This is a genomic window from Methylophilus sp. Leaf414 (assembly GCF_001425425.1).
In the GTDB taxonomy this organism is placed as follows: Bacteria; Pseudomonadota; Gammaproteobacteria; order Burkholderiales; family Methylophilaceae; genus Methylophilus.
Genome location: NZ_LMQQ01000003.1, coordinates 1 through 55555 on the forward strand (window position 1 = coordinate 1; position 55555 = coordinate 55555).

Below are 55555 nucleotides of genomic sequence, written 5' to 3' on the forward strand. Positions count from 1 at the left end.
CCCTTAGCAGTTATTGGTGTGTTTGCAATAATCCATTGGGGCAAAAATGCGCTCTAACCCATCCATCAAGCGGGACTGGCGAAAACAAGCATCTATGAAAAAAATTTTAATAACCTCGGCTGTGCCACCATCCTCGCCAGCCCCTTATCTCAAACGTTAGGGCTTAAAGCATGTCGCATTGGCAAGCTGTTTACGAGAATTTCAAAAACAATAATGTTGCTCGCGCCATCTCGCAACTTGAAGAGTTCATCTCAAGTCACGACGCACAGAAGTTTGCTTGCGTCGTCGGTGCATCGTTCTTGAATCACCCTTCCTCCGTTCTCGCTGAGTTAAACCGATTTATCGAGGCCAACGAAAAGCAGTTTGACGTGAAGTCTGTCTATTTCGAGATGAACGGCTTCGATATCAACTACGACCGCTGGTATTTCGATCTCTTTGCCTACTCCAGTTACTCCCCAAACTTCGATGACACCGACTGGCTTTGCGAGTGGCAGTCAGCTCCCTGGCCCCAGTTTGAACTTACTGGCATGGCTGCCGCGCAGGAAGCGTTTGCCTGGTACCACGAAAAACGTATATGGAAATCGCAGCCGGACTTTAAGCCCATTTATGAGGCGGCAATGCTTCTGATCATGGCCAAGTTCGCCGGTTATATTGGCTCAGCATTGAGGGCTGGGCATCTTGCCAAGTCCATACCAATTCTCGTAACTGCCCATGGCTTCGAGTCAATCGCCCGCTATGAGCCCTAACATGGCGCTCAACCTCGCTCATTTTAGTCGCTGGACGCTGCGCGATGAAGCCGCGCAGCGCCGGTTAGCTCTACGTTAGGCCTTTCAATGTCAGACCTAGACTTGTTACCCAAATACCTAGCAGACAAATCAATCTCTGAGCAAGAGATTGTGCTTCCGACAGCTGAAGCCATCGAGGCCATCGATATATTGGAGTCTCAAGGCTATTTAGTGCTCGGTTGGGAGGGATGGGTCAAATCAAGCAATGGTGTTATTGGTCATCAAAATGCTCCTCAAGGCACAATTAGCCTAGAGGGTTTATCAGTAGCTAGCGCGGCTCAACTTTGTCGCGAAACAATTCAAAAAGAGGCTGCACAGTGGCTTACATCCAACCAAGGCTCAAAAGATGAATTGCATATCTGCATTACAGTTTAAGCCTAACCCATCAGTCAAGCGGGACTGGCGAAAAGGTGCTTTTATGAAATGTTTATTAATAACGAGGGTTGAGCCATCATTGTCGCCAGCCCCTTACTTCAAACGTTGGGCCTTACGCTAAGGAGTATCAATGGCAGAGCTATCGGACGGAACCCATGAGGATATTCAACGCCTTTGCGCTAAAGGCGACAAATCTGCTAAAGCAAAGCAGTACCCTGATGCTTTGCAGTCATATTGGGCAGCATGGGATTTGTTGCCTGAACCCAAAACCGAATGGGAAGCCGCTACATGGATACTTGCCGCAGTTGGAGATGCAAATTTTCTAAGCGGTGATTATGTCGCAGGTCGTGACAATCTTTCACAAGCCATGCACTGCCCTAACGCAATCGGAAATCCATTTCTTCACCTACGTCTTGGCCAATGCCAATTTGAATTACAAGTCATTGATCGCGCAGCCGACGAGTTAATGCGTGCGTATATGGGTGCCGGGACAGAGATTTTTGAAGACCAAGACCCAAAATATCTACTATTTCTGCAAAGTAAGGCCAAGGCTATTAAGCCTCCAAAAAAGTCGTGGCAGTTTTGGAAATAACGCCCAACCCATCCATCAAGCGGGACGTGCTAAAGCACGCCCCTTATGTCAAACGTTAGGCCTTCAATGAGATACACACTTGATGATGGTGAAAAGTTAAATCAGGAGTTTCCAGAAACATTCTGGATACCAAGCAAAGTAGATCGAGAAAATTTATTACCGGGTGAGTTGGTGAAATTGATATTTCGCATATCACTGGAGAGTGAGCAGCATGTTGAGAGGATGTGGGTATTGATTAAAGAGCGCACCACAAATGGTTATATTGGTGAGCTGGATAACGACCCTTACTGTACAAATGAGCTTCGCCACGGGGCATTGGTAGAATTTGAGTCGGCACATGTTATACAAATATATGAAGAGCTACCCCAGGCCTAACCCATCCATCAAGCGGGACGCTGCGCTGACGCGCACCGCCCCTTATGTCAAACGTTAGCGGCTAAAGGCATGAGTGTATTCACAATCATTGTTTTATCGTTTCTGGTCATTACTCTTTGGCTACCACCAGTTCTATGCGCGCGCGTACTAAAATACCGCTTGGGTGTGGAAGTGTCGCGTTTGCTCTGGTTGGTTTTGCCGTCACAGTTGCTTTTAACTATTGGGCTGGTCTTGCTTGCGCAATACATTGGCCTGCTTAATCCAGCGGGGTATGTTCTTGGCACCACTGTATTGGTCAGTTTTGGCGGCGCAATTGCAGTAGCTTTAGGTCACCCTAACGCTAACCCATCATTCAAGCGGGACGCCTAACAGCGCCCCTTAATTCAGACGTTAGGGGTTTAGAGAGTTATGCCATCACTTAAGCCACTTAAATCCGTTGCCCATAGTCTTGCCCATCATTTTGCAAGCACTCTTTGTTATTGGGAAAGCGACTATGCAATCAACCATTTGGCTATGGCGTCAAAACTGCGTCATGCGCCTATCGTAGAAATTGATTTATTATCACAGACTGTAACCCCCTCTGAAATTCAAGCTGGTATGGTCGCAGAGATGATTCCTTACCTCAAAAACTACCTTTTCAAGCTTCTTGCCAAAGAGGGGTTTCCCGTCGATGTGGTTGCATCTGCCCATCTTAAATACAATTTTGGGGTTGGACGAGTTAATACTTTTAATTCACCAACATATGATTGCGTATCTTCAATAACAACCGCCAATGGTCACATATACGAGGCACATTTAACGGAGGCTAGTAATTGAGAGTTTTTATCCCTAACGCATCATTCAAAAGGGACTGGCTAAAGCCAGCCCGTTAATTCAAACGTTAGGCAATCAAGCAATGAATCCACAACAACCAGAACAATTAATTCAGTTGGCCCATCCAGGCAAACGGTTTCAAGGGCAATTTATAGATGGGCTGGTTTCGTATTTTCTCGGCATAATTGCGTTCTACTTATCTGATTCCATTATCAACAGGGAGTCTGCTGTGTATTTTGGCTTTGCTGTTGGCCTCTTGTATTTCCTGTTATCAGACGCCTTATCTAACGGCCAAAGTATTGGTAAACGGCTTGTAAATATTCGGGTAATACACAAAGAAACAATGCGTCCGTGCACCTTGTTTCAATCGTTTCTACGAAACGTTACGTTCCCGCTAGGCATCCTTGACTGGTCTCTAATTTTTTTTGGCTCCCATCGCAGACTGGGCGACTTCATTGCATCCACGATAGTTGTTAAAAAATGATAGCAAATCCGTAACCTTGTATGGAAAATATTGAGAGATGCGAGGTATGTCACCGATGTTTCGAAATTACAATCAGCAGCTGAAGCAGAGCTAGATAGACTTATGAACTCCTTGGTCAAAGTACCACAGTTACCCTAATGTCCAACCCATCATTCAAGCAGGACTGGCTAAAGCCAGCCCCTTACTTCAAACGTTATGCCTAACTATGAATCTTAGCCTAGCTAAACTAATCCACGATTACCAACTTGCAGTTCACGAAGCTGTTAAGCTAATTGTGGATTCAGGTATACAAAAACCTTCAACACCTGCCGAGTGGGTTGAAAATGATATTCCTCAAGTAGGCAAGTTAAAACACGGTATTAAATATTTCAAACATGGTTTCGGTTGCGTCGTGCATTTGCCATCTGGCAAGGTAGACTTCGATTTTGGTGCAGAGGGACAGATTGATGGATTTGATTTGTGGAGGCTTACGGGATTTGCCACTGATCGTTTAAAAGAGTATGGTTTTTTAACCGAAGCAGACCTAAAAGAAGCATTTAGTCATGAAATAAAGGCAGGTAATATTGTTCAATCTGACTACATTCTTTGTTACAGGGCTAATGAAAGTGCATAACTTATTTATCAAGCGGGACGCGCTAAAGCGCGCCCCTTATGTCAAACGTTAGGCCCAATAAGTGGAAAACATTCAAGCTTTTTGGCATAAGTTCTTAGAGATTCAAGAGCTGCTGCGACAAGAGTCTTCTGAGATGCCTATGGATGAGCTTTTGTCTGCTTTACGAAAAATAGATCCTAGGCTCTATTATCACTTGGCTGAGTGGGACGATGGCGTTGATATATTTTTCTCAGCAGAAGGCCATGCTGATTTAATGCCAGTTCTTGAAAGATTGAAAGCTTGTGCTCCCAATGTCGAGGGTTGGGGCTTCGTTACTGCATTTGAGGCTTTAATAATTTTAGGAAAAAGAAATCTAACTGTATTCCCCTCGACAGAAAATGGAGATGTGCTGTATCAAATGGCACAGGATGGAGACGATCTCTCAATATCACGTGATGTTGATTTTTCTGTAGTTTTTAACAACCCTCACCAAGTGAGTCAATTTGTAGAGAATTTTAGTAAAAACGGCTGCCAAATAAGTATTGGTAAACCATCTGGTATTTTACGCCGAAAAATTACTGTCACAATTTCTTGTAAGATGTTTCCAACGCACGACTCTATATCTTCATTTGAAACCAAATTAGGTTTGGAAGCTAAGCGATTTGGCGGGCGTAATGATGGGTGGGGATGCTTTGTACAAAAATAGCCTAACCCATCAGTTAAGCGGGACTGGCGAAAAGGAGTCTCTATGAAATGTTTATTAATAACGAGGGTTGAGCAACTATTGTCGCCAGCCCCTTACTTCAAACGTTGGGCATATCAAAAGGAGAATTAAGTGGGCTTTCATATATCTTGGGTTGCTGTACATGGAAAATCACCTGAACAGGTTTGCTCGGAATTAAATTTACAAGACACCGATGAGCAAAGCCCTTACCCTGAAACTGATGTAGATGCACTCAAGCTCGATTCTGGATGGTACCTTTTACATTTCAACGACCCATTACCGCCAGAGCTAGAGCTTGCGATTCTAGGCCCATTATCGATGGGAGCTGAAGTTGTAAAGTGTGTTATTGAAGAAGCCTCTATGGTCTCAATGGCAAGCTATCTCTACAATGGTAAAGAGAAATGGTCTATCGTCCATGACTCAGAACAGGGACTTACGCATCTAGATGTAAGTGGAGATCTTCCTCATTGCTACGAGGAAATTAAAAATCGATTGCTAGCTCAACTGAATGCGGATGAAGACCCATGTGATTACTTATTTGATGTGCCCGCCGAGGTCTGTAAAAGCATCACTGGGTTTCGTCATGACGATGTTAGAGAAGATGAGGATAGTAATCCATTTGCGGTCATGGAACGGTCAAGACAATCCAAAGCGTCTGCTGCTTTAACAAACAATATCGAAAGTGATATTACAAATTCACAATCTACCAAACCTTGGTGGCGGTTTTGGTAATGCCCAACCCATCCATCAAGCGGGACGCTGCGCTGACGCGCACCGCCCCTTATGTCATACGTTATGCATCAGGAGGAAAAGTGAATTCCATCAAGTTTTTTGTGACGGCCGTTGCATCACTTCTGGTGTTATCAAACGCACACGCCGAGGATTTTAATACTGCAATTATCAATACCGTAACGCCTAGCGGTGTGGGGTGGTCGTCAAAGAACGACGATCCTACGGCCAGCGCACTAGCCGCCTTCGGCGTAAAGCGATACAACTGGATAGCGAACGATGGAAAAGATCGGGTAATTTTGTTCATCGATCCAAGAAGTACTGAATCTCCCAGCTTTAGCCGTGAAAGTGATGTCCGAGCTGGGGCAAGAAACTGTAAGGACTTCAGCAACAAAACTGAATTCGGGGGCGAGAGCGATCCTTTCCTTGGGTGGGTGTCTGTATGTACTCTAGCGAGTGGCAATGTAATGACATTGCGACATTTCGCTTTCAATCACGACAAGGTCGGCTACAAGATTTCCAGAGTTTGGCGAGACCAGCCATCTAGCGACTTGGTGACGCAATGGAGAGAAACAGTTAATAGTGTCATCGCCCAACTTGGGAAGTCCAAGTGACTATGCATAACCTGCTAGTCGAGAGGGACGCTTCGCCGCGAGGCCGCTCGCGCCCCTCACTTTCACGTTAGAGTGAGTATGAACACTTACCAGTTCCTAAAAGCTTTATTATTAGTAAATATAATAGCCTGTATGTTAGGTTGCTCCATTCCGAAGAAGTTTAAATTGACCGACATAGATGGATTTAATCAAACACAGTGTGCCAAATTGAATGCTGATGCATTCATTTCTCTTGCTGACTTTAATAGAGGCTCTATAAATTTTTTCGGCATAGATGAAAAACCATTGGAACGGGGTTGGAGAATATACAAAGAAACGAAATTGGAAGTAAATAAAATCGAAAGTACATGGGATTTTGAAAACGGCTATCGCATTATTGTTAACGGAAAAATTCCAGTAAATTCTGAAACCATTAAATTCTTTAGTCAGGAATATTTTTTAAACCAACCCGATGAAAAAGAATATCTTCATAAGATTTTTTCTCCATGCGGCTAAACGCTAACCCTTCATTCAAGCGGGACTGGCTAGAGCACTCTCGATGAGCAATTATTAATAACTAGGGTTGATCTACTGGTGTCGCCAGCCCCTTAATTTAAACGTTATGACTAGTCCGCACACACCGAATCACATTCCAGCTGGCGAGCGCGTCACAAACTTCATATTTTCCGTATTGCTTTTCGCGTATGGCAGTTATGGCGTGTGGCTAAACGACCTGTATGTCCCAGGCAAGCGCTCAAAAGGAGTTCACCTACATGACGTCCCAGCATGGATAATGTATGGGGCTATTATCTGTGCGTGCTTGGTGATGCTATCTGTTGTGGTAGATCACTACGATCAGAGGAATAATGAAACGAACTACAAGCTGTTCGCTACAACATTTAAGTATTTAGGTTGGGGGTTCTTCGGCCTATCTCTTGTTATGGCGGTGATTCACTAATGCATAACAAGGCATTCAAGCGGACGGGCTTCGCCCGCCCTTAATTTGAGCGTTACAGAGGTACAACTAAAGTTCAACGCTATAGTTAGATGACAAGTCTACTTAGTTGCGCAACGTTATCTAAGTGTATGTATTGTTGTGTAATGGAAGACATAGTGCATCAACGTTGTGGACTCATAATCCGTTGGTGCTGTGTTCGACTCACAGAGGGGCCACCATTTATAGAGAGACTCAAGGTTAACGCCTTGGGTCTTTTTTGTTTTTTAGCCCGCTATGCAGGCTTGGTTTTCTAGCATATTCGACTAGAGTTATTACATGCCACTACTGGAATCCCCAGTCCCAGTCCCATTACCTCTGGATGATTCTCCTGGAGGGCCAACGCTTATACTCTCAGATTCTGATGATCCAGAACCCGAGGATGGCCCAGCGGTATTTCTACCAGATGTCTCCTTCCTTGAGCTACCATTGTTTTTAGAGTTGTTAGTGCCCTTACGGATATTGTAATTCCTTGCATTCGCATCAGTTGGAGTAGTCGTTGTGCTACTCTTTTCACCAGTTGCAGCAGATGTATTATCGCCACGATTAGTAGCACCTGCCATCGCTACTGGAACACCAAGGCACAGAATCATAGCAATAGCCGATAATGCTTGTAGTACTTTCGTTGAAGGACGTTGTGTTAATGTGTCTAATTTTTCCATTTTAAGATCTCCAAATGATTTATCGTATGGATATCTTAATATCGACTAGATACGTAATACATACATAGGTCTCTGATAAATATGTAGGAAATAATGTGGGGAATTCCAACTAAACTCCTCCACTCACAGCCCACGGTCACACGTCTTGAGCCATAAGTAGGCAATCCGGGGCTGGTTGATACGACGGTAATCCCGCTGGAAATAGTTGGCCGTTATGCTGGCTTGGTGTGGAAGTTGAGATTTGTCCAGGCGGAAGTGACTAGCGTTGATAAACAGATTCGATTGTAAGGTGGGCAGTTCAAAATGAGACTTGAGGTTAACGCCTTGGGTCTTTTTTGTTTTGGGTAAGGTAAATTATGAATACTTTGTGAATACGAGCGAAGTAATAAAATTATATGAGCCAGCAAAATACACATACTTTTTTACAGAAGAAGAATGAGTCTAGATTTTCGATTGCTACTGTAATCTTTACTTTGATACTAAATATATTGTTCGTCAAATCTCATGTCCCCTTAATAAAGTTTTTTATGTTGTACATTCCATCTTTTTTTATTCTCATTTCTTTTTACTTCATGATTAAGCATGGTTTGCACAAACAGGAGGTTTCACATGATTCTAATTCTTATACTTACATTGAAGACACAAACATACCCAAAAGTGACAGACTAATAATATTTTTGTCTTTAACTGTTTGCGTGTGGATGGTAATAACGACTGGTACGTTCCTGAAGTTATTTATGAGATAGAAGCTATAACACCTTTTGCAGAGCTGGGTAAGTAATCGGGTTCAGAGAACGGCAATCCAGCAAAGATAATGGTCGTTATGTTGATTTGAGAGTGGAAATTTATCTTGTCTGAATAGGTGCGAAGTTGAAATTGTGTTTGATGTTCTGGTAATTTTTCTCAACTAGCAAAGCTAGATTTAACACATGAGCATAAAAGATTTAACAACCGTTCTTTTTATTATTGTTGCGATAGGGATTGTTCTTCAATTACTTTGCTGTATTCCTTTCAGCAAAAGGGATTACTTTAGGAGAGGTTCCTATATGGACGTAATGAAAAACATAAGGAAAGAAAATAGTCTTTTAAGGAAGTGCGTTTACTATCTTTCTTACCTGAATATTTTTGTTGTTATCGCGATGTTTGCATTGAGTTTTGTTAAATAAAGCACCACTTTATAAGTTCGTCACTTCATCGACTCTCACTTTCCACTTCAGTCCGCATCAATTTTACCTGCAGCCCCAAACCCTGCCCATAGTCACACAATCAGGGGCTGGGTGATACGACTGGTAATCCCGGTGGCAATCGTTGGCCGTTATGTTGGCTTGGCGTGGGAGTTAAAACTTGTCCAGGCGGACTGAATCAGCGTTGATAATCAGATTCGATTGCTAGGTGGGCAGTTCCGCATGAGAGACTTAAGGTTAACACCTTGGGTATTTTTTGTTTTTGTGGTGCTGGTAAATTTCTGCTCGTTCAGATAAGTTATCTCATTACAAATATTGCAGTTTAATTGGATAACTCAGTAATGAATTTATACAAACTAAAACATTTATTAATTCAGGCCTTAGTAATATGTTCTTACTACACGCGGTAAATGCAACATCTGGTTTGATTTCAGATAATGAAGAGTTAATGTTTGCTGGAAGATCGCCACAGCAGGCTTTTAAAAATGATGATGTGGTGAAACTATTGAAAGCGGTCAGCAGGCATGACACTAATGAAGCCAAGCGACTGATTGGTGGAGGTATAAGTATCAATGCAATAGGTAAAGATGGAGCGACTCCGTTGATTTGGATGTTGGGCCAGCAAGATCTAGAGGCTGTGAAGATAATGTTAGAGTTAGGTGCAGATCCTAATCAGTATCAAACTAATGGTGTAGGTCCTCCCGTTTGGTTATTAGCCGGAGGTGGTAGAAAAGAGGCTTTGCAGCTGTTATTAAATTTTGGAGGGGATCCGAATTTAGTATTTGGAACTAACAGCCCGTTAATGATGGCAATTAACAACTCTCATATGCATTGTGCCGAATTGCTTTTACAAAGTGGAGCTGATATTAATTATGCGAATGGGCCATTATCAGCGTTAAGTGCTGCGATATTTAGCATGCACTTTGATGATGTACTTTGGGTACTAAATCATGGATATACTCACGATTTGATTATGGCGAAACGAATGGAATGATTGTTGCTGAAGCACCTCGTCCTGGTCAAGAACAATTAAAGATTAAGGCGCTGGAAATTGTTGATCGCTTAATTAAGGAGCAGAATTATTAGCTGACTTAGGTTTTAGTTAAAAATCTATTGCCCATGTTATGAGGATCGACTCACAGAGGGGCCACCATTTATAGAGAGACTCAAGGTTAACACCTTGGGTCTTTTTTGTTCTAAAATTGCACAGCAGAAAAGATTAGGCACAATGAAAATCCGAATGCTAGGATTCGCTGTTTAGACCGTGGGTATTGTTCCGCCATCAATGACATACTCAGCTCCATGTATGGAAATAGCGCGATCCGACATCAGAAATGCAGCCAGCTCTGCAACCTCTTCAGGAAATGCCGGATGCCCAATTGGAATACCCCCTAAGGCCTGCATCACAGCGGTCCTGGCATTTTCTATATCAGTCCCATTTGCAGCCGCAAGCGTTAGAAGAAAATCAACGGTCGCTTCTGTTTGTACCCAGCCTGGCGCAATGGTATTCACGCGAACACCTTTTGGGCCAACCTCTTTGGATAATGCTTTACTGTAGTTTGCCAGCGCAGCTTTAGCCGCTGCATAAGCAATCGTTGATTCATAAAGAGGAAGTACACGCTGGATCGACGTCAAGTGGATAATTCCGCCCTTGCCATTTTCAATCATGGCTGGGAGCAACGCACGGTCAAGTCTTACAGCTGCCATAAGATTTTGTTGTATAGCATTATCCCACTCTGTGTCATTCAACTTTACAAATCCACCCGCCGGAGCAGCACTACCGCCTACCACATGCACAATGCCATCGGCATTCTTCCAATGCTGGGCTACTTTAGAACTAACAACCTTGCTCCCTTCCGGCGTACTCACATCTGCCTGAATATAAATGAGGTTATCTAGTTTTTTGGATGGTTCGCCGCGTGCCGTTGTGATGACTTGTGCGCCAGCCTCGTTAAAACGCTTTACGATCGCTGCGCCAATTCCTTTTGTGCCACCAGTGACAAGGATTTTTTTACCTTCAAGTTCCACTAGTCGATCTCCAATTCGGTGATTCTGTTGTCTTGTAATTTAAACCGGAAAGTTAACTCGATTGGACTTCCTGGAAATGTGCCCGCCACTTCTGTAATTACTTCTACCCCATCGCTCGTTTGAATCCAACTTTTGACTGCACTTGCGCTGTTGTATTGTTCATTTACCTCGCGGTTCCAATTCGCAATATTCTGACGGCCCTGTATGATTTCCTTCTGATCTTTGACCTTTGCATTCTCCGAAAAGCAGGATGCGTACAAATCCACGTTCTGTGCGTTAGTGGCTTCAAAATAGGTGGCTAATATTGGTGGTAAGTTTTGCATTTTGACCTCATTTATTTTTCTTGTAGTGATATTGCGCGCATACTTACAAAACAACAAGTACGCACAAAAAAGTAAGTATGAAGAAATCTGACAATCACATTAAATATACGGCAGATGCCGCCGCACAGGCGGTCGATCAAGCGCTCAAAGTCCTGGAAGGAAAATGGAAACTCTCCATCTTGTTCTACTTGTTCGATGGAAAGGTCATGCGTTTTTCTGATCTTGAGCGGGCGATACCTGAAATTACCCAAAAGATGCTTACCCAGCAGCTACGCCAACTGGAAGCAGACGGGCTTGTTGGTCGAACGTCGTATCCCGAAGTCCCACCCCGTGTGGAATATCGACTGACGGAATGGGGACAAGCATTGTGTCCAACACTCGATTCTCTTATAACTTGGGCTGACCATAGACCCAAATGAACTTAAGCTTGATAAGATTGTATGGGCTTCCCTCGCTCTGCTAGAGAATCATAAGGTCTATTGGACTAGACTCGCCTTACTAGGCAAGATTCAGATTCTATTGTTAGGTGCTAGCTATTCATCAGGAAAGATTCAAGGTTAAGGTTGATGGCGTTTAGTGAGAAGAGCAGTCTTAATTGTCATAAATGCAGCAATCATTAACATTGCAACGCTGAGTAAAAATGTGGATTCGAAACCATTAAAGTCGTACATGATCCCGCCAAGGAAGGAGCCCAAGCCTATTGCGAACTGTGCGATAGCCACTAACATACCTCCACCGGCTTCAGCATCTTCCGGCATTGTGTGAGCTACCCAAGTCCACCAACCAACAGGAGCCGCTGTCGCCACAAGCCCCCAGATCGCAAGAAGGACAATAGAGATACATAGGCTGTTTCCATACAGAATCAACATCACTGCAATTGCAGCCATGATTAGTGGGAGTGAGACTAAAGTTTTATAGAAGCCACGATTTAGGAACGAACCAATTACAATCGTCCCTAGGAAGCCCATGATGCCTATCAACAACAAAATGTAAGAGATTTGGTGGCCATGGACATGCGTGACTGTTTCTAGAAATGGTCGAAGGTAAGTAAACAGAGTGAACTGCCCCATGAAGAAGAAGCTGGCTCCAAATAGTCCAAATGCAATTGCCGGTTGTTTAAATAAGTAAAATGCAGTTTTACTTTTGGTTGCTGTTTGTTCTACCTGCATATTTGGCAAACTGAATAACTGCCAGACGAATGCAATTACTGCTATCGGAATCAGGCATAAAAATGCGACTCTCCAACCAACGACTTCCCCTAAGTAACTACCGATAGGAGCAGCCACAACTGTGGCCAGTGCATTCCCTCCATTGACTATGGCCAGAGCTTTGGTGACCTTCTCTTTAGGTACCAATCGGATTGCAGTAGCGGCGGACATTGTCCAAAAACCACCGATTGAGATACCAATCAACGCTCTGCCGACCATATAGATCTTGTAATTAGGAGCAAGGCCAATAATGGCTCCAGAAATTGCCATTAAGGCGGTCATCCCTAGTAATATGGTTTTTCTGTTGATGCTTCCTACGGCTGAGGAAATTAGAAGGCTAGTGATAAGTGCGAATGCCCCAGCTATTGATATTGCTTGTCCTGCCAATCCTTCGGTGACACTGAAGTCCACTGCTATCGGCGTTAAGAGGCTCAATGGCATAAATTCTGAGGCCACAAGTGCAAATGCGCACATCGTCATGGCGAATACGCCACCCCAATAGCTAATCTGATTGGGTTGCTCTAGTACGTTATTTGCTGGCTCATTGGAATTACTTAACTCTACCGACATAGGAGTATCCGAATTGACTCATCTTTTAGTGGAGTGCAATTTTGAAGACTTATCATTTATTTGAGTATCCGCGTAATCCTTACATCGGTTATTAGATTTTCTAATCAATCTATAGACTATAATTCCCTAATGAAGCGAAATTTGAATGACATACTGGCTTTCGTCACGGTTGCCCGAGAAAAAAGTTTTACGAAGGCATCTGCAAAATTGGGCGTTACGCAATCCGCGATGAGTCAGGCTATACGTAGCTTGGAAGAGAGATTGGAAATTCGCCTGTTGACCAGAACTACTCGAGGCGTCTCTACGACACAAGCTGGTCAAAGACTCGTAGATGCAATTGGATATCGTTTTGACGATATACAAGCTGAACTTGATGCGCTGACTGACTTACGTGACAAACCTTCTGGTACTGTTCGCATCACTTGTACTGAAGGAGTGTTACGCAGAATTATGCTACCTAAACTCACGCCTCTAATCGAAGCATATCCAGATATAAAAGTTGAATTCGATGTTGACCTTGGATTCGTCGATATCGTGAGAGAGCGTTTTGATGCAGGAGTGAGGATCGGGACAGCTATAGACAAGGATATGATTGCAATGCCTATAGGCCCAAAGATGAGATTCGTGGTGGTTGCATCACCTTCTTATTTTGAGAAATATCCGCCTCCAATTACTCCTCAAGACCTCACAAGTCATAAGGGTATCAACCAGCGCATGGAATCAGCCGGTGGTTTATATATTTGGGATTTTGAGAAGAATGGGCAGAAAATCAATGTTCGTGTTGATGGACCTTTGATATTTAATACGGTATATCCTCAGATTGATGCTGCGATTTTAGGATTGGGTATTGCCTTACTTCCCGAGGATGAATTGGAAGTACCCCTTCGTGAAGGAAAGTTAGTCAAAGTATTGGAAGACTGGTGTCCGACTTTTACTGGTTATCAATTGTATTACCCAAGCAGAAAACAACCTTCACCTGCATTTGCTCTTGTACTGGAAGCATTACGATTGAAATAAAGGTTAAAGATCCAAGGGTTTATAACCTGGCTTGCTATAACGTTGCTCAGGTTTGCCTTCTATATCTGGTAAATAGACTTTTCTACCCAGTCAGCCTAGGGTACTTCTTTAAAAGCTACAGAAACAAATTCTTGATCGTATCCGAAAGCCTCTTTAACAGACTGAGTTATTTTCTCAGCCAGTGATCGCCCTTGCTAGCGCCCGTAGTCGCACGCCTTGAGCCATAGCCAAGCAATCAGGGGCTGGCTAATACTACGGTAATCCCGGTGGCAATCGTTGGCCGTTATGTTGGCTTGGCGTGGAAGTTGAGATTTATCTGGGCGGGAGTGATTTTCTATAATCCGTGATTCAAATTCACAGTAAGGTCTTTGGTGAGGTTTCGATTTACCCTACAACAAACCTATCAATCAATTTATGAAAAGCTTTTACGTTCAGATCTTTTTTTGAAATGGTATTTTTTGGATCAGAGGCCTGGCTGGTTAGATCAATATAGCCTAATTCCCATTTATCGTATAAACGTGTTTGAGTCGCACCAACCGTGATTATAAAAACTCTGTTGTGTCGTTCATCTAACAATATTTTTTCCATCAATCTATCTACGCCATCAGCTTGACCTTCAATATATTGCGTAAATGTACTCCCATCGAACAAAAGCACGCCAGTAATGCTATGTTTAACGTTTTGTTTGCGAGCATGCCTGATGATGTCGCTCACTATTGATGGGTCGTATTTAGATTGATCCAATGCACTTGTATATAAAACAAACTTCATTTCACCAGGCCTTAATAAATAATACGATTATTTTGATTGTCGGACCGGTTACTTTTATCTAAGTGAGATATAAACTTCATTTAGCCTAAGTCGGCATTTCAACAGCTGAATCTCAATTTGAGCTTATTGTTTGATATCAAGGTTGAGTTTAAGTTACCTCTTCACGTTCTTCTTCGAGAGTTTTATAACAAACTTCACAGCTCACATCATAATCCGAAGTGTAGTCGTTGTAACTTACTATCTGGGCATTATCACCGCGTTGTGCATCCGCTTCATAGCAATGGTCGCATAACAATATTACTGGGTGGTCAATTTTACCTGCCGACTTCAATTCTCTTATTTTGCATATCTTCATAACGACATCCTTTTATATAAATATCGTGATAATTATGCTTGCGAAAATATTATTCTAGATTATTCAGTTTTAAGAGAAAAGACCTTTGACTAAGAGTTCTTGAGGGGTGTGCCCATTTTCGCAAGTCTTCAGCAATAACCAAGTAATCAGGGACTGGCTAATACCATGACTCCGTAGCAATCGTTGGCCGTTATTTGGCTTGGTGTAGGCGTTAGAATTTATACAGGCGGAAGCCGCTTAGTGGCGACTAGTCGCAGTGGTCTTAGATTTTAATGGGGAAAGCATCAGCTTTAAGTACCATCAGAACTGGGTGGCAGGCTATTAAGATAGGTTTCCTAAACTGCAACATCCACAATATTGCCTGGCCCAAATTTAAAAACATTAGAGGTGGCCGTATTGTTACCTTCATCAGATTTTGTTTTAGTTTGTGATTCTTGGTTTTTCTTGCCTTCTTGAGCCATAATTTGTTGAATTTGCATTTGAATCAACTTAATCTGGTCTTGGATGAGTTTTGATTGTTTTGAGACTTCTTCAGGCGAGCCCTTCAGTTCAGAAGCCTGCTTTTGTAATTCAGTTATCTTCTTCATTAATGCTGCCACTTTTGCTGCAGCGCTCGCGCCGCCAGATGTGTTTGAAGAGGTTGTCCTGCCTAGGCCCATGGTTCCAGCAATGATACTTGTCATAATTTATCCTGATACAAATGATAGGCCTATTAAAGTCCATGGTTGAAAACAGGGTTTTATCCTATTTCAAACATGTACCACTCTCACTTTATTATCGACATAAACTGCCGCTAATTTACACTGTGAAATCAAGATTTGCCTTCATGTCTTTTAAGAAACGTCTTGAGCCATAGTTAAACATAAGTCATTACTGATATGACGTTGTCCCGTTAGAAATTTTGGGGCTCAGCTTTGTCAACTGCTGGTGATGGGATTAGATAACATATCAAGGTAATGCATTACTAAAGGCGCACGTAACATTTCAGGCAAGATTTTCATTATTTCCTGTATATATGGCATTTTGAAATGTTGATCTAGATCGCTACGATCATGCCAGTTTTCGTACATAATAAATACGGTAGGATCATCCGACGATTGGTGAAGATCATAATTAATACATCCTGCTTCTGATCTACTAAGATCAATCAGAGATTTAAGTTTTGTAGCCAACTCATCTTGGTATTCAGGTTTTGCATATATAAATGCAACCAGACTTAGTTTCTTTTTCATGATTAATCCTTTCATAATGATTAGCAGGGTTTGTGAATTCCCGGTTGAAACTGATCTCCAGCAACCTGGTGCTGGAGATATCGGTTAAACATAGTCAGTAGAAACAGCCAGTTCTTTCCAAGCGTCCAGTTCCTTCTGCACAAATTGATTTTTTTCAATGATCTTGTGAACAGTGTCTGAACCCAGCGGCAATCTCAAAGGAGGATTTTGACTGTCAACTAATTTCAAAATCGCCTTGGATAACTTAGCAGGGTCGCCTGGTTGTGCATGATTAGCTGATGCAGCAAACTCACGCATTGCTCCCACTGTTTCCGCATATTCCGGAAACGACTTCTCGGTGGAAACCAGGGATGTACTATCTAGGAAATCTGTGCGGAAGAAGCCTGGTTCGACTGTTGTAGCCTTGATGCCAAATGGCTCAAGTTCATAGGCCAGCGACTCGGTCAAAGCCTCCACTGCAAACTTGGTAGCGCAATATGCTCCCCATCCAGGATAAGAGGCATAACCACCAATCGATGAAATGTTAATGATGTGACCGCTGCTCTGGTTGCGCATGTATGGCAATACAGCGCGAGTCACGTTGAGCAAACCAAATACATTGGTATTGAATAGATCTTTGACTTCTTGATCTCCAGACTCTTCAACGGCCCCCAGCAACCCATAGCCGGCGTTATTCACAAGAATGTCAATTTGTGAGAATTGGGCAATCGCAGCTTTAGCCGCCTGGATGGAGGCAGCCTCATTTGTAACGTCAAGTTTTAAAGCGAGGAGGTTTGGGTGATTACCCAATGCATCAATGACTGTTTTTGGATTGCGAGCAGTTGCAATGACTTTATCGCCACGTTCCAGTGCATCTTTTGCGATTAAGGCACCAAAACCTCTTGATGCGCCAGTAATAAACCATACTTTTGAATGAGTGCTCATGACAATCTCCTTTAACTAAATGAACCGCGACATGCAGAACATGGAGGTCATCATAATTACTATTCAAAAGTAAAAAAATATTCAATATAATTGTTTTATTATCAACTATAAGTTGTTTATATGCGGATGATCAGACCCTTGACTATGTTTCTGGCGGTAGCAAATGCGATGAGTTTTAGAAAGGCAGCTATTGACCAGGGCGTCTCTCCACAGGCGGTCAGTAAAGCCGTTAAACAGCTCGAGATGCATCTTGGGTTGAAATTACTCCATCGCTCAACCAGGCATCTAAGCCTGACAGAAGACGGTGAGAAGCTATTTCAAAATGCCAATCAGGGAATGCAGCTTTTAACAGACGCAATCGTTGGTCTCGAAGAAAGTAAGCAAGGCATGGATGGGATCATTAGACTTGCTGCACCGCTTGCTTTTGGCAATCGGATCCTGGTGCCTTTAATCGATGAGTTTCAGTCATTAAATACAGATGTTCACTTTGATCTGATGCTTAGCGATGAATTCGTAGACATCGTCACTCTGAGAATCGATGTTGGATTCCGAACTGGGCAGTCACCAGATAAAAATGTCATTTCCAGAAAACTGGGGGACATTGTTTCCGTCATTTGTGCATCACCAAAATATATTGAGAAATATGGAATGCCTCTCGATTTGAATGACATTCAAGGACATCGATGCACCGGTTTTTTACATCCTCAAACTGGTAAGGAATTACCTTGGGAAATCAATGTAAATGGAGAGGTAAATTACATCCATGTGCCCTCTGTAGCGAGATTTAATAATATTGAGGCAGAAATTGAGGCAGTTAAACGTGGTATCGGTATTGGGCAGCTAAGCGAGTACCTGATCAAGAAAGAATTGAGGGAGGGCGAATTGATACAACTCATTCCGGATGGTTGGGTGCCTAGATTAGGGATATACATGTATTACTCAGAGCGCACGAAAATTCCAACACGCGTAAGGCAATTTATTGACTTTTGCATTTCAAAAATGAACAACAATAACCATTAAGATTGCGCTGTAAATGTATCTTCGAGTCGCGATTATTCACTTTTCTCTAGACTCATCCACCTGCACCCTCGCACTTGAACACTTTGAGCCATTGCTAAGTAATCAGAGACCGCCTGTACAACGGCAGTCCTGTTGATCGAGAGACCCCTTAAATATGTGAGTCCTTATACTTAGGTTGGAAGCCTAAGACTTTTATTCCAGTCTTCAAGCCACTTCAATGTATTAACTTCATCCATTGGCTTTGCAAAATAATACCCTTGACCCAATTGGCATCCTAATTCCCGCAGGCCTATGGCTTCTAGGTTGCTCTCAATACCTTCTGCAATCGTGGCAATACCTAAGCTATCTGCCAGTTCGATGGTTGAAATAATAGATTTCCGGGATTTTGAAGAGAATTCCATCGTTGCCACAAGTGATTTATCAATTTTCAGCTCTGAAAAATGCATTTTTTCCAGTTGCGTCAATGAATAATGGCCTGCCACTGAATCATCAATCCCCAATCGAAAACCATTGGTATTTAATTGGGTAAGAATATCTTCTGCATGAGCAGGGTTTTCTAAAGAGGCAGTTTCAGTAAACTCTAAAACGATTCGATGTGGATCTATATGAAACGCATGGCAAGAGCTATCTAGCGTATCGACTAGATGCTTATCTTTAATGCTGCAGTCTGAAATATTAAGAGAAAATGATAATTCCGGATCCAGCTTTTCAATGAATTTGAACCCCGTATCAATCGCTATATGAGTTAGCTGCCCAATTTGGCCTGTTTGCTCGGCTGCTGGAATAAAGGCTTCTGGTAATTTTATTCCATGCTTGGGATGCTGCCATCGCAGAAGCCCTTCGAACCCCACCACTCTCCCAGTAGGTAAGTCAATTTGAGGTTGGTAATATAATGCAAACTGATTATTTTCGATGGCATTGCAAATACTTGCCTTATCGAAGATGAGTTCCTCATTTTGTCTTCTATGACTTAAATCTGCTACGTTCCCATTCTTAATTATCATTGCACGTGTTCCTTCCAGTAAGATTTACCAAAACAGATAACTAAATATTCTTGCAGTGCAAAAGAAAACATCCAGCCCCTAGATAATGAGAGGAATATTAATAATTAAAGTTTTATGTAAATTTTATAATTTAATTAATTAGTTTATTTCAATTTAAATATTGGTTCAGGATTAGTGAATGTTTAAGTGAATTCACTAAGCCAATGCGTGATGAAACTGTTTAACAAATTCCGGGATTTTTGCTGCGGAAAGTGGTTTGCTAAAATAATATCCCTGCATGCCTGTACAACCATTCTCTTGAAGGAATTCAACTTGCTCTTTAGTTTCTACGCCTTCAGCAATAATAGCTAAGCCCATTTTTTGAGCCATACTGATTGTGGCGGATACGATGGCAGCATCGTCTTTATCAATGGTTATATCCTGGATGAAAGACTTGTCAATTTTAAGAATCTCAATTGGTAATCTCTTTAAATAGCTCAAACATGAGTAACCAGTTCCAAAATCATCAATAGATAAGGTAAAACCAAGGCTTTTGATGTCATTCAATAACACTTCATAAAACTGGATGTTTTCCATCAAGCGACTTTCGGTTATCTCCAGTTCAAATTGATGAGGGTCCAGGGACATCTCAGCAATATTCTTTTTAAGCGTCTGCAGGAACAATGGATTCAAGAGTTCAACTACCGATACATTTATTGCTATTTTGAGATTTGTAATGCCTTCGAGACGCCATTTTTGCAATTGCGCGCCTGCCTCAAGAGTCACCCATTCCCCAATTTGTCTGATGAGGCCGATTTCTTCGGCCAACGATATAAAATCATTTGGTGGAATCAGGCCGAGCTTAGGATGTTGCCATCTTATGAGCGCTTCCACGCCTTCAACTTCCATGGTTCTGGTGTTGATTTTTGGTTGATAATTTAAAAAGAATTCATTATTTTGAAGAGCGCGTCTGAGGTCTCTTTCTAACAAAAACCTTTCTTCATTTTTGATGAATGTACCGTGATCGTAAAACTGTAGGGCATTACCTCCCATCATCTTCGCTTTGTACATGGCCAAATCAGCATGCCTGAGAAGTGTGGTCGCATCTGCACCATTTTCGGGATACATTGCAATACCGATGCTGGCATTCAGAATGAGTTCATGTTGACCCACGACGATTGGATGGGAAAGAAAATCAAGAATCTTTGATCCCATTTTGCTCGCATTATCTTGAGTTTTAACGTTCTGTAAAACGATGGCAAACTCATCACCCCCCACTCTGGCGATCACCCCCCACTCTGGCGATAGAGTCACCTTCTCCAATTTGAGCGCTCAGTAAATTACCAACCTCGATCAGCGTTTGATCTCCTACAGAATGTCCTAATGTATCGTTGATCACTTTAAAGCGATTCATATCCATGATCAGAATAGCGTGCACTGCGGAGTCACGTTGAAGAATAAGATGTCGTATATGATCTTCTAACAGGGTGCGATTAGGTAAATTTGTCAGTGAATCATGGGTTGCAAAATGCAAAATTCGAGCTTCATTCCTTCGAATTTCAGTGATGTCAGTATGCACGCCTACCCATTCCCTGATAGTGCCATCGTTATTTTTAACAGCATTCGCCCTTACGGAATAGTTTCTATATTCGCCTTCTTTATTTTTCAACCGGTGTTCCGCATTTAATGACTCGCCACTACTGATTGCTTGATAGGCAGTTGCAAGAAACAGGTCAATATCATCGGGATGCACGTGTTTGGCCCAGCCCAAACCACGATATTCTTCAAATGTTTGACCGGTCAGGTTCTCCCAGTCAGATTGCTTGTCAATAAAATTTCCATGCGCATCACTAATCCACATCACCCCTTCAATCGCTTCAATGGCGGCTTCAAAACGCTCATTACTCAAAAAGAGTGCTTCTTGAGCGGTCTTTCCATCATGAATGTCAATAACGCCACCGATATAGCCAAGGTAATTGCCATCGTTATCTATCCTTGGTGAACCTGTATCTGAAACCCAGCGGTAATCGCCGTCAGCTTGCTTAAGCCTATACTTGCCAAAGAAAACGTGCTCGGCCTCTTTTGCTTTTAAAAAAGTGGAGCCCATTTCCTCACGGTCATCCGGGTGAACCATTTCAAGCCAACCGTACCCTAGTGCATCATTAACGGGCTGGCCCGTGATCTCCATCCATCGCTTGTTAATGAATATTGTTAATCCCGACTTATCAGACATCCAAATGATTGTTGGGCTGTTATTGGCCAAGTCTTCAAATCTTTTGTTTCTTAACTTATCAATTCGAATGATAGCGGGAGCATTCATATCAATACCTTGTAGTGGTTCCATTAACCAACTGATTAAAAAGGGTTTGATTAAAACCGTAGTTAATCTGACAGGCATTAACATTAAAGCTATCTGATCGTAAAAAACAGAATCAGATGGGTATATAAAAAGCGCACCAGAGAATGAGCAAGCTAATGAGATGGAGTGAGGTCGCGGATAATATTACCTAAGGTAGCAAGGGAAACTTCGATACTTGCATCCCAGATATGACCGTAGTTCAGGCGAATATAATCAGTGAATTTTTTTTGCGCGGAGAAGATTGGGCCTGGCGCAATGCTTATCCCGTTTGTAAGTGCTATCCGATGTACTGCTAATGCATTTACACCATCTGGTAGTTTCACCCATAAAAAATACCCTCCTTGCGGTGGAGTTAACCTGGTTCCAGCGGGAAAATACCTTTCTATCGCTTTAATAAAATTGATTTGATTGAGTAATAAAGCGTGCCTTAAATTACGTAGGTGTTTGTCATAACCACCTTTCTGAAGATACTTTGCCAACGCCACTTGCGCTGGCACTGAGGCAGATAGCGTTGTGGTTAATTTAAGTCGTTCGATGGCTTTAGAGAATTGGCCTGTGGCCACCCAGCCAATCCGATATCCTGGTGCCAGACATTTTGAAAAGGAAGAGCAGTGCATCACCAATCCTTCAGTATCAAAAGCTTTTGCCGGTGCCGGCCGCTTGTTTCCAAAATACAGCTCGCCGTATACGTCATCTTCAATCAAGGGCACTTGATACCGGCACAGCAATTCAACCAATGCCTTTTTCTTTTCGTCGGATAGTAAGCTTCCCGTAGGGTTTTGAAAGTTGGGCATCAACCAACAAGCTTTTGGTTTGTGTAGTTGCAAAGCTTTTTCCATTGCTTCTAAATCGATACCATCTCTTGGATGGCTGGGAATTTCGATGGCTTTTAGACCGATTCTCTCAATGGACTGGAGGGCTCCGTAAAATGTGGGCGATTCAATCAGAACCGTGTCGCCAGGCCGGGTAACGGCCATCAAACATAAATTCAATGCTTCAAGCGCACCATTGGTGACAACGATCTCATCCGTTTGAATATGAAGCCCATCAATCATGTATCGAAGTGCAATCTGCCTGCGCAGATTAAGATCACCCGGACTTAGATTGTCGACACTGTGCCAACGATCCATGGTCTTGACAGCCGATGCCATCGCTTGAGCCAACTTATTACATGGAAATAACAAAGGGCTTGGAAATGCTGAACCGAGAGGCACCACATTACGCGCTCTAATGGATTCGAGGACTTCAAATACGAGCTCACTCACATCGACATGTTTACACTCAGGGTTAACAGAAAATGCTGGATCAGGGGCTGATGGGCTGCCAGTCGTGTTGCCTGCAGTCACAAAATAACCGGAACGCTCATGAGCACTAATGAGCCCTCTGGCCTCAAGTAAATAGTAAGCCCGGAAAACTGTTGAGGAACTGACATTTCTACTTTTGCATGTTTGGCGTACTGAAGGTAATTTATCCCCGCGACTAAGCACGCCCTCATGAATTGATTGAGCGATCGAATTTGCTAATTGTTCATATAATTTCATGGGTTAGATTGAATCAAAGCCTGATTGAGGCTTATTTTGTTTCAATACATTACGAAATTTTCCATCACCTGGTTTTAATGAGTTTTAAAGCCGCGCTCTCTTGCATTATGAACTTAACTGTTCGTGGGGAGTGATATTTATTGCAGTGGGAAAAACACCTGTATGTTCTGTTGTGAAACACATTCGTAAACTCACCGCCGGAGAGGCGGAGTGCACTGATCGCTGCCTAAAACCCTGCTAATGGTCATTCGCCTCGAGGCACAACCAGGCAATCAGGAGTTGTCTGATGTAAAAGTGTTTCTGGTGGTAATTGTTGGCCGTTATGTTGGCTTGGTGTGAGCGTTCAGATTGATTCAGGCGGGAGTGTTAGCGTTGATGCTCAGGTTTGATTGTTAGGTTGGCAGGTCACCTTCACCATGAGATAACTCAAGTCCTATGTCCAGGGTCTTTTTATTTTAGTATCTATCGAATTGAAAGGTATTAAGGTTGAAATCATTTGCCTCTATGTGCGCTAACCGCTAGTTTTTAAGAAATAGCGAGATTATCGTGAGCATTATTCGATGCGTCTAGGTTCTAGTCTACAGCAACTAATAAACGGCTCACTAGCCTTTACTACCCTATGGGGGTAGGCAGGTAAGGTAAGTATTCTCTTAGGTTAATAAGGTCAATCACTATGAGCTTCGAAAATAAACCAACTGATACATTAATCAGGATCGCTAAAGCAGGCCTTGGATTTACTTTAAACAAAAATAATATATCTGCCCAGGATCTGCACCGAGTTATTACTGCCGCCACTCAAGGTGGTGCTCACATTACCATTGTTAATATGCAGAAATCTCGGTCAAAAGAATTGCCACTGTCTTTCAGCAACTCACCAACTTGCCACTTTAAGCTCTCACCATAGGCGTGCGCCTTAAACCACGGTCAATTAATCAGGGCTTGGCTGATACGCCAGCTTATCCCGGCGCAATGATTAGCCGGTTGGCTGTGTATAGAAGTTAAGAGGAAGGTGAGTCAATGGCAATGCAACCCGATGATTCACCTTGCAGAGGAGCAAATTGGATAGTGCCCTCTGCTAAGGATCATGGTTACTTCTTCGAGCCCGTCTTTCTAGGGTCATCACTCGGATTTATGTATTCTATATCCCAAGGGCCGGTAGCAATCAACTCAACAATGGTCTCTTTGTCCGTAGTCCACACATAATGAGTGTGACCTGTGGGGAGTACAAAACTAGAACCTGCATTTAATACCTCACCTTTTGATTTATCGAGTTTAGGCCCCATACCATTTCCTAACTGACCACTGAGTACCGTAACGACCTCGGTAAAGGGATGCGTGTGTGGTGGAATTGGATAGTTTGCAGGAAATTTTAACCAGGCTATAAAAACACCTTTTTTCGTTGGGTCTCCAACCACAATAGCGCTTTTAGCTCCCTTCGGCAGAATGGGCTCATCTTTCCATTCAATATTCTCAGGAGTAAAAGACTTCATTGTTGTGGCACTCATACGCTCAATGTTGTCTGCGGCACCTGCAAAGTTGCTTAAACAAAAAAACGTTGTGGCAGCAAGCATGGATATTTTTTTCATATCATCCTCTGACTATTTCAATATAAGTTATTCAATAAATATACAGATCTGTATATATCTGGATTTTATGAGGATGTATCATGAATATATTGAGATAAATCATTAGTGATCCCTAATGATTTGACTGAGGATTAAGGGCATTCTAAAGGCCAAGTATTTCAAAAGTGTTATATTGAGCTTAACCTCATTGCGCCTGTGTGATTGAATGCCGTGCCTTTCTTTTATTGCTATTATCACGGGATTAAAAGTGCTTATTGAATGAGTAGCGACTCATCAAATGAATGAAATGCTTAAATAAACCTTGCTATATTTGGAGCATTAGCCCATAGTGGATGGGCGGTGAATTGCAAGTCCTTTAGTTTTTATCAGTTTAGTTTCTTTCATAAGTTTCTTTTCTTTTTCATTCCTAGTCTTGTTTCTCGCCTAACTTCAGGCAAATGCCTTATTTTTATTTTCAAAGGAATTAACATGGCTATAGGCAATGTAAAATGGTTTAACGACGCTAAAGGTTTTGGTTTTATCACTCCAGATAATGGTGGTGCAGATTTGTTTGCACACTTCTCAGCTATTTCTTCAGATGGCGGCTTTAGAAGCCTCAATGAAGGTCAACGTGTATCATTTGATATCGTGGTTGGCGATAAAGGCGAGCAAGCAGCGAATATCAAGCCGGAATAATCTTCCAGCATATAAGCAGTGATGCATTGCTTAATTAAAAGCCCAGTAACACTGGGCTTTTTTACGTCCATCAATCAAGTGATGATCCGGGCAGTTTTTATCATTACGTGTTCTGGTTGACAGCCGACTTCCTGAAAGTATTTGTAATTGATTATTCTTGGCATTCATCAAACTTTTACCAAGCAGGCAAATTCCTACACAGTTTAGAGAAGTTTTCCGATAAATGTTTATCTGATAAATGGTTAGTCTGATGCTGTTGATACGAAGAAAGCCTCTATCCTAGTGAGCACTACGCTGGTTATTAACAAACTAACGGCTATGTAAAAACATCGCTAGTTCATAAGTTTGCAGAAAACAGGAGAAATCATGAAAGCATACACTTGGAAAATCGTTGCACTTGCATTTGTTTTAACCGCTTGTAAAAGCACCCCAACGGATTTATCGCATACTGCTAATCCAACCTCAAAACAGGAAACTGCTGCAGAGCATGCTGTAGGTGAGAAAGATGATGGCAGGGCATACAAAATATATGGTGCTTATCTTTCAAACCGCCAGGTATATTTTGATTACAACAGCGATACCCTCAATCCCAAATATAAAAACCTGATTGCAGTACATGCCAAGTATCTGCTAAATCATCCACAAAGCAAGATTTCACTACAAGGTCATTCAGATGAAAGAGGTACGCCTGAGTACAACAAAGATCTTGGGATGCGCAGGGCCGTGGCTGTGAAAAATGCATTTGCTGCTCAAGGGGTAAAGAATGCGCAACTGGAGACATTAAGTTACGGTAATGAATTCGCGAGCCGCGATTGCCCTGATGAGCACTGCCACAAAATTGATCGTCGTGTAGATATCAGCTATGGTGTTAAGTAGAATTTCTGTAAATTGATGATCAATTAAGAAATTCTGTTGATACTCAATTATAAAAATGCCTTGCAGAAATGCGAGGCATTTTTTTATGTTTTACTTTTTGGCAAAAATTTATTTTCAGTGAGCTGTTCCAATGATCTTGGGACTGGTTTGCTGATGCCGTTTAAGTGTTGTTTTTCAAAGGGTAATAAAAGGCAAAAAAAGAGACTTTAAACAAGTCTCTTTTTTTATTTTAGGCTGAATATTTCAGTTTACATAGACTCTTATCCTCTCAGATCAGGAGAAGCAGATGGCTCGTTTTTAACTTTAGCCATTACTTTGCGGGCAATGGCTGACAAAGCTAGTAAAAATAATAATTTTTTCATTTTAGATCCTTTAAACAATTGAATATGGGGGCTAAATATTTAAATTTAGAACGTATAGTTATTTAATAACGAACCCATTTTCAAACATATCCGACACACTCTTATTTATGCGTAGGAGACTACTTACCTGGAGAGCCTTGGATATTTCTGTCTGGTGATTAACTCTCTTCTACCAGTCCAAAAATTTGATGGTAGATAGCTGCAGTAATGTGGATAGCAAACAAGGGATAAATCATCACCGAAATTAAATAGTGAAAACCTAAAGCCGTTTCGTGAAGAGGAACTGTTTGCTCAAGCAGGGGAGGTAATGTAAATACATCAAAAAAGTGAAATGTTTCGCCGCTGGTTAGCAACATCAATAGCCCTAAAAGACATTGTGTAATGATGATGATGTAGATTGATCTGTGCAGGGAAATCGCCACCAGCTTTTGCCACGGTTTGATGCTGTACGAATGAATAGGGTTAGGATTCAGATTTCGCCATGTCAATCTGGTGATCATCAAAAAGAGCAACAAAATGCCTAAAGATGAGTGACTGGAGGTGAGCTCCAGTTTTTCAGGGCCGGGAGCTAAATCCGAAAATTGACTAGCGATTACTATGATAGCTAATAGCATCGCCACACTCGTCCAATGCAAAATCCTGGCTATCAGACCATATTGTGTATTCGAGTTTTTAATATCAATGCCCATCCGTTAAGCCCCCGCTTCTAATGCCCTACTGTAGGATAGTTTATTTCAGGGAGTATCTAAGGACTTTAATTGCAGCCATCCCAAACCCAAAAGTAGTTAAAGAGAGTGTTGTGTAGAGGAACAGAATATATGGCAGTGAATGAATTTTTGGGTCTATGGCCAATATTAAAAACGCCGTTGGATTACCTATTGAACCTAGTGCCATAGGCCAAATAACAAACTTGGGCAACCTGATCTTTGATGCGTAAAAACCTAATAACAACATGGTCATCATTAAATAGTCCAGGTGGCCAGAGAGAAGGTTTTCTGTGCTGGTGAATATATTCAGCATGTAAGGAATTTTCATGCCTCTGGTCATGACCAGGCACCATGCAAGCACCAATCCGGTGAGTAATGTAATACAGGCTGTTCTTAATAAAATCACATTACCGGCATGTTTATCTTCATTCATGTTATTTCCCCTTGATATCTTTAGTTATAAAACCCATCACCAAAAGCGGCTGGTTCAAACCTGATAACAGCACGTATATGAAATTATGCATTAAATGTTCAGACAGGTCTGTCTATTTATTCTATAAATTTTTCTTGGGTAAAGCAAGGGAGTTAATCAGAGATTTTTATATGACGATGTGAGCTTTATTTTTGAATATCGAAAATGCACAATGTAGAAATCGTTTAGTTACAGATATTAATTTGACCTAAAGTTATTGTCATCTGCGATCGCATCTTCTTCAAAAAAATCCTTGGTCTCGGGCATGGCCAGCAATAGCAAAGCAAATGCCGCCGTGGCAATTGCCGCAAGCGTGAGGAAGGCTGCGTTATAGCCTGCCTCCTGTAGTACTAGACCCGCCACGCCGGGGCTGAGCGCCGCGCCCAATCCAAATACAGTGGAGAGTGCACCCAGGCTGACATTAAATCTTCCAGTCCCCTGTGTGAGGTCTTTCACAATGATAGGGAACAGTGCACCAAAGATGCCGGCGCCTATGCCATCCAGCAACTGCACCCCCACTAACCAGTACGGGTCGTCAGACAAGATGTAAAGCACGCCACGTAGCGGGAGTATCAGAAAGCCCGCAAGCAATAAAGGCTTGCGACCCCATGTATCCGCCTTGGCACCCACCAGCATCGCCATAGGCACCATCACCAGCTGTGCGGCAACGATACAGGCGGATGTTAATGGCGTCGCCATCTGTAAGTTAATCTGGGCCAGCTTCTGGCTGACAAGCGGCAGCATGGCCGCATTAGAAAGGTGAAACAATGCACAACAAACGGCGAAAGTGATTAGCGATTTGTTAGTGAGCACACTCGCAACCCTGAAGCATGTTCTGTATCTGATGACGGACCGGGAATTGAACCTCTCGCCAGGTTGTGATCGATTGCTTCTGCAGAGATAAAACAGACAGAGATTACACTACCGATCGCCATGGCGCCCATTAAATAAAAGACGACGACTGGACCAAAGAAATATGCGAAGACACCTGCCAGCAGGGCGGCAACGGCATTGCCTGCGTGGTTAAAGGTTTCATTGCGGCCGGTTCTTTTTGTGAATGCACGTGGTCCAGTGATGCCTAGCGAGATAGCAGCGATGGCCGGTGCGAATACCGATGCAGAGAGTGCGCTAATGGCTTGTGTGAGCGCCACCAAACTGAATGCGCTTATGAACGGAAGAATGACGCTGCTGATAGTCACCAGTAAGGCGGCAATGACGATGACTGCACGTTTGCGATGTGTTTTATCAAGCAGGGCGCCAGCGGGTATTTGCGTGACTAGCGCCGTCACACCGGCAAGCGTCATTACAAAGCCAATGCTGGCTGGTTCCCAGTGGTGTACTGCCAGTAAATAGATGGCCAGGTAAGGGCCTAATCCATCGCGGACATCCGCCAGGAAAAAATTTAGGGCATCCAGAGAAAGAGTATTGCGACGGCTTATTGTTTTTTGTGTACTCACGCTAGCTTCCCAAGTGAATGTTAATAAACCAGAAACCGCCTTTTGAGTCCTTTAATTGCTTTAAGCTGCAGCACTTTCTTTTGCGTACAAAGGAAGCCTGATAGTGAATTGGCTACCTGATCCCAAACCTTCACTGTGGCAGCTGACCGTGCCATCGTGAAGCTGAACCAGGGTTTTAACCAATGCCAAGCCTAGCCCTAATCCGCCTTGTGATCGATCGGAGCTACGTTTTGCCTGGGCAAACAAGTCAAAAATCAGTTTCTGGTCTTCGGGGATAATACCAATACCATCATCTGTGATCGTGATAGTGACTTGGTCGTCGGCGGTTTCCAGGCTCAAACTGATATTGCCTTGCGCGGGTGTATATTTCGCAGCGTTATTGAGCAGGTTGGATACCACCTGGACTAAGCGTTTGAAATCGCCTAACACACTGACGGGTCTTGATTCGATCTGAAGGGAAAGCGTTTGCTGTTTTGAGTCGATTAAAGGCTTCACTTGTTCAACTGAATCCGAAATCACAGCCAGCATGTCTTGAGGTGAATTTTCAATGATGACCAGGCCTCTGTTCACTCTGGATACGTCTAGTAAATCATCGACCAGCCCTACCATATGTTTTACCTGGCGTTGAATGATCTCGGTGGAATTCCTGACTCTTGCTTCATCAAAGTTGCTTAAAGACATGATGTGGGCAGCGGCGCTAATTGGTGCCAAAGGATTTCTCAACTCATGCGCCAGCATGGCAAGAAAATCATCCTTGCGCATATCTGCTTCGCGCAGGGTCTTCTCGCTCTGCCTTAACACGATTTCGTTCTCTTTAAGTGCTTCCCTCACATTGTAGCGGTCAGTTACATCACGGGTCGTACCTGCCACACACTTGACCTCGCCTTGCTCATCAAATACCGGCACAAAAATGTAGTCATACATGCGCCGGCCAAAGGCGCCATCAAAAAAGACTTCACCACGCAATGGCTTTTTAGTACTGCGTACAGTATCGATTTCCTTATCATGCATTTCAGCATGCCAGGGTTCATAGCCAAGCTCCAGGAAGGTCTTGCCGACGGTATCTTCATAGGTACGGCCAAACAGTTTCAAGAGCTCTTCATTGGCATAGGCAAAATGATGATGCACCTCGCCAAATTCAAAAATATAAACAAAATCTGGGATGGTATTGAGGATAGTCTCGTAAAGACGTTTGCGCTCTTCTGAGCTCTTCAGCAACTGTTCATTTTGAAGGCCTAGATTATCCGCTAGATGACGCGCTGTTTGCTCACGCTGCAACAAATCCTGGCGCTCATCTGAAGTTGATTGCACCAGCGCCAAAATCTGGGATCGTGATTCAAGCCTGGCATTGAACAATGATGCTGTCATCGCAATCGTGAAGATGCCAAAGGTGGCGATGATGACGATGAGTGCCAAACTATCCTGGCTGAAGCCATCCGTTGCCGCCATACAGATACTTCCCAGCGGAAACTCTGCTGCGGCCATTCCAGTGTAGTGCATCCCCACAATGGCCGAGCCCATCACCACAGCTGCACAAAATCGCGTGAGCATAATATTTTTAGTACCTTGCCGTAATCGGAATGCAATCCACATGGCTGCGCCAGAAGCGGTCACCGCGATTAAGGCTGATGTAACAAACAATAAAGGGTCATAAACAATGCCGGGTTGCATCCGCATGGCCGCCATGCCGGTGTAATGCATGGCAGTAATGCCAGCCCCCATCAAAAGCGCGCTGACAACCAGGCTTTTAACGGGTAGCTCCGGCCGGCTGGCTTGCCACAAGGCCAAAGCAGATACGCCGATTGGAAGTGCCAGTGATAAGACAGTAATGCTGAAGTCATACCCTAGCGCGATAGGCAGGCGAAATGCCAGCATGCCAATGAAATGCATTGACCAAATACCGATACCTATCGCTAATGCACCACCGGCTATCCACCAGCGCGCAGCTTTGGCATCTGATTTTGTGATGGTCCCGGCCAGACTGATGGCGAAGTAAGAAGCGAAAATGGCAACAAGGATAGAGGCGATGACGAGTGGTGTTTGATAATGACTAACCAACATTGATGTGCCTTTTTTGCCAGTGGCTGCTTGTTTAAAGTTTTTATTTCTTGCTAATTTATAGGCGCATCAAGGCACCAAATGTGTAACAATCTTGTTTCAAATTTAATGCAATTTTTTGCTATGTGGTAATAATTATTGCAATAGTAAAGCATCCTATGATTACATGATAGCTATGATAACAACGGCCTCAGATACAGTGCTACCCCTGCTACGGAAAGCCACAGCAGAATTACATGCAAAATTAGATAATAGCCTGCCATTAGCCTCTGCATACCCATCCATTGAAGATTATTCTCAGCACTTGCTTGGTTTCAAAAACTGGCTTTCTGAAATTGCCGCGTTTGTTGATCGCAGCAGTTTTTCATCGAGTGAGTTTAGCGAGATCAATACGGCGTTACTCAAGCTGCTTGAACGTGATTTACAGGCACTGAATGTCAAAGTAACTTCTCCGGCGCCTAGCAACGAAAGTTCTATCAAGCTGAATGCTGCCTACTGTATGGGGATCGAATACGTTGTTAAAGGTTCCGCTTTGGGTTCCGCGATGCTTTATAACAAAGCTGCAAAAATGTTTCCTGCTGCGCCTATTGAATTTATGCAGGATTCAAAAAACAATGGCAAGCACCGCTGGAAAGAATTTATTGAAAAGCTCGAGGCGCATGACTGGACTGAAGACGACTTGGCGAGCGCTCAGCAAGGCTCAGTATGGGCTTTCCAGCGCTATATCAAATTGCATGAGATGTCTCAAGAACAATGACTCAATTAACGCTGGATAATTGCGATCAAGAACCCATCCATACGCCTGGTGCTATCCAGCCGAACGGCGCTTTATTGGGTTTTGCGCTTAGTGGCGACTTGCTTTATTTCAGCGAAAATGCGGCCGGCTTTCTGGGAAGCATTCCGTCAAGTTCGCTAAATAATCTGCATCTTGAAACGTTACCGGGCGCAGCTGAGTATATTCTGCAATATCTGGAAGATGCGAGAAATGGCCAGGCGATACTGATCACCCATGAGCTGAATGCGATAGACCATAGAGTTTATGATCTGGTAATGCATACATATGCCGATATCGTGATTGCCGAGTTTGAAATCAGAAGCCTGGCTGATGACGACACCATTTCTTTTTCGGTGAAAGTGCAGAAGGCACTTAACGTTATCCGCCAGCAAAAATCGATTGCTTCAGTCATGCAGGCAGCAGCAAATGAAGTCAGGCTTCTCACCGGGTTTGACAGGGTCATGTCCTACATTTTCCATCAGGATGATAGTGGACACATTGTCGCGGAATCAAAACGTGATGATCTTGAACCTCTTGTGAATCGCCATTATCCGGCCAGCGATATCCCTCCCCAGGCGAGACGTTTATATATTGAAAATACGCTGCGCCTGATCTCGGATGTGGCCAGCACACCCATACCCATTCTCAGCTTGGGCAATCAGCCGCTGTTAGACATGAGTCACTGCATACTGCGCAGTGTGTCACCTATCCACATTGAGTATTTACAGAATATGGGTGTCGGTGCATCCATGAGTATTTCAATCGTCGTGAATGGCAGGCTGTGGGGGCTGATTGCATGCCATCACATGTCCAAAAAACAGGTGCCTTACTCATTGCGCATGGCTGGCGATGTACTTTGCCAGATACTTGGCAGTACGGTTAACCAGCTGGAAACCAAGGCGGCGGCCGATCAGAGTGTATTAGCTTCGGTTGAGCGCGCACAGCTTTCCCTGAAACTGGTCAATTCAGAAGATTACGTTAAAGACTTGCTCGATAGCGCTGCTTCGTTTAAAAAAATCATTCAGGCCGATGCCGTATTGATCACTTTTAATGGCCGCGTGAATACGTTCGAAGTCAGCCCTGAATTGGCCAATGAGCTGATTCACTGGTTAGATGTTCTACCAGAAGATTACTTTCAGTTTAGCTCTGTCCAGGAAGCACCTCCTTTTTTTACCACTGTAGGTAATGGTCTCACAGGTGCCTTAGGCTTCTCGATCGATAGAAGTAACCAAAGCTGGATCATTTATCTGCGACTGGAAAAAGTCCACACCATCAGCTGGTCTGGTTTCCCTGAAAAAGAGTATAAGGTGGGACCCTTGGGGATCAGGTTAACGCCCCGGGGCTCATTTGATGAGTGGAAAGAAACCGTAAAAGGACAGTGTGAAGCGTGGACACAGACAGAAATATCCGTCGCTAAAGACTTGCAGCTGGATTTGATGAAGGTCACCAACACTAAAAGTGCCGAGAATAACCGTTTACGCACGCAGTTAATGGCGATCCTGGGGCACGATTTGAGGGATCCACTAAACTCTATCAGTATGGCGAATCAATTCCTGGAACGCGAGGAAGGCTCTTCAAAAATGCGGGCCCGCATCAAAAGCTCCACAGGGAGAATGAGCCGCTTGATTACTGATGTGATGGATATGGCAAAACTGCACGGAGGCATGGGGTTAAAAGTCAGCCCGGTTGAAACAGACCTGACCTCTTTGTTGAACGAGATCATTGAAGAAAACCGGGTTGGTTATCCGAGCTCTGAAATTATTTCTGAGCTTTGCGAAATAGTCACGGTAGTCGATCCTGACCGGATTAGCCAGGTGATTGCCAATTTAATCAGCAATGCCCGGCATCATGGTGAGATCGGCACGCCCATCAAGGTCATCCTGCAAAATAACACAGGCGTGATCACACTTGCTATACGAAACAAAGGTGCCGCGATAGATCCGGAATTAACCAGGATATTGTTTGATCCTTTCAAACGCTTATCCAAGCAAAATGATCGTAACAAAACCGGCATGGGCTTGGGACTGTATATTTCGAATGAAATCATGAAGGCTCACAATGGTGAAATTATCTACAGCTATGATGATGAGAGTGGCGAAGTAGTGTTCACCTTGAAATTAGCTGCTCCAGACAACTAAGCGCGGCTACTAAAGCTATATTCAAAGCTGAATAAGGTACCAGCTTTTAACTAACTCAATTCAATAGCATTTGCAGGCTGGTAGCACCAATGCCAAGGCTCGTACTGATAACCTAATGCATTTCCTGCTGGATACGACAAGTAAAAACCAAAGTCATTGGCGCGGCTTTGCAGCCAGTAAAAGGCTGTGGTCTGTTCAAATTCCACTTCTAAAATCGGGCCGCCGTAAGTAGCCACATCAATGGCTCTGCCGGTATGATGCTCGCTGAATCCGGGAGGCGCGTTGATCTCGAGGATTTTATTAATCGGTTGGCCGTTGACTAATTTACCGCGGATGATTTCGATTTGCCGGTCTATGCTTCGGAAAGCAGAAACGATATATATCGAAATACCTTCACCGAGCGCTGCCGCTTTCATCCTCTTCCAGGCATCTGCGGCTTCGGGAGTCAGGTAATGTTCTCTACCGCTGGTTTCAATTTCGGCAAGCACCAGCTGGTCAGTTTCAACAAACTGTTGCATACCTCTGGCAATTAATGCTTCTGTCGAAATACCAAGTTCTGCGATGAGTAAATTTAAACGGTCATCCATGAAGTATTAGCTCAGATTAATAAAAATGGTGGTTTTTGAGATTTCATTCTTTTTAATGATCAGATCTAATGCATATCCATTTTCAATATATCCTTCATTGAAATGCAATATCTTTCCTGAATCAAAAGTCACATCGATGGAAAGGCTTCCCTCGCCATTGGCAAAGTAATTCACAGTCATACTTGTACCATCTTTCGGTGGTGGGATGAGTAATTTGCCTGAAATAATGTTAAAAACGCCAGCATCAAGCAGGCGTTTTTTTAGATAGACTAGAATGAAAATGGAGTGAGCAGGGAGGGTTTACTATTTTGTCACTAAACGCATGCCGCTCCAGCTGGATATTTTTTGCAGTATGTCATTTACCTTGCACCATAGGTATCAAACATAGGTATCCACGTTGGTAGTGACACTAGGCGAAACTGCACCTAAAAAGATTGCCAGTGCGTGATAGATATAAGGCACAGCTGAAATCACGGCCAGTGCTGGTGTCAAATCAAATATAAACGCAACTGTCGGGATGAACACCAGCCAATTTTTGCCGATCATGGCACCCCTGACCAGACATAGCCCCCAGATCCCCACCATACACAATACATACAGTAATGAAGTCATATTGAATGTGTTTAATGACAAGCCGTTTTGGACAAGGCCAGCATCAGCCAGGTAAGTTGGCAAAACCAGCAAAAGATAAGAAACAATAAACAATCTGGTATCAGAAAAAATTTTATACATGGTCAAATCCCCTAGTTAAGCTTTATTTGAATAATTGATCTAAGGCTTATGTTAACCATTTCTGTAAAGAAAATAAGTCCATCAAATCGCATAGCACTGTTTCCTAATGGGATACAATCAATGGATGTATGATTTGAATCTGATGATTATTTTTGCCAATGTGGTGAACGAGCAAAGCTTCTCAGCCGCTTCGCGCAAGATGGGAATGACCAAATCTTCAGTCAGCAAAGCTGTAGCCAAGCTGGAGCATGCATTAGGGGCCAGCCTGCTTAACCGGAGTACCCGGCACCTTAGCCTGACCGAAATTGGTGCCAGTTTTTATGACTATTGCACGCGCATCCATCTGGAAGCTGAAGAAGCGCATCAAATGATTGAAAGCCTGAATGCGCAACCTCGAGGCATGCTTAAAGTGGCAGCCTCTGTGGCGTTTGGCACCTTGCATATAGCCCCCGCGATTGCCGAGTTTATGCATCGATATCCGCAACTGGAAATCGACATGACCATTACGGATCGATCAGTGGACTTGATTGAAGAAGGCTATGATGTGGTGATTACGGTGACCAGAGATTTACCGCTGAGCCTGGTAGCGAGAAGATTAGCGCCAATCCGGCGAAATCTATGTGCAACGCCAGGCTACTTCGAGCGCCACGGAGTGCCGATCGCCCCGCAAGAGCTAGTCAATCACAATTGTCTGGATTACATACACTCGGGAGATAAAGGGCAGTGGCGTTTCAATGGGCCGGAAGGTGCTGTGACAGTAAATGTATCCGGCAGGTTGCGTATCAATGATGATGAGGCTTTATCACAAGTGGTATTGGGAGGCTTTGGCATGGCGTTATTACCAACGTTTATTATTGGTAAAGACCTCCAGGCCAAGCGGCTAAGATCGGTATTGTCAGAATATATTCCGATTGAGCAGCATGTCTACGCATTGCATTTGCCCAAACGAAACTTACCGTTGAAAACGCGAGTTTTTATTGACTATTTGTCTGAGCGATTTGGCGCAGAACCTTATTGGGATAAAGAGTGATTGTCCCGCCTGGACTGGAAGATAACAAAATGCTTAGTTTATTTTCTTTCCCGGTATTGTTCATTCAATCTGTAGCCTTTCTAAATTTCTACCAAACTATTTTTTCCTACGAAATAATTGTAGCTATAAAAGAAACAGTCATGTGCAATTAAACAGGCTAATTTTTTATATCCACCTGGATTATCCTGTGAGCTTGCGTGAACGGTTGATTAGCATTCATTAGAGGACCAGGAAATATGGAATCTGAAAACTTAATATTGTCGGAGCAGGACTATGCACGATTATCCCTGTTTAAAAATGATGCATTGTTACGAGATGAGTTAGGCAGAGCTGTGGTCGTGTCAGCGGATCAAATGCCTGATAATGTCGTGAGAATGCATTCACGGGTGATTTACCTGGATAAAAGTAATGGCTTGCAAAGGGAGGTTGAGCTGTGTTTCCCGGAAGAGGCAGATTTCAAGTCTGGAAAAATTTCTGTATTTTCACCAGTAGGCACTGCTTTAATTGGTTTAAAAGTGGGTCATGAGATTGAATGGCCATTTCCGAATGGCGAATCCAGGCGTCTCGAGGTGGTAGAAGTGACTCATGCACCTTGAAAAATGCCGGTGGAGTCAGCGCTAAATCCACTGGCCGAAGGATTACTAACGCAAAAACCTAAATTGAGACTCGTGAGCACTTTGGGTCTTTTTTTGATGCAAGTAAATATCCAGATAGTTAGAGGCAGGTGGCGTAGTGATTAAATGTTCAAAAGTACCTTTAACATCCGCTCTGGATGCATGATGAAATCATGTGTAATTTGATAATGCTCTGTGTCCCGGTATTCAGTGCGGGTGAGTCCGGATGGAGAGCAGGTATATATCCAGGCATCGGGGTATGCCATCAGAATTGGCGAGTGGGTAGCGATGATAAATTGCGAATCATCATTGATCAGGTCATGCATGCGCGTGAGTACCGCTAACTGTCGTTGCGGAGATAGCGCGGCTTCTGGCTCATCCAGAATATAAAGCCCTTTACCGCCAAAACGGTTCATCATCAAAGCAAGAAATGACTCACCGTGTGATTGCTCATGCAGCGAATGGCCGCCGTAAGAATTGATAATCGGTGGCCCGTATGCAGGAGCTGCGTCCAGGTTTTCTATCTCGGTGGCAACATTGAAGAAGCTCTCGGCGCGTAAAAAGAATCCATCCTTTGGTTGCCGTGTTCCCTTGGTGACACGGATAAATTCATTTAACTGCGAGTGTGATGCACGTGTCCCGAAACGAAAATTCTTGGTCCCGCCTTCCGCATTGAATCCTAAAGAAACTGCAATCGCTTCGAGTAAAGTTGATTTCCCCGAGCCATTTTCCCCCACCAGGAATGTGATCTTAGGATGAAGTTCTAATGTACTTAAAGACCGAACGGCCGGAAGAGAAAACGGGTAAGCTTCAAAGGACTCAATTCCCTCCCGTTTAAGGCTGATATTTCTGACGTATTGAGTTGAGATCATGGAGTTTGAACAGTGTTAGTTGGTTGTGATGCTGACTGGAAGTTTAATAGCAATTAGTTTTAAATGCTTACTTAATCCGGCTTTAAGAAACCTCTTACAGCAGAATCAGTAGTGTTCTGATAATCTCAAAATCCCTTCGCTACTAGTATTTCTAGACACTTAACAAAATCAGGCTAATGTTCGAAATGCTTGAATTGGAGATGCAATGACTACTGATTTAAACCGTCCTGTCGAGGGTACTGATAACCCGAAAGATAAATACAAAGATATCAACGTCAACAGAAACAATGATGGAAATTCAGGAAGCCCGCCTACGGATCTGGAAAAACAACCCGGCAATATTCCGGGTGTGGACCCCGAAGACCATCCAGCGATTAAGACAAAGATCCAGCCCGCAAAAGTGCAGGGCATTGATGCAAATAACCAGCCTGATATAGAGCCCGGTGAAATGCTGGAAGATGAAAAATTTACCGAGAAATAAGTTAGTGAGCTTTATCTAACTAAAAAGGCCCGTTTTACGGGCCTTGGATTAATCTAGGAATTTACACTCACCTGCCATCGGGATTTCAGCAAGATCGCCTTGCCCGATACATTCAAGCTTGATGTTTTGCCCGACTTTCAATTCTGCGGCTTTATCTTTCTCACTTTGCTGCAATACAAATTGCGGTTCTTTATCCGTATTCACACCACCTTTTAAACGCACATAAGGCTCTTTAATCAAATTCTTGCTGACCTCAGCGACTGTGCCAGTGACGTTAAAAGTGATGTCTTTGAATTTATTATCGGCAGTGACCACATTATCCGCATACGCTTTTGCGATCTCGTTTGCAGTGGTTTCAAAAGGCGCTTTCTCTTCCACAATTTTGTTATCAGAGGTTCTCTCCTGAATTTTTTCTGTGGGTTTATCACACGCGGTTAAATTAAGCACCATCAGCCCAGCCAATATACCAAGCAAGTAGTTATTTTTAGTCATAAACACTCCGTCCGTTATTTAAAGTTTTGATTATTGAGACACTGGTTTTAAAACATCATAGATTTGTAAAAAGTACACAATGGCTAGAACCTGAAGTCTTTCCTTAGTTCCATCTCCCCATTTTTTGTCGTTTATGGGCCGGTGACTCCAAGCCCGTTTGCAAGCCATATTGGAGAGTTTTATAGTCTCTTTCCTACGTTAGTTTCAGACATAACTTATAACGCAAGGCTAGAATTAATCTTAATCTGATATTTAAACCGGAATACCGGTTCATCCTTGGAGATAAGATATGAATACCAGTCAGATTATTCCCGAAATGCCAGTGGTCTGTTCACAGGGTGGCCAATTCGCCACTGTGGATCATATGGAAGGCAGCAATACCATCAAGCTGAAAAAAGACGGGCAGGGTCAGCATCACTATATTCCAACCAGTTGGGTCACCGGCGTTGAAAACGGAAAAGTAGTGGTTGACCGCCCAGGTGATGAAGCCATGAAAGACTGGTCTAGCAAGCCGATGTAGTCATGCATGTAATCAGTCATTAGAAAAAGGAGCCTAGGCTCCTTTTCGGATAGTGAATGTAGAACATCATCACTTCTGACACGCGATTCTTACAGCCTTATCAGCTATTTTCTGATGAAAACTTTCTGCATGGCTTAATAAGATAGATGTGCAAAAAATTATATATGAGCGTAATTCTGTAAAAAGGAGAAGGTAATGGCTACTGACCCGAATGGCAAGATTGAGGGTGTTGGAGAGCAAGTGAATCAACCAGATCATCAAACGGATATCCATCCTGATGAAACAGACGATGTAAACCCCGCGAACACACCGGAGATTGAACCAGGGAAAATTCCTGGTGTTGATCCCGAAGTCGTCCCAGGCGTGGAGCCGGAAATTGCACCTGTGGTTGAACCAGAGATTGAACCTGGAAAGATTCTGGACGATTCATTAATCCCCCCTAAAAATCCGGGCTAGGCAAGCACGATTAATAAAAGTAGTGACAGTTGCGGCGCTCGTTTGTTGATTTAGCTGACTTTGAAGTGGCTGCTCAACACAAATTCGTAATGTTCAGGGCGGATATAGAATATTGAATGGTCACAACACGTGTTGTTTGATAGATATGAAAGCCTCTTCATAATCAATAATGGCATGCCAGGGCTGATTTCCAGAGCTTTGGCATGTTTTACATCAGCCAATTGTGCGGTAATCGATAACTCTGCTCTCTCCACTTTCAGTCCTGTCACGGTTTCTATCACCTTGTAGCTTGGCTGACTTTCAATAGTATCCAAACTCACTGCTGCAACTTCTGCAAGCAGATGGCTTTTGCCGATTGCAATAGGTTGATTATCAACCACGTGCAATCGTTCGATGAACAGGCTTTGAGTAGTCTCCGCACTGAATATGCTTTTCAAATTTTCGGGAATATCAATGACGCGATGGGAAAGCAGGCGCATTTCCGGTTTGAGTCCCTGTATCACCAGCGTCTCATGAAAGCTGCGTAAAGTATCCAGGCCATAGCGCAATTGCTTGTTGAATACATAAGTGCCTTTACCTTGCTTGCGCTCGACAATCTTCTCTTCCACCAGCTGATCCAACGCCAGTCTGACGGTTATCCGGCTGACGTTAAAACGTGCCTGCAATTCCGCCTCGGATGGTAACTTGCCTGACGGTTCATACAAACCGCTGCTGATCTCTTCGCGTAGCAGGGATGAAATCTGCAAATATAAAGCAGTGGGGTTTTCCCGTATTAAAGGTGAAGGTGTGGATTTCAATTGCGCTTATCTTGTATGAATCAGGAGATGAGTAACTGACAGATTGTATGCGTTTGCATGGCAGATTAAATATACAAATAAGTTATAAGAATATATTTTTTTATTCTTTGTGCCAACTTGTATTAACTTGTATTATTTTGACAAATTTTACACTGCTAATAAGTCATGGTCATTCAACGTTCACCAGCGAGTACTAATTCAAATGCCCCGCGCAGGCCAGCTGCATCTTTATCGGTGGATGATATCAACTTTTCTTATGCGAATGGGCATACGGTTTTTGATGGGTTTTCGTTGCATGTGCAACCCGGTGAGTTCGTTTCACTTTTGGGTCCTTCAGGTTGCGGCAAGACTACACTTTTAAACCTGCTGTCAGGTTTCCAGAAACCATCATCGGGCACTATCCATATCAATCACCAGCCTGTGCATCCTGAAATGCCTGAACTTGGTTATGTGTTTCAATCGCCGCAACTATTCCCCTGGCTTAGTGCATTAGAAAATGTGCGCTTTGGTCTACGCATGCAAAAACAGCTAGGTGTTAAAGAGCAACTGGATAAAGCCAGGCACTATCTTTCGCTGGTGGGACTGGATAATGCCGCAGACAAACTGCCTTATCAGTTGTCTGGAGGGATGCAGCAGCGGGTGTCGCTCGCGCGTGCGCTGGCGCTTGAGCCGGCATTGCTATTGATGGATGAACCCTTTGCGGCGCTGGATGCAATCACCCGCAACAATCTCAATGAAGAGACGCTACGACTGTGGTCTGAACTCGGCCAAACAGTGCTGTTTATCACGCACGATATTGATGAAGCCATTTTTATGTCTGATCGGGTGGTTGTGCTGGGCATTGCGCCGCAAGGCATCCACAGCGAATTGGCTATCGATCTTACCCGTCCGCGAGCGAATATTGATACCCGCAAACTGACGGCGTTTCTGGATTACCGCACTCGCTTAATGAGCACCATATCTGACGTCATTCATACAGATGTCACTGCTTCAAACATTCATTCATGATCAGGAAATAAAAATGATTAAAAAATCTATCACTGCCATTTTTTCTGTCGCCCTCATTTGCCTGGCGACTAGCGTATTTGCCGAAGAAAAGCCGCTGAGGATTGGCTGGGTGTATGCCATGGCCAATGCACCGGCGGTGATTGCCGATAAAAAGGGATTCTATGCAGCGGAGGGCCTGAATGTAGATCTCAAATCTTTCAACGATGGCCCATTGTTGCAACAGGCTGTCGCAGCAGGTGATCTGGATGTCGCTTATGTCGGTTCGCCACCGGTGTATCACTGGTTCTCTCGAGGCCTGGAGAGCAAGATTCTGGCGCAAGTCAATTATGGCCAGGCAGCAGTGATCGCCAATCAGAAAAGCCCGGTGACTACGGTCAGTGATTTACGCGGAAAAAAACTGGCCGGGGTAGCGAAAGGCAGTGGTATGGATGTGTTGCTGCGTGGTTATGTGCTGAAAGAAAAAGCCAAACTGGACCCTGACCAGGACCTGTCGATTATCAATATGCCGGCAGGCAATATGAATGCGGCGCTTGAGCACAATGAGGTGGATGCGGCATTCTCATGGGAGCCGTTTGTCAGCCAATCGTTGTTGCGTGGTTCAAGCAAGCTGGTGCTGGATGTGAATAAAGAGTTGCCGCAATACCCCTGGTACGTGGTGATTGCATTGCCGAAAACGCTCAAGAGCCGTCCGGAAGAAGTGACCAAGTTGCTGCGCGCGCATCTGAAGGCGATTGCATTCCTGCAATCAAATCCTGATGAATCGAACCAGATTATTGCGGAGGCATTCAAGCTGGAAACTACGCAAGGTGCCAACGGCAAAACCATCAAGCCGGAGGAGATCGTGCAGGAAGCACGCAAGCGCATGGACTGGTCTGCACGACTCGATACCAAAGACCTGCAATTCATCCAGCGCCTGATGGATTACTCACTGTCATTAGGCTTTATCAATAAACCGCTGAAAGTCGAGCAGGTGGTAGATACCTCTTTCTTGCAAAGAGCCGAGCAGTCTTTAAGTAAATAACAATGAGATTTTCTGCAAAATTCCATTGGGGCTGGTTATCGCTCCCTTTCCTGCTCATCGTCTGGAGCGCGATTGCCAGCCAGTATCCTGCTTATATATTGCCACAGCCGTGGGATGTCGCGCAGGAGGCTGTGCGATGGCTTAAAGACGGCAGCTTGTGGGTGCATTTGCGAGCCAGCCTGCTTGAGGAAATTGGCGGCTTTGCCCTGGCAACGGTAATCGCGATATTGCTCGGCTCCCTGGCGGGCTTATCCAACAATTTTCGCGACTTCATCTCGCCATTGAACAGCCTGTTTATGGCTATTCCGCCGGTGGCGTGGGCACCACTGACCATGATCATTTTTGGATTAGGGTATTGGTCGATAGTGATGGTGATCTTTATTGCGGCCGTGTTTCCGATGGCAATTACGATCCAGGAAGGCATACAAAGCATACGCGGTGGTGAAGTGCGTGCTGCGCGTACCCTGGGCGCTGATACCTGGCAAATTATTCTGCATGTATATATCCCCGCTTCATTGCCTTTCGTCACGGCTGCATTACGCATCGGCTTTAGCCAGGCGTGGCGGGCATTAGTGGCCGCTGAAATGATAGGTGCTTCCAAAGGCATAGGCTGGATGGTTTCTATGGGTGGCCAGATTGGCAATAGCAACCAGGTGCTGTTAGGGATCGCGACCATAGGCCTGATTGCCTGGCTGATGGAAAACCTAGCATTCAAACGTTTAGAAAAACACTACCAAACCTGGCGTGTTCAGTAAGAGTAAACCATGAAAAATTTCGATCCAAAAAATGAAGCTGGTCAATATATTGCGCCTCAAGGGCTATATGAGCGCAATAAGGCCAGGCCCTTTCTTGGCAGCCTCACCGCTAACCGGCAAGAGTTGGTAGCAGGCGAGTGGGCAGAGTTAGTACTGACTTACGAAGTCGGCGGCTCCGGTCTGGCCGATGGTGCCTGGTTAAAGTTGGCATTTAAATTTTATTCTGACTGGGCATTGTTCCAGACCAGTGATCCAGCCGCTGCAAACTACATCTCTGCTGAATATCAGGCGGGTGAATTGGTGCCTGGGCAAAGTCCTGCTACCGTACAAAGCCTCAAGGTCAGGTTTGACCAGAAGGGGCATGAGCGTCCTTTCCAGAAAACCGTGATTGTCGATGTCGTGGATGGCTATCTGAATCCGGGCGACCGTATCATCATTCGCCTGGGTGACCGCCGTCATGGTGGTCCTGGGACACGGGTACAAAGTTTCGTTGAAAAAGACTTCCAGTTCAGGCTGTTTATCGACCCGCTAGGCAGTTCAAAATTTGCTGAAGTACCTGGCGATGTGTTATTGAATATTATTCCCGGCGAACCTTCAGCGCTGCAGATCATTACGCCACGGTTGGTGAATTGCGAGGAGTCTTTCGATATGATTGTGCGGGCAGACGATGCCTGGGGCAATACCTGCCGCAATCTTCCTTTAGCTGGTAGTTTGTTGTTGTCTGGCGCTAACGGTGAGCACCATGATTTTCCGTTTACCCTGGCGGAACAAGGCTGGGCCATTGTGCGTTTGGGTGGCATGAGGTTAGGTCATCCAGGCGAATGGAAAATACAGGCCAAGGTTGAAGATGCCCGGGTCACCAACGCGCAAGCCTATGTGAATGTTTCAACAGAAGTGAATGCGTTGCGGCCGCTTTACGCCGACCTGCATGTGCATTCGGATGATACCGTAGGCACGAATGATACCTTGTACAACCTCAGTTATGGCCGTGACGTAGCCGGTCTGGATATCCTGGGTTATACCGCCAATGATTTTAATATTACCGAGCAACGCTGGGACAAGGCGGTTGCCCTGATTCACAGCCTGAATGAGCCAGGCCGGTTTGTTTGCTACCCTGGCACTGAATGGTGCGGTAATTCCTGCGCTGGTGGCGACCGCAATATTGTCTTTTTGCGTGACAGCAAACCGCTGTTTCCTTTCGACGAGCACGGCCGATTGGTACGCTCGTTCGAATGGAATGAGTTTACGCATGGCACGCTGACGCCGGGCGCGTGGCCGGTCGACGATTTGTATGCCGCCTATGCGCATGATCCGGAAGGGCATTTGATGATGCCGCATGTAGGAGGTCGCCGTTGCAACCTGGACTGGCATCACCCCGAACTGGAAAGACTGATAGAAGTCAGCTCGGCTTGGGGCCAGTTTCACTGGGTCTACGCCGAAGCCTTGCAACGCGGTTACCGCGTAGGTGCTGCTGCCAATAGTGATGAGCATCAGGGGCGTTGCGGCGGTGGCGTACCGGCCACTGCAGTATTTGGTTCCCGTGGCGGCTTAACAGGTGTGTTAGCCACGCAGTTTGATCGCGAAGGGGTAGCCAAGGCACTTCGTGCCCGCCATACCTTTGCCACGACCGGCGAGCGCAGTTTTGCCAGCTTGCGGCAAGGAGAACACCTGATGGGTGACGCATATGTGCCTGAGCTATCCGTTCCGCTGGAATACCAGGTGCTGGGAGATCAGGGTTGGGAAGAAGTTAGTCTATACGCTGGTGACCAGCGCATCTGGGCACGCAACCTACATGAGGAGTTGGGATTGGCCAGCAACCGCATCCGCATAAGACTGGGTGGGGCAAGAATCAAGGATCGTTACCGCGGTGCCTACTGGACGGGAGAGGTTCAGGTAACTGGCGCAACGATTACCGATTTCAGTGCGTTTGGCCTTGATCATCCCGAACAGGTTTGCTGGCGTAATGATGCTTACACTATTGGTTTCCGTACCGATACCAATGGCGACAGTGACAGCATAGAGATTGAGCTTTCCAACCTGGCTGGCTGCAAAATTATGTTGAAATCGCGTATTGATAGCTACATTAAAGTAGGTGATCCATTAGAGCCACAACCTTATGTGCATGCGCCGGAAGTGAAGCTCGAACTGGATGGCGACAGCTTGTTGGCAACACAGCAACTCGAAAAACAATTACCGGGCGCCGAATTGAAAGTGGCTATAGAACGTATTACTGATAAAGAGTTACCACGCGATGTTTCCGGGCAGATTGACTTACCGGCGCTAGAACTCGAATCCGGCAGGGAGCATGCTTTATTCATCACCGCCAGACAGCGTGATCAATCCAGGGTATGGACTTCGGCACTGTTTTTAAGCTTGTAGTGCAGGTCGGGAAAAACTCCTATAGGCATGCAAAATGTTTCCCTGCATTATGGTGCCCAGGGTTTGCTTTACTACTAGGACCGTTAGGATAAGTCGCTTATTTTAACGGAGTGAAACAATCCCTGCCCACATTCGACAATTTGCATATTGATCCAGTGTTAAAAAAAGGCATCTCCTCCGGGGTGCCTTTTTGCTTTTATAGCTTATCTGTTTGTTGCTGCTTAGCGCCTTCTAAGTCGAGCAGGCTGTTTGAATTCCCGCTACATCACCAGCGGTTTTGCCTGGCGATACTGCACATCACTCAATGTAATATCCATGCCGCCCAGGCTAATACCCAATAAACTCAATAGCGGGTCCAGCAACACCCTGCCGATTTCTGCCAGCAGCGGACTAACAATCGAAGAAATCACATTATTGATCAGCCCGAGGTTTAACACGCTCAACACGGTAATCGTCAATGCATTTGATCGGCCCAGGGCATTTTGTAGGCTGCTGCCCAAGGGGCTGGCCATACTTTGCATTAAGGGCAGGTGACTTTTGGTTGGATGCGCTACAGTGAATACCACTGTTTGCGCATTAGGCGGTTGTAGCGGGATGTTCAAACCGATGTCAGCAAGAGCAAGAAGACCTGATAATGTTGAAATCCTTGCTGGTCCGGTGCCAGCGCTGTTCCTCAGTGTCAGCGCTGCAATGCCTGGTGTGGCTTCAATCTCTACTTCTGTATCACCCTCATTGTGCCTGATACTGCGCAGGCTGGCAGAGCCTTGGGCCACCTCCATACCCAGTGCGAGGTCTATGCGTGCCAGCAACGGAATATTGACCAGCACTGCGACCCGCGTCCGGATCTGCGCCGTACGTGCTGAAGTACATATGCCGCCACCTTCTGCCGCAGGGCCGATGGCCAGTTTAGGTGCTTCGGTAACCGTTACCTGGGCATTGATGCTGGTAATAGAGGGTATGTTGATACCAAGGGGCAGGGTGATGGCATTGACGCCATTGGCAACCATGGCCGCGGTGGTAATGACTGACAAGGCATTCAATGCAACGGTGGCCGCAGCATTGGCGTCGGGCGTTGTGACGTCCAGCACGTCACCCAGTTTAAGCGTAGCGGGTTTAATGGTCATATTGGCAATGTTCTGCATCGCCGAAATTGCCTGTATATCTGCAAGGCTGTTGCGGGCAGCGGCGCTGGCAACCAGGTCGAGTAAATCACCAATTTGCATATTGGTATTCAGCAAGCCCTCCACCGTGCCGCTTTGCCCGGAAACGGCGAGGATATCTTGCAAAGTCACGGTGGTGGCTGCAATACCGCGATAGGTAAGTGCATCCAGCGACAGGGGGGCGCCCAGCATGCCACCTAACAGGCCATTCAGTAATACCGATTGCTGGCTGCTGAGATTGGTGGTGAAACTGCCAACGCCAAAGGTTGCCAGGGATGGATCAGAGGCCGAGACTGCCTCAGCATGTAACGAAACCGTGCCACCAAACAGACCACCGGCTACCATGCTGCTAGGAACTACTTTAGTGGCCTTGACATACACCGCACCACGGCTGCCGTCGGCACTAAACTGGCGTATGCCTTGCACTGTATTCAGCTTGCCAAGCAGCACCTGGTTTGGGGTTGCAGATAACTGGCCATCAAAGCCGTTATTTAACGCGGCTTGTTGTGCCATTTGAGCGACACTTTGCTGGCTGGCATCACAGCCTAGATGGCGCGCTGCATGGATGGCGGCCATATCCGCCACGGATTGCAATTTTTTCTGTTGCATCCACAGGCGGCCACTGTCGACCACCAACGCAGTCAGTAATAATGCCATCAGCAATAACAGTCCGCCGACGAGGCCGATGGCCCCGCGCTGGTAGCGATATTTAGCGAGCGGTCTGCATCTCATGCTCGAAGAATTCCGGTATCGGCTTTTCAAAGCTTTTGAGGTAGCGGCTATGTACTTTATTCATCACCTCGCCGGAATATGGCTGCGCCTGGGCTGAGGCAGATTTTCCCGAACGTTGCAGTTCCAGCCATTGCTGGGTCGGTGACAGCTGTCGAGGGGCAGGTTTGATTTCTGCTGGCTGGCTTAAGGATGGTTCTGCGGAAGATGAAGGATAGGCGGCTGTCGCATGCGTGGGCAGGCTTTGCACCTCTTCTGCCAGGGAGACGTTAATACTTAAACATCCACCCAGCATAAACATAAATATGCGCTTCATGATGATCTCCTTCTTGTTCATTGTGCAGTGACCGGGCCGGCTCTGTTGCCCGCTTGCGCCAATTTCTTCAGTTGCTGCAATTCATCGGCCACAATCCCAAACTGTTTGGCAAACGCTTCTGCACGTGCGGTATCGCCCTGTTGGTAAAGCAATAAAATAAGGTTATGGGCCGCCTGCCGGTAATCGGGTGCCAGCTCTACCGCAGTGAGGAATTCGTGCAAAGCGGCGTCATGCTGGCCCGATTGCATCAACACATAACCGTAGTCATTGCGGATGGTATGTTCGGTAGGCAGTGTGCCACTTGCTGCTTTAAGGTAACGCAAAGCCTCCGGTAAATTGCCGGCATTGCTGGCGATCAGCCCCAGGCCGCGATAGGCGTGGCCGGAGACACAGCTGTTGGTCAATTGTTCGTAAATTACCTGTGCCTGTAGCGCCCGCCCGGTCTGGCGTAAGCCGTGCGCACGCAATAATTCTGCGCGTTCGCTCTTGGTCTTGAGCGCATCGAGGTGGGCGATGGCGGCGTGTGGTTTCCCATCTGCCAGCATTTGCTGAATCAGCGCCAGCCTGGTGGATTCTTCGGGGATAAGCTCTGTGCAAACCTTGTCTGCAATGAGCTTAATAGGTGCTTTGCCATCGGCTGCCATCGCATTTAATGAGGTGTGCAGCCACAGGCCGGCGAGCATGATTAAACATGTGATCGATCTCATAGACCATTGACTCCATTCAAGGCTTTGGAGAGCCCCATAAATCCTGGCCCGGCCAGGAAAATCATCAATGCCGGAAACAGGAATAAAACCATCACTACCGTCATCTTGGCGGAAAGTTTGCTGACATATTCGCGTAAATCGGATACCTGGCGCTGCTCAACCAAGGTGGTATATTCCGCCAGCGAATCACGGATATTGCCGCCGTAGCGCGTCACCTGTTTCAGCATGGCGATGGTGTCGGTCAATTCCATGACCTCTAATGGCGTGGCCATGTCCATCAGGGCATCCGAGCGGTCCTGGCCGGACTGTATGCGTTTAATCACCAGTTTCAACTCGTTCGCCAGGTTAGGAATCAGGTCTTGGCCTTGTTGCTCAATGACTAACAAAATGTGTTCTATCGACAGGCCTGCTTCGAAGAGCATGCGTAGTAAATGCAAAAATGGAATGATTTCTTTACGGAGGGCATCACGCCGATTTTGTGCCTTCCAGCGCAACAGGCGGCGAATCAGCACAAAGCTCGCAGCAAAGACGAACAGCAAATGGAACAACACATTGATCCAGGTATCCTGATTCAAAACTGCATAAGCGGCCGCCATCAAACCCAGGGCCAGCGGTAGCAACCAGGCGGCCAGCAGGAAATTCAGCTGCGCCTTGGCACCTCGCCAGCCTGCCTGCACCAGCAGGCGTTGCATTTCTTCCATTTCGCTGCTTGAAACCTTGTCCAGAACTTCATGTACGACCTCCTCCAGGTCAAGTGGCCCAAACCGGGTTGAGATGTGGATACCTTCCTGCTGTAAAGCTTCGCGGAAACGTCGCTGAATGTATCGCGGATGGCTATCTTTAAGGGCGCCATACAGCATCAGGCCTGCTGAGACCAGCAAGAAAACCAGAGAAATCGGCCATAAAATGCTCATCTTTACACGCTCCGCAGCATGCGCCAGAGGATAAATGCGCCCGTGCCTTGCAGCAGCAGTGCAGTCATCAGCAAAGTTTTGCCAGTAGGATCATCCAGCAGCATATTCAGGTAGGTAGGATTCATCACCATGATGTAGACGGCGATTGCGAGAGGCGTAGTCCCCAGCACCCAGGCGGACATCCTGGTTTCGCCGGTCATGGCTGCCAGTTCCCGATGTGCCAATTCCTGCTGGCGCACCATTTTCACCACACTATCCAGCATGTCGCGCGGGCTGCCACCATACTGATTGCTGATGCGCATGGACAACGCAATCAGGTTGAGCTCACGCAGGTTGTGGAGCTTGGCTGCCTCGGTCAGGTTTTCCACCATGTCGGCGCCGAGGTCGGCGGCACGTGTGACCCGGTCTACTACATAACGCAAAGGGGGCGCCGATTCATTTGCGGCAAAGCGGATAGCACTTTCCAGGCTGCGCCCGGTGCTCAGGCTGCGTAACAGCTGGTCGATAAACAGTGGAATCTGGGCAATGGTCTGTGCCTGACGTCGGCGCAACCGGCTATACGGCAGTAAAAACCCAAAGATAAACAGGGTGGCACCGGTCATCAGGGTTGCACCGATCAACCCATAAATGAGCCAGCCAACCATGCCGATCAACAGTAGTCCAGCCGGTATCAGGAATGCATGTTTCTTTTGCAAGTCAAACCCAATGTAGATAGAAGCGCGTGTTTTGAACTGTAGCCAGGGCGTCTGCTGTGCCCCGGGTACAGCACCGGCAACGGTGATGCCATTCGGCAACACTTCGCGAAAATGGCTGAACATCAGCTCACGGATACGCGCCTGCTTGCTGTACCTGAACATCCAGAAAGCAAGCAGCAACATGCCGGCAGAGGCCAGAATAATACACACGACTAACGTAGTCATGCCTGCCTCCGGAATGGCAGATTCTGTAATTTCCTGGTGCAGGGCCTGACGCCAGGGTGATCAAAATAGCCGGTGGATGCGTCGTAAGCGTACAGCTCATTCAGCACAAAGTGACCATCGCGCACACCGGCAATCTCGGTAATTGAAGTAACCTTGCGCTGCCCATTCGGCATGCGTGCAATCTGCACCACCAGTTCAATGCCGGCGGTTATCATCTTGCGTAAGGTACTTTCCGTGCCTTGGAATTTTGCCAGACCAGCCAGCATTTCGAAGCGCAACATGGCGTCTTCCGGGCTGTTGGCATGCACCGTACTCATACAACCATCATGGCCGGTATTCATGGCTTGCAGTACATCCATCACTTCTTCGCCGCGGACCTCGCCCAGCACTATACGGTCCGGCCGCATACGCAATGAGTTTTTTACCAGCTCGCGTGCGGTAATTTCGCCGTTGCCATCAATGTTGGAGGGCCGAGTTTCCAGCCTGACCACATGCTCGTGTTCCAGTTGCAGCTCGGCTGCATCCTCAACGGTGACGATCCGCTCATTGGGAGGGATAAACCGGCTAAGCACATTCAGTAAAGTGGTTTTGCCGGCACCTGTACCACCGCTCACGATCAGGTTGCAGCGTCGTTCAACCGCGGCAGTCAGGAAAGCCAGCATTTCTTCATCCAGCGTGCCATATTGCAGCAAGTCTCCGGAAAGTAGTGGTTGCTTGCGGAATTTACGAATCGACAGGCACGGGCCATCCAGCGCCAGTGGTGGAATGATGGCATTGACCCGGCTGCCATCCGGCAGCCGTGCATCAACCATCGGGCTGGCTTCGTCAATACGGCGCCCCAAATGGGCAAGAATACGGCGAATCACGCGTAATACATGTTCATCATCAATGAAGCGCAAGGTGGTGGTTTCCAGCCTTCCATCTCGCTCGATAAAGATTTTTGTCGGGCCATTGACCAGAATATCGTTGATGCGGTCATCCTTGATCAAGCTTTCCAATGGGCCATAACCGGCCAGTTCGTCGACCACTTCTTCTACCAGGTTATCCAGGTCGTAACCGCTGATAGGCAGATGCCGGTCAGCCACATAGGCAATCACTTTTTCACGCACATAATCGGCAACCTCGTCACGTGCCAGCTCCAGCAATCCCAAGTGGTCGCGTTCAATTTCTGCAATGAGGTGCTGATGCAGCTGAAACTTGAGCTCCTGGTAGTCTTGCGCCTGTTTCAGGCCATAATCAAATCCGCGTAACTGGAAGTTCATCTTCATGCCTTTAAGATTTATCGTCGGTAGATGTGATGGCAGAAATCAGCTTATGCAGCAGGCCGTTCTTTTTTTCAGTTTGCGTGGCGGGGCCATCCAACAATTTGTCAGCCAGTTTGCGCACACTGACGCTGTAGGGGTCATTGGGAGACAACTCAAACATGCTTTCGCCAGAATTCATGGTGGCAAGGCGTGCCATGCCAGAAGATGACAAGCTGGAAAGCAAAGGCAGGCCAAATGATTGGGCAATGCTATCTGCGTCCGGCGGCATTTTGGACAGGTAGCGATCTACTACCACACCGGTACTGGCCAGAGAGACCTTTTCCTCACGCAAATGCTTGATCAACTGCATGTTCTGCCGGCAGCTGGGCACACTTTGCTCTACCAGCAAAACAATCTGGTCGACATTGCCCAGCAGCAATAGCAGGAAATCTGAATCGACCATGCCACCCAGGTTAAGCACGATGCGTGAGAAATGGCGACGCAGGCTGCGTAGCAGCACGCATACATCAGCGGCAGTAAACTGGGCGCCTGTCCAGGAGTCTTCCGGCATTGAAAGCACGGTGAGTCCGCTTTTATGGCGGCCAAAACCGGTTTGGATCAGGGTGGAATCGATACGCCGCAAGCTGCGGATCGCATCGATAAAACTATACGAAGAAGTCAGTCCAAGGTAGAGCATGGCATCGCCATGGGGCACCCCCAGATCCAGCAGCAGAGTAGGCTCGGTCTCCTGAATCGCCAGCGCAAGATGTAGCGCCAGCATGGGCGAATCGCTGCCTGGGCGGGCGCTGACCACCGCAGTGATTTTGCCATGCTGGTCACTTTGTGAGGTTTGCAATCCGTTATCACGGGGATTCAGGCGTTTGACTTCGGCGATGACTTCGCTTGCACGACTGCCAATCTTGATAAAACGGGCACCAAGGCGGATGACGGTGAGCAACAGGTTCTGGTCAAAAGAATCTGCCACTACGATCACCGGCAAGTAAGGTTTGGCAGCAATAATACCTTCAATCAGTAAAGCTTCTTTTCGATACTCAGCCGGATTCAGCTGCACAAAAATAATGGAGGCACCGATGGCATCCGAGAGTTGTACCACCCGGTCAATCGAAGGCGAATCGGCAGGAATCATTTCACCTTCATCCCGCAGCGATTGGCCCAGCCATTGCAGGCAGTCCTGGCTTTGGGTAATGGCAATAAAGCAGTTACGTTCGCTCATGGTTTACCTCGAAAAGCCGGTGGCAGGGATCCCAGTATCCGGCTTGGGGCCTTTCTGGAAGAACAGGTCGCTGTAGCTGGGGTTGTAGTCACGCAGGTTGCCGCCTGGCATGACTGGTAACGCGGCATCCCTGGCAATGGGTCGCACCAGGTGCGGGGTGACTATCATCAGTAATTCTTTGTCTTCACGGTCAAAACGGGTAGAGCGGAAAAACGCGCCGATAATCGGCAGGTTACCTAGTCCCGGAACCTTGTCCACATCTTGCAATGTGTTACGGCTGACCAGGCCGCTGATGACAAAACTTTCGCCATCGCCGAGCGAGACGCTGGTATCTGTCCTCCTCACGCGCAAGCCAGGCACGGCAACCCCGCCGCTTTGTACGGCATTGGTAAAGTCGATCTCACTGACTTCCGGGGATACCTTGAGAAAAATCCTGTTTGAATCTAAAACTGTAGGTGTCAGCATAAGACGCACGCCATATTCTTTGTAACGAATCGTCACTGCGCCCAAGCCGCCTGCACCTGACTGTATAGGAATGGGAAATTCACCACCGGCAAGAAAACTGGCACTTTGCCCAGAAGAAGCAGTAAGGCTTGGTTCTGCCAGTGTGTATGCAAAGCCATTCGCTTCGAGAATACTCAGTGTACCGAGCAGGCCTCGACTTGCATTCCCAGCCACAAAGTTAAAGGCATTCGGGACAGGTAAAAATCCTGAGGCGCTATCCAGTGTGAAAGGCTCGCCAGAACTACCATTAAAAGTGACCGGAGGCCCTCTACGCACACCACTAAGATTGCCCGGGGTCCCCATGGAAAGCGTGGTGTTGCCACTATTCTTCCCCAGGAAAAACCCAGCCCGCATCATATTTTGTTTGCTCACTTCAACCACTTTGATATCAATCTGCACTTGATTATCGAAGCTGCTCAAAGTCGCATCCATCGGGGTTGTGATGCTTTTATCAACGGCCTGGCGGGCGAAGGTATGGTCTTCCAGGGAATCGGCTTCACCGGCCATCGCCACCTGGTTGCCTGCTGGCAACAATCTGATATTTTTAGAAAGTTTTAAACGTTGCTGTTCAAGCTCGATACTGACCTGCACCGCCACCTTGATCCGTTTTGCCGGCGTGGCTGCTTTTTCATTTTCCCATATGGCAATGTCAGTGGCGCCCGCTTGTTTGCCGATGATCAGTAGATTGCGTGAGGAAAGCATACTGATGCTGACGACATCAGGGTTGCCTACTGCCACGCGTTTGACCTGTCTGGCATGCACGTACACCTGCTGGTCGCCTACTGCCAGACTCAGGCCACTGGTTTCCTCAGCTTGTGCGGTCAGGGCAAAGCTGCACAAGCTACAAACAAGCGCTAGCCAGATATATTTTATATTCGACATGGTTAACCCCCGGCTTTCTGGTTATTATCTGGCCACATGGATGACCTCTGTTTTTTCGCCGAGATGCACAATCACCTGTTCGCGTTTAGAAGTAGCAGTGACTGGCCTCTTGCTTGACTCTGCTTGAGTGGTTTCGATAGTCGTTGGAGAAAGTCCTGGTGCTTTTACACCAAGTGATTGAGAAACTTCGCTCAACCTGACAAGCTGATTACTTGCCATAGCAGGTCCGTGGGTCGCTGAAGCCTCTCCACGCAAAGCCAGGCGTAAAGAACCTGTGTTTTCTCCCAGCATCAGTTTTGCCATATCCTCTGCGTTTACTGCAAGAATGGCAGAACGACTGTCCTTGCTGTTCTTGATGTCGGAATTGTTATCGGCGCCCAATTTGGCCGATGTTGAAGGCGTCAATGCCTCCGGCTGGCTGGATAGACTTTCGCTGGTGAGGCTGCCGTAAGCCAGCACTTTTACATCGGTGAGTATTACCTGTGCAGAACTGACTTCACCGGTTTCACGCTCGGAACGCAAATAAAGCAATACATCGACATGGTCACCTGGCTTGATAAAGCCGCCCACACCAACCACTTCATTTACTTTAATGGCGACCGCACGCTCATGCGGAGCTAGCGCTTGCCCCAGCACACTGCTGGTGGGAAAGTGCGAAGCAGTAAACGCCGCGCCTTGCATGATGGAGGTCGTGGTTGCCTTGCCAATCAACGTTTGCGGGTCGCTGAACACATGCTTGTCTAAAACAGATGTGGTAGCTGTATCCAGGTCTTCAATCACCAACACATGGCCTGCCGGCAACGTGTTTCGCGCAATGACTTGTGTATAAGTCGGTACCACCACTTTAATAGTGTCGGCTGGT

64 protein-coding genes (1 of these 64 cut by a window edge) are annotated in these 55555 nt (G+C 45.6%); 29 read left to right on the top strand and 35 right to left on the bottom strand.

Annotated elements, in window-relative coordinates; genetic code table 11:
* The first annotated feature begins 170 nt into the window (after window positions 1–170).
* The 12 genes from ASG24_RS06865 (at window position 171) to ASG24_RS06920 (ending at window position 6578) form a co-directional block, all read left to right on the top strand.
* On the top strand, window positions 171–746 hold the full coding sequence (locus tag ASG24_RS06865; RefSeq protein ID WP_055828561.1) for a hypothetical protein: 576 nt from the start codon (window positions 171–173) through the stop codon (window positions 744–746).
* Between the two features lie 87 nt (window positions 747–833).
* Window positions 834–1160 (top strand): hypothetical protein, encoded by a 327-nt coding sequence (locus ASG24_RS06870; protein WP_055828558.1) that lies wholly within the window; start codon window positions 834–836, stop codon window positions 1158–1160.
* A 130-nt stretch (window positions 1161–1290) separates the two neighbouring features.
* Window positions 1291–1752 carry a hypothetical protein gene (locus tag ASG24_RS06875; protein ID WP_055869438.1) on the top strand — a complete coding sequence of 154 codons (462 nt, stop codon included), beginning with the start codon at window positions 1291–1293 and terminating at the stop codon, window positions 1750–1752.
* 66 nt (window positions 1753–1818) lie between these two features.
* Window positions 1819–2127: a hypothetical protein gene (locus tag ASG24_RS06880; protein WP_200936984.1), complete on the top strand. Its 309-nt coding sequence runs from the start codon at window positions 1819–1821 to the stop codon at window positions 2125–2127.
* A gap of 69 nt (window positions 2128–2196) precedes the next feature.
* Entirely contained in the window at window positions 2197–2496 is a 300-nt protein-coding gene (locus ASG24_RS06885) for a hypothetical protein (protein WP_156376534.1), read from the top strand.
* A 39-nt stretch (window positions 2497–2535) separates the two neighbouring features.
* Window positions 2536–2943, top strand: coding sequence for a hypothetical protein (locus ASG24_RS06890; protein ID WP_055869447.1), 408 nt, complete (start codon window positions 2536–2538; stop codon window positions 2941–2943).
* Window positions 2944–3022: 79 nt separating this feature from the next.
* The gene (locus ASG24_RS06895) at window positions 3023–3424 is read left to right on the top strand and encodes an RDD family protein (RefSeq protein WP_235562341.1); all 402 of its coding nucleotides are present in this window, start codon (window positions 3023–3025) and stop codon (window positions 3422–3424) included.
* A gap of 205 nt (window positions 3425–3629) precedes the next feature.
* Entirely contained in the window at window positions 3630–4037 is a 408-nt protein-coding gene (locus ASG24_RS06900) for a hypothetical protein (RefSeq protein ID WP_055869449.1), read from the top strand.
* A gap of 61 nt (window positions 4038–4098) precedes the next feature.
* Window positions 4099–4722, top strand: a complete 624-nt coding sequence (locus ASG24_RS06905; protein WP_055869452.1) for a ribonuclease E inhibitor RraB — start codon at window positions 4099–4101, stop codon at window positions 4720–4722.
* A 129-nt stretch (window positions 4723–4851) separates the two neighbouring features.
* On the top strand, window positions 4852–5472 hold the full coding sequence (locus tag ASG24_RS06910; protein ID WP_055869454.1) for a hypothetical protein: 621 nt from the start codon (window positions 4852–4854) through the stop codon (window positions 5470–5472).
* A complete protein-coding gene (locus tag ASG24_RS06915; RefSeq protein WP_055869457.1) occupies window positions 5472–6083 on the top strand; it encodes a hypothetical protein in 612 nt (203 codons plus the stop codon). Before ASG24_RS06910 ends, ASG24_RS06915 begins: the two co-directional genes overlap by 1 nt.
* Window positions 6084–6161: 78 nt before the next feature.
* Entirely contained in the window at window positions 6162–6578 is a 417-nt protein-coding gene (locus tag ASG24_RS06920) for a hypothetical protein (RefSeq protein WP_055869460.1), read from the top strand.
* A gap of 753 nt (window positions 6579–7331) precedes the next feature.
* Here ASG24_RS06920 and ASG24_RS14645 read toward each other — a convergent pair.
* The gene (locus ASG24_RS14645) at window positions 7332–7718 is read right to left on the bottom strand and encodes a hypothetical protein (RefSeq protein WP_156376535.1); all 387 of its coding nucleotides are present in this window, start codon (window positions 7716–7718) and stop codon (window positions 7332–7334) included.
* Window positions 7719–9290: 1572 nt separating this feature from the next.
* Here ASG24_RS14645 and ASG24_RS06940 point away from each other — a divergent pair.
* On the top strand, window positions 9291–9896 hold the full coding sequence (locus ASG24_RS06940; protein WP_082488018.1) for an ankyrin repeat domain-containing protein: 606 nt from the start codon (window positions 9291–9293) through the stop codon (window positions 9894–9896).
* A 263-nt stretch (window positions 9897–10159) separates the two neighbouring features.
* On the opposite strand, the gene ASG24_RS06945 is transcribed toward ASG24_RS06940, so the two are convergent.
* Both ASG24_RS06945 and ASG24_RS06950 read right to left on the bottom strand, forming a co-directional pair.
* Window positions 10160–10930, bottom strand: coding sequence for an SDR family oxidoreductase (locus ASG24_RS06945; RefSeq protein ID WP_200936985.1), 771 nt, complete (start codon window positions 10928–10930; stop codon window positions 10160–10162).
* Complete coding sequence (locus ASG24_RS06950; protein ID WP_055869477.1) at window positions 10930–11253, bottom strand: nuclear transport factor 2 family protein; 324 nt, start codon at window positions 11251–11253, stop codon at window positions 10930–10932. Before ASG24_RS06950 ends, ASG24_RS06945 begins: the two co-directional genes overlap by 1 nt.
* Window positions 11254–11330: 77 nt before the next feature.
* Between ASG24_RS06950 and ASG24_RS06955 the strand changes: the two genes are divergently transcribed.
* Entirely contained in the window at window positions 11331–11672 is a 342-nt protein-coding gene (locus ASG24_RS06955) for a helix-turn-helix domain-containing protein (RefSeq protein ID WP_055869479.1), read from the top strand.
* Between the two features lie 138 nt (window positions 11673–11810).
* Here the strand turns inward: ASG24_RS06955 and ASG24_RS06960 are convergent, their stop codons facing one another.
* Window positions 11811–13031 carry an MFS transporter gene (locus tag ASG24_RS06960; protein ID WP_055869483.1) on the bottom strand — a complete coding sequence of 407 codons (1221 nt, stop codon included), beginning with the start codon at window positions 13029–13031 and terminating at the stop codon, window positions 11811–11813.
* 141 nt (window positions 13032–13172) lie between these two features.
* Here ASG24_RS06960 and ASG24_RS06965 point away from each other — a divergent pair, with 141 nt between their 5' ends.
* The gene (locus ASG24_RS06965; protein ID WP_235562342.1) at window positions 13173–14048 is read left to right on the top strand and encodes a LysR family transcriptional regulator; all 876 of its coding nucleotides are present in this window, start codon (window positions 13173–13175) and stop codon (window positions 14046–14048) included.
* Window positions 14049–14143: 95 nt separating this feature from the next.
* Here ASG24_RS06965 and ASG24_RS14945 read toward each other — a convergent pair whose 3' ends face one another.
* The 6 genes from ASG24_RS14945 to ASG24_RS06990 form a co-directional block, all read right to left on the bottom strand.
* The gene (locus ASG24_RS14945) at window positions 14144–14230 is read right to left on the bottom strand and encodes a tautomerase family protein (protein ID WP_082488051.1); all 87 of its coding nucleotides are present in this window, start codon (window positions 14228–14230) and stop codon (window positions 14144–14146) included.
* A 202-nt stretch (window positions 14231–14432) separates the two neighbouring features.
* Window positions 14433–14819, bottom strand: a complete 387-nt coding sequence (locus tag ASG24_RS06970; protein ID WP_055869489.1) for a BLUF domain-containing protein — start codon at window positions 14817–14819, stop codon at window positions 14433–14435.
* Window positions 14820–14967: 148 nt separating this feature from the next.
* The gene (locus ASG24_RS06975) at window positions 14968–15174 is read right to left on the bottom strand and encodes a hypothetical protein (protein ID WP_055869492.1); all 207 of its coding nucleotides are present in this window, start codon (window positions 15172–15174) and stop codon (window positions 14968–14970) included.
* Between the two features lie 335 nt (window positions 15175–15509).
* Window positions 15510–15857 carry a FlxA-like family protein gene (locus ASG24_RS06980; protein WP_055869495.1) on the bottom strand — a complete coding sequence of 116 codons (348 nt, stop codon included), beginning with the start codon at window positions 15855–15857 and terminating at the stop codon, window positions 15510–15512.
* A gap of 234 nt (window positions 15858–16091) precedes the next feature.
* Window positions 16092–16406 carry a putative quinol monooxygenase gene (locus ASG24_RS06985; RefSeq protein ID WP_055869499.1) on the bottom strand — a complete coding sequence of 105 codons (315 nt, stop codon included), beginning with the start codon at window positions 16404–16406 and terminating at the stop codon, window positions 16092–16094.
* A gap of 84 nt (window positions 16407–16490) precedes the next feature.
* Window positions 16491–17330: an oxidoreductase gene (locus ASG24_RS06990; protein ID WP_055869502.1), complete on the bottom strand. Its 840-nt coding sequence runs from the start codon at window positions 17328–17330 to the stop codon at window positions 16491–16493.
* A gap of 144 nt (window positions 17331–17474) precedes the next feature.
* On the opposite strand from ASG24_RS06990, the gene ASG24_RS06995 reads away from it, so the two are divergent.
* Window positions 17475–18350, top strand: a complete 876-nt coding sequence (locus ASG24_RS06995) for a LysR family transcriptional regulator (RefSeq protein ID WP_055869505.1) — start codon at window positions 17475–17477, stop codon at window positions 18348–18350.
* 170 nt (window positions 18351–18520) lie between these two features.
* Here the strand turns inward: ASG24_RS06995 and ASG24_RS07000 are convergent, their stop codons facing one another.
* The 5 genes from ASG24_RS07000 to ASG24_RS07020 all read right to left on the bottom strand — a co-directional run bounded on the left by ASG24_RS07000 (window position 18521) and on the right by ASG24_RS07020 (window position 24819).
* Window positions 18521–19354, bottom strand: coding sequence for an EAL domain-containing protein (locus ASG24_RS07000; RefSeq protein WP_055869508.1), 834 nt, complete (start codon window positions 19352–19354; stop codon window positions 18521–18523).
* 195 nt (window positions 19355–19549) lie between these two features.
* The gene (locus ASG24_RS07005) at window positions 19550–20623 is read right to left on the bottom strand and encodes a bifunctional diguanylate cyclase/phosphodiesterase (RefSeq protein WP_055869510.1); all 1074 of its coding nucleotides are present in this window, start codon (window positions 20621–20623) and stop codon (window positions 19550–19552) included.
* On the bottom strand, window positions 20601–21737 hold the full coding sequence (locus tag ASG24_RS07010; protein ID WP_082488020.1) for a PAS domain S-box protein: 1137 nt from the start codon (window positions 21735–21737) through the stop codon (window positions 20601–20603). The genes ASG24_RS07005 and ASG24_RS07010 overlap by 23 nt, the downstream gene beginning before the upstream one ends.
* 68 nt (window positions 21738–21805) lie before the next feature.
* Window positions 21806–23233 (bottom strand): PLP-dependent aminotransferase family protein, encoded by a 1428-nt coding sequence (locus ASG24_RS07015; protein ID WP_055869517.1) that lies wholly within the window; start codon window positions 23231–23233, stop codon window positions 21806–21808.
* A gap of 1088 nt (window positions 23234–24321) precedes the next feature.
* Window positions 24322–24819, bottom strand: coding sequence for a cupin domain-containing protein (locus ASG24_RS07020; RefSeq protein WP_055869520.1), 498 nt, complete (start codon window positions 24817–24819; stop codon window positions 24322–24324).
* 468 nt (window positions 24820–25287) lie between these two features.
* Between ASG24_RS07020 and ASG24_RS07025 the strand changes: the two genes are divergently transcribed.
* Both ASG24_RS07025 and ASG24_RS07030 read left to right on the top strand, forming a co-directional pair.
* Complete coding sequence (locus ASG24_RS07025; protein WP_055869523.1) at window positions 25288–25494, top strand: cold-shock protein; 207 nt, start codon at window positions 25288–25290, stop codon at window positions 25492–25494.
* Window positions 25495–25860: 366 nt separating this feature from the next.
* Complete coding sequence (locus ASG24_RS07030) at window positions 25861–26370, top strand: OmpA family protein (protein ID WP_055869528.1); 510 nt, start codon at window positions 25861–25863, stop codon at window positions 26368–26370.
* A 520-nt stretch (window positions 26371–26890) separates the two neighbouring features.
* On the opposite strand, the gene ASG24_RS07035 is transcribed toward ASG24_RS07030, so the two are convergent.
* From ASG24_RS07035 to ASG24_RS07050, 5 genes are all read right to left on the bottom strand, one after another.
* Window positions 26891–27421 (bottom strand): cytochrome b, encoded by a 531-nt coding sequence (locus ASG24_RS07035; RefSeq protein WP_055869531.1) that lies wholly within the window; start codon window positions 27419–27421, stop codon window positions 26891–26893.
* 40 nt (window positions 27422–27461) lie between these two features.
* Window positions 27462–27872, bottom strand: a complete 411-nt coding sequence (locus tag ASG24_RS07040; protein WP_055828495.1) for a hypothetical protein — start codon at window positions 27870–27872, stop codon at window positions 27462–27464.
* A 237-nt stretch (window positions 27873–28109) separates the two neighbouring features.
* Complete coding sequence (locus ASG24_RS14750) at window positions 28110–28724, bottom strand: MFS transporter (RefSeq protein ID WP_255352556.1); 615 nt, start codon at window positions 28722–28724, stop codon at window positions 28110–28112.
* Complete coding sequence (locus ASG24_RS14755; protein WP_200936987.1) at window positions 28703–29368, bottom strand: MFS transporter; 666 nt, start codon at window positions 29366–29368, stop codon at window positions 28703–28705. The genes ASG24_RS14750 and ASG24_RS14755 overlap by 22 nt, the downstream gene beginning before the upstream one ends.
* A gap of 60 nt (window positions 29369–29428) precedes the next feature.
* Entirely contained in the window at window positions 29429–31429 is a 2001-nt protein-coding gene (locus ASG24_RS07050; protein ID WP_055869534.1) for an MHYT domain-containing protein, read from the bottom strand.
* Window positions 31430–31592: 163 nt separating this feature from the next.
* Here ASG24_RS07050 and ASG24_RS07055 point away from each other — a divergent pair, with 163 nt between their 5' ends.
* Together ASG24_RS07055 and ASG24_RS07060 are read left to right on the top strand one after the other, a co-directional pair.
* Window positions 31593–32183 carry a biliverdin-producing heme oxygenase gene (locus ASG24_RS07055; protein ID WP_082488021.1) on the top strand — a complete coding sequence of 197 codons (591 nt, stop codon included), beginning with the start codon at window positions 31593–31595 and terminating at the stop codon, window positions 32181–32183.
* Complete coding sequence (locus tag ASG24_RS07060) at window positions 32180–34339, top strand: ATP-binding protein (RefSeq protein ID WP_055869541.1); 2160 nt, start codon at window positions 32180–32182, stop codon at window positions 34337–34339. The genes ASG24_RS07055 and ASG24_RS07060 overlap by 4 nt, the downstream gene beginning before the upstream one ends.
* A gap of 50 nt (window positions 34340–34389) precedes the next feature.
* Here ASG24_RS07060 and ASG24_RS07065 read toward each other — a convergent pair whose 3' ends face one another.
* The 3 genes from ASG24_RS07065 to ASG24_RS07070 all read right to left on the bottom strand — a co-directional run bounded on the left by ASG24_RS07065 (window position 34390) and on the right by ASG24_RS07070 (window position 35658).
* On the bottom strand, window positions 34390–34926 hold the full coding sequence (locus ASG24_RS07065) for a D-alanyl-D-alanine carboxypeptidase family protein (protein ID WP_055869544.1): 537 nt from the start codon (window positions 34924–34926) through the stop codon (window positions 34390–34392).
* Window positions 34927–34932: 6 nt separating this feature from the next.
* Window positions 34933–35106, bottom strand: a complete 174-nt coding sequence (locus ASG24_RS14650) for a hypothetical protein (RefSeq protein ID WP_156376537.1) — start codon at window positions 35104–35106, stop codon at window positions 34933–34935.
* Window positions 35107–35304: 198 nt separating this feature from the next.
* Window positions 35305–35658: a hypothetical protein gene (locus ASG24_RS07070; protein ID WP_055869547.1), complete on the bottom strand. Its 354-nt coding sequence runs from the start codon at window positions 35656–35658 to the stop codon at window positions 35305–35307.
* Window positions 35659–35782: 124 nt separating this feature from the next.
* On the opposite strand from ASG24_RS07070, the gene ASG24_RS07075 reads away from it, so the two are divergent.
* Together ASG24_RS07075 and rnk are read left to right on the top strand one after the other, a co-directional pair.
* Window positions 35783–36688: a LysR family transcriptional regulator gene (locus tag ASG24_RS07075; protein WP_055869550.1), complete on the top strand. Its 906-nt coding sequence runs from the start codon at window positions 35783–35785 to the stop codon at window positions 36686–36688.
* Window positions 36689–36924: 236 nt separating this feature from the next.
* Window positions 36925–37284: a nucleoside diphosphate kinase regulator gene (rnk, locus tag ASG24_RS07080; RefSeq protein ID WP_055828471.1), complete on the top strand. Its 360-nt coding sequence runs from the start codon at window positions 36925–36927 to the stop codon at window positions 37282–37284.
* A gap of 140 nt (window positions 37285–37424) precedes the next feature.
* Here the strand turns inward: rnk and ASG24_RS07085 are convergent, their stop codons facing one another.
* Entirely contained in the window at window positions 37425–38174 is a 750-nt protein-coding gene (locus tag ASG24_RS07085) for an AAA family ATPase (RefSeq protein ID WP_055869553.1), read from the bottom strand.
* 205 nt (window positions 38175–38379) lie between these two features.
* On the opposite strand from ASG24_RS07085, the gene ASG24_RS07090 reads away from it, so the two are divergent.
* Window positions 38380–38655, top strand: a complete 276-nt coding sequence (locus tag ASG24_RS07090; RefSeq protein WP_055869555.1) for a hypothetical protein — start codon at window positions 38380–38382, stop codon at window positions 38653–38655.
* Window positions 38656–38703: 48 nt separating this feature from the next.
* Here ASG24_RS07090 and ASG24_RS07095 read toward each other — a convergent pair whose 3' ends face one another.
* Window positions 38704–39147, bottom strand: a complete 444-nt coding sequence (locus ASG24_RS07095) for a hypothetical protein (RefSeq protein WP_055869558.1) — start codon at window positions 39145–39147, stop codon at window positions 38704–38706.
* Between the two features lie 289 nt (window positions 39148–39436).
* Here ASG24_RS07095 and ASG24_RS07100 point away from each other — a divergent pair, with 289 nt between their 5' ends.
* Complete coding sequence (locus tag ASG24_RS07100) at window positions 39437–39667, top strand: DUF2171 domain-containing protein (protein ID WP_055828448.1); 231 nt, start codon at window positions 39437–39439, stop codon at window positions 39665–39667.
* Between the two features lie 195 nt (window positions 39668–39862).
* Window positions 39863–40123, top strand: coding sequence for a hypothetical protein (locus tag ASG24_RS07105; protein WP_055869562.1), 261 nt, complete (start codon window positions 39863–39865; stop codon window positions 40121–40123).
* Window positions 40124–40173: 50 nt separating this feature from the next.
* On the opposite strand, the gene ASG24_RS07110 is transcribed toward ASG24_RS07105, so the two are convergent.
* Entirely contained in the window at window positions 40174–40920 is a 747-nt protein-coding gene (locus tag ASG24_RS07110) for a GntR family transcriptional regulator (protein WP_055869565.1), read from the bottom strand.
* 165 nt (window positions 40921–41085) lie between these two features.
* Between ASG24_RS07110 and ASG24_RS07115 the strand changes: the two genes are divergently transcribed.
* The 4 genes from ASG24_RS07115 to ASG24_RS07130 are packed head-to-tail and all read left to right on the top strand — an operon-like array spanning window position 41086 to window position 46083.
* Window positions 41086–41928: an ABC transporter ATP-binding protein gene (locus ASG24_RS07115; protein ID WP_055869568.1), complete on the top strand. Its 843-nt coding sequence runs from the start codon at window positions 41086–41088 to the stop codon at window positions 41926–41928.
* Window positions 41929–41941: 13 nt separating this feature from the next.
* Window positions 41942–42949: an ABC transporter substrate-binding protein gene (locus ASG24_RS07120; RefSeq protein WP_055869570.1), complete on the top strand. Its 1008-nt coding sequence runs from the start codon at window positions 41942–41944 to the stop codon at window positions 42947–42949.
* A 2-nt stretch (window positions 42950–42951) separates the two neighbouring features.
* On the top strand, window positions 42952–43704 hold the full coding sequence (locus tag ASG24_RS07125) for an ABC transporter permease (RefSeq protein ID WP_055869574.1): 753 nt from the start codon (window positions 42952–42954) through the stop codon (window positions 43702–43704).
* Between the two features lie 9 nt (window positions 43705–43713).
* Complete coding sequence (locus tag ASG24_RS07130; protein WP_055869577.1) at window positions 43714–46083, top strand: hypothetical protein; 2370 nt, start codon at window positions 43714–43716, stop codon at window positions 46081–46083.
* Window positions 46084–46343: 260 nt separating this feature from the next.
* Here the strand turns inward: ASG24_RS07130 and ASG24_RS07135 are convergent, their stop codons facing one another.
* The 9 genes in view from ASG24_RS07135 to cpaB are tightly spaced (at most 24 nt apart) and all read right to left on the bottom strand, a layout consistent with a single transcriptional unit that may run on beyond the window.
* A complete protein-coding gene (locus tag ASG24_RS07135) occupies window positions 46344–47975 on the bottom strand; it encodes a TadG family pilus assembly protein (protein ID WP_055869579.1) in 1632 nt (543 codons plus the stop codon).
* Complete coding sequence (locus tag ASG24_RS07140; protein WP_055869581.1) at window positions 47953–48288, bottom strand: DUF3613 domain-containing protein; 336 nt, start codon at window positions 48286–48288, stop codon at window positions 47953–47955. The genes ASG24_RS07135 and ASG24_RS07140 overlap by 23 nt, the downstream gene beginning before the upstream one ends.
* A 17-nt stretch (window positions 48289–48305) precedes the next feature.
* Window positions 48306–48995, bottom strand: coding sequence for a tetratricopeptide repeat protein (locus ASG24_RS07145; RefSeq protein ID WP_055869584.1), 690 nt, complete (start codon window positions 48993–48995; stop codon window positions 48306–48308).
* Window positions 48992–49909: a type II secretion system F family protein gene (locus tag ASG24_RS07150; RefSeq protein WP_055869587.1), complete on the bottom strand. Its 918-nt coding sequence runs from the start codon at window positions 49907–49909 to the stop codon at window positions 48992–48994. The genes ASG24_RS07145 and ASG24_RS07150 overlap by 4 nt, the downstream gene beginning before the upstream one ends.
* Window positions 49910–49911: 2 nt before the next feature.
* Complete coding sequence (locus ASG24_RS07155) at window positions 49912–50829, bottom strand: type II secretion system F family protein (protein WP_055869592.1); 918 nt, start codon at window positions 50827–50829, stop codon at window positions 49912–49914.
* Window positions 50826–52091 carry a CpaF family protein gene (locus ASG24_RS07160; protein ID WP_055869595.1) on the bottom strand — a complete coding sequence of 422 codons (1266 nt, stop codon included), beginning with the start codon at window positions 52089–52091 and terminating at the stop codon, window positions 50826–50828. Before ASG24_RS07160 ends, ASG24_RS07155 begins: the two co-directional genes overlap by 4 nt.
* 10 nt (window positions 52092–52101) lie before the next feature.
* Window positions 52102–53307, bottom strand: coding sequence for a hypothetical protein (locus ASG24_RS07165; RefSeq protein WP_055869599.1), 1206 nt, complete (start codon window positions 53305–53307; stop codon window positions 52102–52104).
* A 3-nt stretch (window positions 53308–53310) separates the two neighbouring features.
* A complete protein-coding gene (locus tag ASG24_RS07170; RefSeq protein ID WP_200936988.1) occupies window positions 53311–54693 on the bottom strand; it encodes a type II and III secretion system protein family protein in 1383 nt (460 codons plus the stop codon).
* 24 nt (window positions 54694–54717) lie between these two features.
* Window positions 54718–55555 carry the 3' portion of a Flp pilus assembly protein CpaB gene (gene cpaB, locus ASG24_RS07175; RefSeq protein ID WP_055869602.1) on the bottom strand. Its footprint extends 92 nt past the window's final position, so only the last 838 of its 930 coding nucleotides appear in the window; its start codon lies beyond the right edge, outside the window — the gene reads right to left on this strand; it ends in the stop codon at window positions 54718–54720.

Excerpts from the sequence above, each read along its gene's own strand:
- ASG24_RS06865 (WP_055828561.1), top strand. The coding sequence starts at position 171 with ATGTCGCATTGGCAAGCTGTTTACGAGAATTTCAAAAACAATAATGTT.
- ASG24_RS06870 (WP_055828558.1), top strand. The coding sequence starts at position 834 with ATGTCAGACCTAGACTTGTTACCCAAATACCTAGCAGACAAATCAATC.
- ASG24_RS06875 (WP_055869438.1), top strand. The coding sequence starts at position 1,291 with ATGGCAGAGCTATCGGACGGAACCCATGAGGATATTCAACGCCTTTGC.
- ASG24_RS06880 (WP_200936984.1), top strand. The coding sequence starts at position 1,819 with ATGAGATACACACTTGATGATGGTGAAAAGTTAAATCAGGAGTTTCCA.
- ASG24_RS06885 (WP_156376534.1), top strand. The coding sequence starts at position 2,197 with ATGAGTGTATTCACAATCATTGTTTTATCGTTTCTGGTCATTACTCTT.
- ASG24_RS06890 (WP_055869447.1), top strand. The coding sequence starts at position 2,536 with ATGCCATCACTTAAGCCACTTAAATCCGTTGCCCATAGTCTTGCCCAT.
- ASG24_RS06895 (WP_235562341.1), top strand. The coding sequence starts at position 3,023 with ATGAATCCACAACAACCAGAACAATTAATTCAGTTGGCCCATCCAGGC.
- ASG24_RS06900 (WP_055869449.1), top strand. The coding sequence starts at position 3,630 with ATGAATCTTAGCCTAGCTAAACTAATCCACGATTACCAACTTGCAGTT.
- ASG24_RS06915 (WP_055869457.1), top strand. The coding sequence starts at position 5,472 with ATGCCCAACCCATCCATCAAGCGGGACGCTGCGCTGACGCGCACCGCC.
- ASG24_RS06920 (WP_055869460.1), top strand. The coding sequence starts at position 6,162 with ATGAACACTTACCAGTTCCTAAAAGCTTTATTATTAGTAAATATAATA.
- ASG24_RS14645 (WP_156376535.1), bottom strand. The coding sequence starts at position 7,718 with ATGGAAAAATTAGACACATTAACACAACGTCCTTCAACGAAAGTACTA.
- ASG24_RS06940 (WP_082488018.1), top strand. The coding sequence starts at position 9,291 with ATGTTCTTACTACACGCGGTAAATGCAACATCTGGTTTGATTTCAGAT.
- ASG24_RS06950 (WP_055869477.1), bottom strand. The coding sequence starts at position 11,253 with ATGCAAAACTTACCACCAATATTAGCCACCTATTTTGAAGCCACTAAC.
- ASG24_RS06955 (WP_055869479.1), top strand. The coding sequence starts at position 11,331 with ATGAAGAAATCTGACAATCACATTAAATATACGGCAGATGCCGCCGCA.
- ASG24_RS06960 (WP_055869483.1), bottom strand. The coding sequence starts at position 13,031 with ATGTCGGTAGAGTTAAGTAATTCCAATGAGCCAGCAAATAACGTACTA.
- ASG24_RS06970 (WP_055869489.1), bottom strand. The coding sequence starts at position 14,819 with ATGAAGTTTGTTTTATATACAAGTGCATTGGATCAATCTAAATACGAC.
- ASG24_RS06975 (WP_055869492.1), bottom strand. The coding sequence starts at position 15,174 with ATGAAGATATGCAAAATAAGAGAATTGAAGTCGGCAGGTAAAATTGAC.
- ASG24_RS06980 (WP_055869495.1), bottom strand. The coding sequence starts at position 15,857 with ATGACAAGTATCATTGCTGGAACCATGGGCCTAGGCAGGACAACCTCT.
- ASG24_RS06985 (WP_055869499.1), bottom strand. The coding sequence starts at position 16,406 with ATGAAAAAGAAACTAAGTCTGGTTGCATTTATATATGCAAAACCTGAA.
- ASG24_RS06990 (WP_055869502.1), bottom strand. The coding sequence starts at position 17,330 with ATGAGCACTCATTCAAAAGTATGGTTTATTACTGGCGCATCAAGAGGT.
- ASG24_RS06995 (WP_055869505.1), top strand. The coding sequence starts at position 17,475 with ATGTTTCTGGCGGTAGCAAATGCGATGAGTTTTAGAAAGGCAGCTATT.
- ASG24_RS07000 (WP_055869508.1), bottom strand. The coding sequence starts at position 19,354 with ATGATAATTAAGAATGGGAACGTAGCAGATTTAAGTCATAGAAGACAA.
- ASG24_RS07010 (WP_082488020.1), bottom strand. The coding sequence starts at position 21,737 with ATGTTAATGCCTGTCAGATTAACTACGGTTTTAATCAAACCCTTTTTA.
- ASG24_RS07015 (WP_055869517.1), bottom strand. The coding sequence starts at position 23,233 with ATGAAATTATATGAACAATTAGCAAATTCGATCGCTCAATCAATTCAT.
- ASG24_RS07020 (WP_055869520.1), bottom strand. The coding sequence starts at position 24,819 with ATGAAAAAAATATCCATGCTTGCTGCCACAACGTTTTTTTGTTTAAGC.
- ASG24_RS07025 (WP_055869523.1), top strand. The coding sequence starts at position 25,288 with ATGGCTATAGGCAATGTAAAATGGTTTAACGACGCTAAAGGTTTTGGT.
- ASG24_RS07030 (WP_055869528.1), top strand. The coding sequence starts at position 25,861 with ATGAAAGCATACACTTGGAAAATCGTTGCACTTGCATTTGTTTTAACC.
- ASG24_RS07035 (WP_055869531.1), bottom strand. The coding sequence starts at position 27,421 with ATGGGCATTGATATTAAAAACTCGAATACACAATATGGTCTGATAGCC.
- ASG24_RS07040 (WP_055828495.1), bottom strand. The coding sequence starts at position 27,872 with ATGAATGAAGATAAACATGCCGGTAATGTGATTTTATTAAGAACAGCC.
- ASG24_RS07050 (WP_055869534.1), bottom strand. The coding sequence starts at position 31,429 with ATGTTGGTTAGTCATTATCAAACACCACTCGTCATCGCCTCTATCCTT.
- ASG24_RS07055 (WP_082488021.1), top strand. The coding sequence starts at position 31,593 with ATGATAGCTATGATAACAACGGCCTCAGATACAGTGCTACCCCTGCTA.
- ASG24_RS07060 (WP_055869541.1), top strand. The coding sequence starts at position 32,180 with ATGACTCAATTAACGCTGGATAATTGCGATCAAGAACCCATCCATACG.
- ASG24_RS07065 (WP_055869544.1), bottom strand. The coding sequence starts at position 34,926 with ATGGATGACCGTTTAAATTTACTCATCGCAGAACTTGGTATTTCGACA.
- ASG24_RS14650 (WP_156376537.1), bottom strand. The coding sequence starts at position 35,106 with ATGACTGTGAATTACTTTGCCAATGGCGAGGGAAGCCTTTCCATCGAT.
- ASG24_RS07070 (WP_055869547.1), bottom strand. The coding sequence starts at position 35,658 with ATGTATAAAATTTTTTCTGATACCAGATTGTTTATTGTTTCTTATCTT.
- ASG24_RS07075 (WP_055869550.1), top strand. The coding sequence starts at position 35,783 with ATGTATGATTTGAATCTGATGATTATTTTTGCCAATGTGGTGAACGAG.
- rnk (WP_055828471.1), top strand. The coding sequence starts at position 36,925 with ATGGAATCTGAAAACTTAATATTGTCGGAGCAGGACTATGCACGATTA.
- ASG24_RS07085 (WP_055869553.1), bottom strand. The coding sequence starts at position 38,174 with ATGATCTCAACTCAATACGTCAGAAATATCAGCCTTAAACGGGAGGGA.
- ASG24_RS07090 (WP_055869555.1), top strand. The coding sequence starts at position 38,380 with ATGACTACTGATTTAAACCGTCCTGTCGAGGGTACTGATAACCCGAAA.
- ASG24_RS07095 (WP_055869558.1), bottom strand. The coding sequence starts at position 39,147 with ATGACTAAAAATAACTACTTGCTTGGTATATTGGCTGGGCTGATGGTG.
- ASG24_RS07100 (WP_055828448.1), top strand. The coding sequence starts at position 39,437 with ATGAATACCAGTCAGATTATTCCCGAAATGCCAGTGGTCTGTTCACAG.
- ASG24_RS07105 (WP_055869562.1), top strand. The coding sequence starts at position 39,863 with ATGGCTACTGACCCGAATGGCAAGATTGAGGGTGTTGGAGAGCAAGTG.
- ASG24_RS07115 (WP_055869568.1), top strand. The coding sequence starts at position 41,086 with ATGGTCATTCAACGTTCACCAGCGAGTACTAATTCAAATGCCCCGCGC.
- ASG24_RS07120 (WP_055869570.1), top strand. The coding sequence starts at position 41,942 with ATGATTAAAAAATCTATCACTGCCATTTTTTCTGTCGCCCTCATTTGC.
- ASG24_RS07125 (WP_055869574.1), top strand. The coding sequence starts at position 42,952 with ATGAGATTTTCTGCAAAATTCCATTGGGGCTGGTTATCGCTCCCTTTC.
- ASG24_RS07130 (WP_055869577.1), top strand. The coding sequence starts at position 43,714 with ATGAAAAATTTCGATCCAAAAAATGAAGCTGGTCAATATATTGCGCCT.
- ASG24_RS07135 (WP_055869579.1), bottom strand. The coding sequence starts at position 47,975 with ATGAGATGCAGACCGCTCGCTAAATATCGCTACCAGCGCGGGGCCATC.
- ASG24_RS07140 (WP_055869581.1), bottom strand. The coding sequence starts at position 48,288 with ATGAAGCGCATATTTATGTTTATGCTGGGTGGATGTTTAAGTATTAAC.
- ASG24_RS07145 (WP_055869584.1), bottom strand. The coding sequence starts at position 48,995 with ATGAGATCGATCACATGTTTAATCATGCTCGCCGGCCTGTGGCTGCAC.
- ASG24_RS07150 (WP_055869587.1), bottom strand. The coding sequence starts at position 49,909 with ATGAGCATTTTATGGCCGATTTCTCTGGTTTTCTTGCTGGTCTCAGCA.
- ASG24_RS07155 (WP_055869592.1), bottom strand. The coding sequence starts at position 50,829 with ATGACTACGTTAGTCGTGTGTATTATTCTGGCCTCTGCCGGCATGTTG.
- ASG24_RS07160 (WP_055869595.1), bottom strand. The coding sequence starts at position 52,091 with ATGAACTTCCAGTTACGCGGATTTGATTATGGCCTGAAACAGGCGCAA.
- ASG24_RS07165 (WP_055869599.1), bottom strand. The coding sequence starts at position 53,307 with ATGAGCGAACGTAACTGCTTTATTGCCATTACCCAAAGCCAGGACTGC.
- ASG24_RS07170 (WP_200936988.1), bottom strand. The coding sequence starts at position 54,693 with ATGTCGAATATAAAATATATCTGGCTAGCGCTTGTTTGTAGCTTGTGC.